Source organism: Massilia niastensis DSM 21313 (assembly GCF_000382345.1).
Classification (GTDB): domain Bacteria; phylum Pseudomonadota; class Gammaproteobacteria; order Burkholderiales; family Burkholderiaceae_D; genus Telluria; species Telluria niastensis.
This window is the reverse complement of record NZ_KB908106.1, coordinates 1-57,671: the sequence shown is the minus strand read 5'-3', so window position 1 is coordinate 57,671 and position 57,671 is coordinate 1. Positions and strand designations below refer to the sequence as shown.

The following is a 57,671-nucleotide window of genomic DNA, read 5'->3' as shown; positions in this document are numbered from 1 at the left end:
AGGAAGCGCCTTACACCATGTTGTACACCATCGCCGGCCATGACAGCCACACGATGGAAATGTGGGGACCCGGTCCCGACGGCAAGAACGTCAAGTGGATGGAAACCACCTACACGCGGGTCAAGTAAGCGGACGACAGCGCCGCGGCCACGAACGAGCGCCACCGGAAGGTGGCGTCCTGCTTTCCACTGCCGGATTCCCCGTGGCCCGGGGAGGCCTTCGGTCCCGAACGCTGCCAGAACCGGATAGCTACTACACTACAGTGTCAGTACGTTTGTCGACCACGCTCGCCGAGGTGAATGTGCGCTCTCTGGATTCCAGTTCATGGCAAGGCCTCGTGACCATGTTCGCCGGGCTCGCCATCATCGCCCTGGCCGGCGCTGGCATCCGCGTGCCGATGCAGTCAACCAATCGCATGCAGAGGTAAGGTATGAACCTCGAAAAGGTGATCTTTGCGTTCTTCATCGTGTTTGCCGCAACGCTGAACTTCGGCTTCTTTATCGGCGATATCGACCGCCCCGAGCTGCACAACATCTATGAGCTGTTCGCGGCCATCGTCGTCAACATGATCGCGACCGTCCTCAAGTTCGGCGACCGCACGCAGATCGGCGCGGTGCTGCTCTCGACCAGCCTGGTCGCCGATATCCAGCTTGTCGCCGCCGCCGTCGTCTGGACCGTTGCAGTGCATGTCACCGGCACCGGCATGACTCCCGAGATGACGTCCAGCGTGGTCTCCCTGTCCGGAGGGGCGCTGCTGGCCAACCTGGTCTCGCTCATCATGCTGATCGTCGAAACCGTCATGATGCGGCGTTAAGAGCTCCAGCGTGAACAGCGTCATCTTCCTGATCCTGCGGCGCATGCGCGCCCCCCTGATCGTGCTGATCGTGTTCTACACGGTGGGCGTGCTGGTGCTGACCATCGTGCCGGGCCAGAATGCCGATGGCACGCCGGGGCCGCCGCTCAGCTTTTTCCATGCCTTCTACTTCATCAGCTACACCGCCACCACCATCGGGTTCGGCGAGATACCCTGGGCTTTCTCCGATGCCCAGCGCCTGTGGGTCACGGTCTGCATCTACATGACCGTCATCGCCTGGACCTATGCGATCGTGAAGGTGCTGGCCCTGCTGCAGGACAAGGCCTTCCTGCAGGCCCTGACCGATTCCCGCTTCGCCCGGCGCGTGCGCCACATGCACATGCCTTTCTACCTGATCTGCGGCTGTGGCGAGACCGGCAGCCTGATATGCCGCGCCCTCGACGTCCTGGGCTATGACTTCGCCATCCTGGAGAAGAACGTGCTGCGGGTGGAAGAGCTGGCGATGGAGGATTTCATCACCAACGATCCGGTGCTCGCGGCCGACGCCAGCGCGTCGAGCTATCTGCTGATGGCGGGCCTGTGCCACCCGCAATGCCGCGGCGTGCTGGCCGTGACGAATGACGAACAGGCGAATCTCGCGATTGCCATCAATGTGCGCCTGCTCGCTCCCGGGATGCCGGTGCTGGCCCGTGTGCGCAATCCGCTGGTGGCGGCGAACATGGCCTCGTTCGGCACCCACCATATCGTGAATGCCTACGAGCGCTTCGCCGAATACCTGGCGCTGGCCATTTCCTCGCCGGAGCGCTTCCGGCTGATCGAGATCCTCACCGGGCTGCCCGACACACCCCTGCCCGAAGTGCACCGGCCGCCGCTGGGACGCTGGATCGTCTGCGGCTATGGCCTGTTCGGCAGCGCCGTGTGCCGCTACCTGGACCTGCCCGGCATCGATATTTCCGTGATCGATCCGAAGTACGAGGGACCGGCGAATGCCGGCATCCTGCGCGGTATCGGCACCGAGGCCAGCGTCCTGAAGGAAGCCGGGATCGCGGAAGCGCTCGGCATCGTGGCGGGCAGCGACAACGACATCAGCAACCTGTCCATCGCGGTGATGGCCAAGAAGCTGAATCCGAACATCTTCGTCGTGACGCGCCAGAACCAGGCCGCCAACGACATGCTGTTCGACGCCTTCAAGGCCGATTTCAGCATGGTCCATACCCGCGTCGTGGCGCAGGAGTGCATTTCGATCATCACCACGCCGCTCCTCGCCCGCTTCCTCAGCGCCGTACGCATGGCCGATGAAAGCTGGAGCAAGCAGGTCTGCGCGCGGCTCGAAGAGATCTGCGAAGGCCGCGTGCCGGAAGTGTGGGACGTCGAGATCGAAACCCTGCTCGCACCTGCGGTGCACAAGACGCTGATGAGCGAGCAGCCGATCTGTGTCGGGCAGCTGATGCGCAATAACGGGGAGTGGGAACGGGCCTTGCCCGCCGTCGTGCTGATGATCGTGAGGCGGGGCAAATCCTTTCTCCTGCCGGGCGACGACTTCGCGCTGGAGGCGGAAGACGCGCTCCTGGTCGCCGGCCAGCACGATGCCCGCTCTTCACTGCACCTGACGCTGCAGAATGCGAACGCGCTGGAGTACGTGCTGACCGGCGAGGACAGGCGCGGAGGACGCCTGTGGCAGCTCCTGTTCGGGAAACAACAGCCGCCCGGCTGACCCGGCCGTTCCCTAGATCACGCCCTGGGCCAGCATGGCGTCGGCCACTTTCACGAAGCCGGCGATGTTGGCGCCGTCCACATAGCTGACGCTGCCATCGGCGCGCCGGCCGTGCTGCAGGCAGGCCTGGTGGATGCTTTGCATGATCTGCAGCAGGCGTGCGTCCACTTCCTCGCGCGGCCAGGACATGCGCTCGGCATTCTGGCTCATTTCCAGGCCCGAGGTGGCGACGCCGCCGGCGTTGCTGGCCTTGCCCGGGGCATACAGGACACCGGCCGCCTCGAACGCCTTGGCAGCCCCGATCGTCGAAGGCATGTTGGCGCCTTCGGCAACGCACAGCACGCCATTGCGGATCAGGGTGGCGGCGTCGTCGACGTCGATTTCATTCTGGGTGGCGCATGGCAGGGCGACGTCCACGGGAATATGCCATGGACGCACGCCGGCTTCGAAGCGCGCCTGGGTGCGCGCCGCGTAGTCGCTGACACGGCCGTAGAGGTGATTCTTCACTTCCATCAGGATGGCGAGCTTTTCGGGAGTAAAACCTTCCGGCTCGATGACCGTGCCGCTGGAGTCGGACACCGTGAGGACCGTGGCGCCCAGTGCCATGGCTTTTTCCACAGCGTACTGGGCGACGTTGCCGGACCCGGAGACGCTGACGCGCAGGCCCTCGAACGAACGGCCGCGGGTCTTGAGCATCTCGGCCGCGAAGTACACGGTGCCGTACCCGGTGGCTTCCGGACGCATCACCGAGCCGCCGAAACTCAGGCCCTTGCCGGTGAATACGCAATCGGCGCGGTTGCTGAGTTTTTTCATCATGCCGGTCATGTAGCCTACTTCGCGCCCGCCTACGCCAATGTCGCCGGCGGGAACGTCGGTGTCGGCGCCGACGTGGCGGAACAGCTCGCTCATGAAGGCCTGGCAGAAACGCATGACTTCACCGGCACTCTTGCCCTTGGGATCGAAGTCCGATCCCCCCTTGCCGCCGCCCATGGGCAGGGTCGTCAGGGCGTTCTTGAAGGTCTGCTCGAACGCCAGGAATTTCAGCACCGACAGCGACACCGAAGGGTGGAAGCGCAGCCCTCCCTTGTAGGGGCCGATGGCCATGCTGTGCTGGATGCGGTAGCCGCGGTTCACCTGCACCTGGCCGTGGTCATCCACCCAGGAGATACGGAACATCACGACACGTTCCGGCTCGACCAGGCGCTCGAGCAGGCCCTGGTCGGCATACCTGGGGTGTTGTTCGATGAAGGGCCACAAGCTTTCCATCACCTCGGTGACAGCTTGAAGGAATTCCGGTTGGCCGGGATTTCTTTCGGCAATGTATTGCAGGAAGTCGTGCAGTGAGGCGTATTTCATGGCAGCTCGGGAAAATGATATTCAGAAAAATCCTATTCTCGCATAATTTAATTCCACATATTTTTCAAAAATGTGCAGCTTGGTGCGCGGATGGTCTCCGCAAGCTTGTCAGGCGGCCCTCATCTGCGGCGCCGGCGCGCTGGCCGGACGCGCCTCGAGCAGCGCGATCATCCGTCAGGTGCTTGCTTTTTAACTACACACTCGCGTATCAAGATTGACAGCGACTAATAGGCAAAGTAGATTTGAAGTAAATATAAGATATCAAAAAGTTATGTAAATTCGACTCAAATTCATGTCGATTTGGCATTGATAGAAGAATGTGCACCGGGGAAGACATGCACACTTCGAACGCCGTCTGCTCACCGCCGATGGCGCTAGCTGAATAGTTGCAGGAGCCGGCAGCCCGTTTTTTAGAGCATTCAACTGAACACTTTTTATTGCGGACTCCACGATGAATCTCCTGTTCTCCGAAGAAGCTGCAAGCCTTGCCTCACATATCGAAACCTCCGCCTATCTTGCTCCCGGCGAGCTGGTCTCCACCGCACCGCTGTTTTCAGCGGGCATCATCGATTCGATGAGCCTGATCGAGCTGATCGCATTCACCGAAAAGCGCTTCGACATCCGTGTTCCCGCCGAGGACATCACCCTCGACAACTGGGACTCGCTGGAGCGCATCCTCGCTTATATCGCGCGAAAACGCGGGTAGCGGCATGAGACCGATCCGGGTCGAACCCACGAGCGTCGAGTGCGTGTGGACGCCATTGCCCGGCCGCGCCTGGGGCACGGTGGGCGCGGCGCTGGTCCTGGCGGCCATGCTGGCCTGTGCGCTGGTGACCGATGAGGTCTGGGTCGATCCGGCCCGGCTGGCGCCGATCGACGCCTACGCCTTGAACGCCAAGGATTCCACCGTGTTCGCGCTGGCGCGCGCCCGGTCGCCGCAGCGCGCCCAGGCCGAGGTCCTGCTGCTCGGAAGCTCGGCCGCGCGCGAGTCCCAGTGGGACGAGGCCACCTGGCGCAAGGCGGGCCAGTTGCGGGTCTCGAAGCTGGCCAGCATCGACCAGTCGCCGGTCGAAAGCCTGTTCCTGCTCGAGCAGCAGGCGCTGCGTCCGGGGCAACTGGTGGTCCTGTCGGTCGGCGTCACCCTGCTCGACAACGACAACCAGGGCGCGCGCCTGGCCAGCGGCGTGTTCCTGCAGAATCCGCAGCGCTTCGCCGCGTCCCATCCCGGGCTGCTGCCAGCCGCGTCCGGTTGGCTGAAGCAGCGCTGGCAGATCCTGCTGGGCGCCCGGAACCTGCTGGGGCGCTACCTGCACGTGGCCCTGCCGCGCCAGGTTGCCGGACAGGTGTATGGCGCGGCGCCGATCAAGCCGCTCGAATCGTCCTATACGGGCCAGGTGTCGGCGGAAGGCATGCGCAGGCAAAGGCAGGACCTGCGGCGCGCCCTCGACGCCGGCAAGGACAACCTGTCCGCTCTCCTGTCCGCCGTGGATGCGATCGCCCGGCTTTGCGCGCGCCAGGGTGCGACCCTGGTTTTCCTGGAAGCCCCGCACCTGGACAGCGACCTGCACACCACCTTCGCGCCGGCCTGGCGGCCCTACCGGCAGGCCGTGCAGGCGCTCGCCGACCGGCATGGCGTGCGCTACGTGGACATGTCCGGCAAGCTGGCGCTGACGCAGGATGATTTCATCGATGCCGTCCACCTCGGCCCGAGCGGACGCGATGCGTGGTCGTCCCAGCTGCTGCGCGAGATCGCAGGCTGGCGCGCCGCCGGGAACTGACATGCTCTACCAGTCGAACTACTATCTTCCCTTCCTGATGGCCAGCCTCGGCCTGTACTGGCTGGTGTTGCGCACGCCGGCCCAGCGCACCCTGTTCCTGTCGGCCGCCAGCGTCGCCTTCCTGGTATTGTTCTGCATGAGCCGCCAGGGCCTGGAAACGACCGTGCTCCAGATCGGCGGCATGCTGCTGTTTTCGCTGGCGGTCCATGCCTGGGGCGCCAGGCTGCGCCGCAGCAAATCCGGTCCGGACATGTGGCTGGGGATCCTGGTGTGCCTGCTGCCCCTGGCGGGCTACAAGTACCTGCTGCCCACCCTGGGTGCGGGGTCCGTCCTCCCCGCGTGGGCGATCCCGCTGGGCATCAGCTACTACACCTTCAAGCACATCCACTACCTGGTCGAGTCCTATCGCGGCAAGTTCGGCGACGCCCGCCTTGCCGAATACTTCGCCTATATCTGCTTCTTCCCGATGTTCGCTGCCGGCCCGATCGAACGCTTCGACCCGTTCCGCCAGCAGCTTGGCGACCTGCACTGGCGCAGCGCCGACATGTCCCAGGGACTGGAGCGCATCCTGTTCGGCGCCCTCAAGAAATTCCTGGTGGCCGACCTGCTGCTGGACGCCCTGATGCCGCCGGTGGAGATGGGCGTCGACTCCCTGAGCTCGCAGCCTGTCGGCGTGGCGCTGTTCGCCTGCATGGTGAAGTTCATCCAGACCTATTTCGATTTCTCGGGCTACACCGACATGGCGCTGGGAACGGCGCGCCTGTTCGGTATCCGGCTGATGGAGAACTTCAATTATCCGCTGCTGCGCTCCAACCTGGCCGAGTTCTGGCGCGCCTGGCACATGAGCCTGTCGAGCTTCGCCCGTGATTACGTGTACTTCCCGATCATGGGCCGCTGGCGCCTGCCGGCGCCGGCGCTGATGGCGACCATGCTGTCGATCGGCTTGTGGCACAGCGGCGCCGTCGGCTGGGTCCTGTGGGGCATGCACCATGGGCTGGGCCTGGTGCTGCTGGCGCGCTTCCACCATGCCGCGCCGCGCTACCACCGATTGCAGCGCGTGCGCGCGAGCCTGCCCTGGCGCATCGGCGCCACGGCGGCCACGCTGGTCTATGTCTCCCTCGGGTATGCCCTGACGTTCTATCCGTCGACGGCTGCCTCCAGTCTCCAGATGTACCTGCACATCGTCAGCTTCGGAGTCCTGTCATGAAAATCCGCTTCAGATGGACCAATGTCGTACTGCGCACCGCGCTGGTGATCGCCGGTTTCCTCCTGCTTGCCGCCACCCAGGGGCAAGTGGTGCACTTTGTCTACCAGGGGTACTGAGATGCTGCACCACGCCATTTCCCGGGCGCTCGCCGGCGCCGGCGGTTTCCGGCTGGTGGATCACGGCGTCGAGGCCGCTCCTGCGCTCGCGCGCCTGTCCGGCACGGCGCGCGGCGCCGTGCTGTGGCCCATGCAGAACACGGCGCAGGCGGTGTGGCAGTTGCTGGCCGCGCTCGATGCCGGCATCGTTCCCTTGCTGCTGCCGCCCGGCCAGCCGCCGGCCAGGCTGGCGCTGCTGCGCGCCCGCTTTCCGGGCTTCGGACTGCTGACCGCGGACGGGATCGACTGGCCGGCCGTCCCCGCGCTGCTGGACGGCGAGCTGTTCCTTGGCCTGCTGACCAGTGGATCGACCGGCGAGCCGAAGGCGATCGTGACCAGCGCCGAACGCCTGGCGGCGGGCGCCAGGGCGATCCACGCCGCGCAGGGACTGGAAGCGCTGCGCTCGACCGGTGTCGTGCTGCCGCTGGCGTATTCCTTTGCCTGCGTCAACCAGTTGTTCTGGAGTGTGCTGATGGAGCGCGCGCTGCACCTGCCGGGGCCCTTGACCGACATGGCGGCGAGCGTCGAGCGCATCCGGGCGAGCGGGGTGGAGATGATGTGCATGGTGTCCCACCAGGTGCCGGCGCTGCTGCGCCTGGGTGGTGGAACGGCCGCGCTCGACAGGGTGCGCTGCGTCAGCTTTGCCGGTTCGCCGTTCCCGATGGCGGCCTTCGACGACTTGCGCGCGCTGTTTCCCAACGCGCGCCTGATCAACAACTACGGCTGCGCGGAGGCCATGCCGCGCCTGAGCTGCACCGAAGTGCGCGCACGCACCTGCAGTGTCAGCCATGTCGGGCAGCCCGTCGGCGACATCGCGCTGCGCATCGCCGGCCCTGACGCCAGCGGTCCGATCGAATTCCGCGGAAGTTCCAGCGCCCTCGGCACCATCGGCCCCGACGGCAAGCTGCACGCCTTCGGCGAGTGGATTCCGAGCGGCGACCTGGGCAGGATCGACAGCGAGGGCCTGCACGTGCTGGGACGCCACGACCAGGTGGTCAAGATCGGCGGCGAGCGGCTCAGCCTGCTGGATGTCGAGCGCGCGCTCGGCGATTTCGGCGCCTCCCAGGCGGCGGTCTGGATGGAGCCGGGCGAGCGCATCGTGGCGGCGCTGGCGCTGGCGGCGCCGGCGGACCTGGGCGCCTTGCTGGCATTCCTGCGGGGCCGCCTGCCGCGTCCGCTGCTGCCGGCGGAAATCTACCAGGCGGATGCATGGCCGCTGAACGCCAACCAGAAGACCGACCGCCTCCTGCTGCAGTCGCGCGTGCGCGAAGGGGCGTTGGCCGCGCTCTGGCCGGTTGCGCCGGCAGCACCTGCGCATCATCAGGAATGGCCCATGGCGGCCAGCTCCGCCAGGAGCTGGACTGAGCTTGCCGATGCGAACGAGCCCGCTGCTCTCACGAAAGTATAGGCAGGCCTGGCGCGACCGTTGCCAGGCCGCCCTCGCTTGCGCGGCCGGCCCGATGGCCGTGCTATCTTGTTACGTTCATTGTCCGAACGGGCAGTCCAGGCGCGACACCCGAGGCAGCCACATTCAACGTCAGGAAAACGACCATGCGACAACTTTCCCCAGCCGGGCAGCAGACCATCGACGACATCGCGAGGCGTTACGGGTACAGCACGGATGCGGTCCTGAGCATGCTGCAATCGGTCATCAATGGCAATGGCAGGATGGCGCAGTTCAACCATCCGGAATTTGCCGGCCCCGGCCAATGGATGAGTGGGGGCATGACGATGGTTTCCGACATGTTCAACAACCATCTCAAAGGCAGCGTCAGCAAGCTGTGCGCCGAGCTGTCGCAACTGGTGGCGGCGCAGCCCGACTTGGTCAGGAGTAGCGGCGCCGGTCTGTTCGTCGCGCCTGCGCCCGGCAGCGCCGCCGACTGGTGGGGCCCCGATCTACGCTGGCCCAACAGCACCGGCGCCCAGAACGGTGTTCGGTACGCGTATTTCGCACAGGCCCGCCGCCTGGCCATCGAATCGAATGGCCGGGTCACGATCTACGATACGCTGGACCACCAGATCGGCGGCTTTTCGCAGCAACAATCGGTTGGCGGCTCGCTCGGCTTCAACAGCCAGTACGGCCCGGTCGACGTGGCGCGCCTGCCCATCGTGTCTGTCGATGGCGTGGCGCCAGGCGTCGCGCAGGCGCCGGAATCGGGCCAGCCGGCGCCGCCGGCGCCAGCAGCGTCCGGCGAGGCAGCGCCGCGCGCCGGCACGGTCGATGCGGCCGAGCTGGACGTGTTCGCCACGATCGACAAGCTGGCCGAACTACGCAGCCGGAATATCCTGACCGAAGCGGAATTCAACGTCAAGAAGACCGAGTTGCTGGCCCGTCTGTAGCGAGCCGCAGGACTGCGGTTCCGACGGCATCGGCAGGGTGCTGTTCAAGAGGCCTCGTTCGACAACGGTAGCGGCGTGACCGTGACCTGCACGTCGAGCTCCTGTTTGCCGCCGCCGAGCACGATGCCGCGCATTGGGGTGACGTCGCTGAAATCGCGGCCCCAGCCCAGCGTGATATGTTCATGCTGCACCAGGCAGCGGTTGGTCGGATCGAAATCGACCCAGCCCAGCGCCGGGCAAAACACCGATACCCAGGCATGCGAAGCGTCGGCGCCGACCAGGCGCGGCTTGCCCGCCGGCGGGTGGGTCAGGATGTAGCCGCTCATGTAGCGCGCCGGCAGGCCGATGCTGCGCAGGCAGCCGATCATCAACTGGGCGAAATCCTGGCAGACGCCACGCCGGCCGCGCAGCACCTGTTCGAGCGGCGTCGAAATGTCGGTCGCCTTGCCGTCGAATTCAAAGTCGTCGAAGATCCTGTGCGTCAGCTCCAGCGCCGCATCGAGTTGCGGCCGGCCGGGTGTGTAGCTGAGGCGCGCGTACGCTTCCAGCTCCGGGAAGCAGGTGACATGGGGCGACGCGTACAGGTAGCGGCAGGCTTCCAGCGTGGCTGCGCTTTTTTCCTTCCCCATCATGTCGCGCACGCTTTCCCATGGCAGCGTCCCTGCGATCTGCGCCAGGCCGGGACGCGCACGCAGGGCGACCGTCGATTCGGCATGCACCAGCAGGCTGTCATGCGGCAGGGTGAGCGCCACGTGCCGGGTGCTGTTGCCGAAGTAATCGACACCGTCCTTGCTCTCGCTGACGACCGGGTCGAGCCAGATCAGGTGCGATTCGGTCTGCTGGTAGGGAAACGAGCGCGGCGTCATATGCAGGTATTGCTGCGACAGGGTGACCGTGCTCTGGTATTTGTAGCGCGTTTCATGCACCACGCGATAGCGCGCACATACTCCGGCGCTCGCCGGCGAATCGATCATGATGGGCGGTTCCTTTGCTGGCCGTTGTCGGTATAGCTGAAAAATTGCACGCTGATCTGCTCGGACAAGGCCGCGCTGGCAAGCTGGATCCGGTTCAACAGTCCGCTCAGCATCGCATTACCGTAGTTCAGATCAGCGCCCGGCTCCAGCGCGATCAATTCTTCCTTCAATGGCGCCAGCAGGTGCTCGCCGCAGGGGCCGTGGGTCTGCGCGATCTTGTCCAGGGTGCCCAGGATGCCGTCGATCTGGAACAGGATCGAGCGCGGATTGGTCTCGTCGCGCAACAGCAGGTCGAGCACCGGCAGCCACTCGGGCTGGGCCCGGTAACGCACGCGGTAGGTGATGATACTGTCGGACAGCTCGAGCAGCCAGTCGAGGTTGCCGTTCTCGTCCATTGCAAGCGCACGCTGCAGCACGACGCTCTGGAATTGCAGCCGCTCCAGGCGGCGGCCGATCGACATGAAACGCCAGCCGAGGTCGCGCGTCATCCCGTCGAGTGCGAACCCGGCCAGCGTCATCAGCGCGGAGGTGGCGTCATCGAGGATCGTCATCACCTCCGACTGCGATGGCCGCTCGCCGGGGTGGGCGGCGGGCTGCGCCATCCGGTTCAGTGCGCGCCAGTTGTCGACCGAGAAGCGTTCGTGCAGCTGGCCGGCAATCCGGTGCAACTGCTGCTGCTGCCGGGCCAGCCCGGGGACGGCGGGGGACACCACCGCCAGCAGCAGGGCCGACTCGATCTCGGCATCGGTAAAGATGGCGGCGGGCAGGGCGCCGGCCTGGCTGTGCACCTGGCCCGGGCCAGGCGCCGCCGGCTTCCTGTCTGCGCCGAGCAACTGGAACCAGATGCACAGCGCCTCGACGGTCGGCCATTCGGCGCCGCGCTGGTCGAAGCGGACGTTGAACAGGAAATTGAGCGCGACCCGCAGCAGGCGGGCGATATTGTCGCAGCGTTCGGCATGGCGCCCGAACCACAGCAGGTTTTCCGCCATGCGGCTGGACAGGTTGGTGTCGTCGCGCACCAGGTCTGCGCTGGTGATGCTGCGTTTCTGCAGGCGGTGCAGTTCCACCCTGGCGCGCGCCTGGACCCAGGTGTCCTTGCTGGCGCCGCCCTTCTGCATCGTCAGCACGCGCGCATCCGGCCCGGTGGCCACCCGGGTCAGGCCGCCCGGCATCACCACATAGCCATGCGGGGTGGCGCAGGCGAACACCCGCAGGCCGATGGCGCGCGCCTGCAAGCCGGGCGCCGGGCCGGCCTTCCACACCGGCGCCTGCGACAGCCGCACCAGTTCCTGGGCGATGTAGTTGTTCGGATTGGCGCGCAGCCCGGCGATGAAGGCCGCGCGCTCGGCGCCGCCCAGGTCCTGGCCAAACACCGCACATTGCGGCAACTGGGAAAAGCTGGGCTTGATGACCAGCCGGTCCAGGTTGCCGATCACCGCGTCCAGCGCGGCCGGTTCGCCGCACCACCAGGTGGCCACCGAGGGCATCTTCAAGGGTTCGCCCAGCAGCCGCCTGGACAGCGCCGGCAGGAAGCCGAGCAGGGCGCCCGATTCGAGCAGGCTCGAGCCGAGACTGTTGGCGACCAGCACATTGCCGCGCTTGGCGGCCTGGGTCAGCCCCGCCACGCCCAGCATCGAGCCTTGCAGTTCGAGCGGATCGCAGGATTCGTCGTCGACCCGGCGCATGATCACGTGGACCCGGTGCAGGCCGGCCAGGGTCTTCAGGTAGACCACGCCGTCGCGCACGGTGAGGTCGCTGCCTTCGACCAGCGGCAAGCCGAGATAGCGCGCCAGGTAGGCCTGTTCATAGTAGCTTTCGGTGCGCGGGCCCGGGGTCAGCAGCACGATCAGCGGCATTTCGCCGTCGCGCAGCGGCGCCGGCGCGTCGCCCCTGGCCGCGCACAGGCGCCCCCAGTGCACCAGGCTGTCGCGCATGGTGCGGAAGAACCTGGCCAGCGGCTGCACCTTCAGCTCGCGCAGCAGGTCGGGGAAGGTGGGCGCGATGATGGAGCGGTTTTCCAGCGCATAGCCGGCGCCTGATGGCGCCTGGGTGCGGTCGGCCATGACCCACCAGCGGCCATCTGGTGCGCGCGCCAGGTCGACCGCATAAAAATGCAGGGCGATGTCGTCATGGTGCCGCATGTCGTGGCAAGGGCGCAGGAAACCGGCGTGGCCGTGGATCAGCGCCGGCGGCAACAGGCCTTCGCGCAGCATCTCCTGCTTGCCGTAGACGTCGCCGAGGATCCTGTTGAGCAGGGTGGCGCGCTGGATCACGGCCGCTTCGATGCCGCTCCATTCCTCGTGCGGCAGGATCAGGGGCAGCACGTTCAGGTCCCACGGCCGCTGCTTGCCCTCGGCGTCGGCCAGGACCTTGTAGGTCACGCCGTTTTCGCGCACCTGGCGCTGCACCATGTCCAGGCGCTGGCGCATCATGTCGGGCGCTTCATGCTCCAGGTTGGCGAGCATCGCGCGCCAGTGCGCGCGCGGCGCCTTGTCCGCGTCGAGCATTTCGTCAAAACCATCCGGCGCGGCAAGGTAGTGGGCAAGTAGTTGATTGGGCATGGACGCGCGGCTGCTTTACGGTGGGAGCTGAACGATAGGTCAATCTGCCTGCCAGCGCAAATCGAGCGTCATCGGGAAACTCGGATTGCGCTCCTCCTTGCGCACCGTCATCGGGCCTGGCGTGTGGCCATGCGGCCAGAAGCGCGCAAAACGGCGTGCCTCGGCGGCATTCGCGTTGACCGGCGCCCCCACCTCGCTGCGTCCGCCGGGATGCGCCACATGATAGGTGCAGCCGCCGATGGCGCGCCCGCTCCAGGTGTCGACCAGGTCGAAGGTCAGCGGCGCCTGCACCCTGATGGTCGGGTGCAGGGCCGACCAGGGACTCCAGGCACGGAAGCGCACGCCGGCCACGTACTCGCCCGGCACGCCGGTCGGATGCAGCGGCAGCATGCGGCCGTTGCAGGCGACGACGTGGCGGCCATCGGTCAGCCCGCGCACCAGCAACTGCATCCGTTCGACCGACGAATCGACATAGCGCGCGGTGCCGCCGGCGCTGACTTCCTCGCCGAGCACGTTCCATGGCTCGATCGCCTGGCGCAGCTCCATTTCGACGCCCTCGTAGACGACGGTGCCGAAGCGGGGGAAGCGGAACTCGATGAAGGGCTCGAACCAGTGCTCCTCGAACGCGTAGCCGGCCGCGCGCAGGTCCCTGGCGACGTCGCGGATATCCTGGGCGACGAAATACGGCAGCATCCAGCGATCGTGCAGCGCGGTGCCCCAGTGCACCAGCTTGGCCTGGCAGGGCTGGCGCCAGAAGCGCGCCACCAGCGCGCGCAGCAGCAGCATTTGCAACAGGCTCATGCGCTCGTGCGGCGGCATCTCGAAGGCGCGGAATTCGACCAGGCCGAGGCGGCCGGTCGGTCCGTCCGGCGAATACAATTTATCGATCGAAAACTCGGAGCGGTGCGTATTGCCCGTCAGGTCGACCAGCAGGTTGCGCAGCAGGCGGTCGACCATCCACGGCTTGTCGCCTTCGTGCAGGGTCGGCAGCACCTGGTCCATCTGCTGGAAGGCGATCGCCAGTTCGTACAGGTTGTCGTCACGCGCTTCATCGACCCGCGGCGCCTGGCTGGTCGGCCCGATGAAGGTGCCGGAGAACAGGTAGGACAGGGCTGGATGGACCTGCCAGTAGGTGATCAGGCTCTTGAGCAGGTCGGGCCGGCGCAGCAGCGGGCTGTCTTCGGCGGTGGCGCCGCCGAGGGTGGCGTGGTTGCCGCCACCGGTGCCGGTATGGCGGCCGTCGAGCATGAATTTCTCGGTCCCCAGCCGGGTCAGGCGCGCCTCCTGGTACAGGGTCGACACGTTGTAGACCAGTTCATTCCAGCTCGCCGCCGGATGAATATTGACTTCGATCACGCCAGGGTCGGGCGTCACGCTGAGCAGCTTGATGCGCGGGTCGCGCGGCGGCGGATAGCCTTCGATCCGCAGCTTCATCTTCAGCTTGGCGGCGGTGTTCTCGACCGCCGTGGCCAGCGCCAGGTAATCCTCGATGCGCTTGAGCGGGGGCATGAAGATGTACAGGCGGCCGGCGCGCACTTCGACGCACAGCGCGGTATGGATCACGTCGCGCGCGGCTGGCTCGGCCGGCTTGCGGGCCCTGTCCGCCGACTTGCCGGCGGCCAGGCCCAGGGTCGGCCGCTTGTCCTTTTTCTCGGTGGGCAGCGCGGTGCGCGGCGCGAACGGGTCGACATCGAAGTCGGCATCGCGCTCCTCCGGCAGCACCCACGGCAGCGTGGCCAGCGGCAGCCGCAAGCCGATCGGCGAGTCGCCCTCGATCAGGTACAGGTTCTCGCGCCGGATCGGCCAGGCGGAGGTGCGCCAGCTGGTGCCGAGCATGACGGCCGGGTCGTACTCCCTGGCCTGCAGCGGCAGCACGTAGCCGGCCACCTGGCCAAGGCCGCGCTCGAGCAGGCGCGCCAGCCGGCGCCGCTCTTCCGGCGCCTTCAGGTCGGCCTGCAGCGGGTCCAGGTTGCGCGGCAGCGCCTGCTCGCGCTGGGCCTGCAGCAGCACGTCTTCGTAGGCCGGGATGGCGCTGTTGGCGGGCAGGCCGAGCGACTTGACCAGTTCGGCGGCGAAGCGGCCGGCCTCTTCGCTGCCATAGCCGTCGTCGACGTGTTCGTCCGAGAACAGGTTGGCGTCGCGCCACATCGGCTGGCCGTCGACGCGCCAGAAAATATTCAGCGCCCAGCGCGGCAGCGGCTCGCCCGGATACCATTTGCCCTGGCCGTAATGCAGCATGCCGCCCGGCGCAAAGTGGTTCTTCAGCCGGTGCATCAGGTTGCCCGCCAGCTCGCGCTTGTTCTCGCCATGCGCGAGGGTGTTCCATTCGGCCCCGTCCATGTCGTCGATCGAGACGAAGGTGGGTTCGCCGCCCTGGGTCAGGCGCACGTCCTGTTGCTTCAGGTCGGCATCGACCTGCTGGCCCAGGCGGTCGATCTTCTGCCAGTCCGCTTCCGTATACGGCTTGGTCACGCGCGGGTCCTCGTGGATGCGGGTGACCGTCATTTCGTGGAAGAACACGACCTCGGCCTGGTCGACGAAGCCCGTTACCGGCGCCGCCGACGACGGCATCGCCGTGCAGGCGAGCGGGATATGGCCTTCGCTGGCCAGCATGCCCGAGGTCGGATCGAGCCCGATCCAGCCGGCGCCCGGGATGTACACCTCGGTCCACGCATGCAGGTCGGTGAAGTCTTCGGCTGCGCCGCTGGGGCCATCGAGCGCTTCCTGGTCGGCGCGCAGCTGGATCAGGTAGCCGGACACGAAGCGCGCCGCCAGTCCCATCTCCCGCAGGATCTGCACCAGCAGCCAGCCGCTGTCGCGGCAGGAGCCGGAGCGCTTCTGCAAGGTTTCTTCCGGCGTCTGGACGCCGGGCTCCATCCTCAGCAGGTAGGCAATGTCGCGCTGCAGGCGCTGGTTGATGGCCACCAGGAAGTCATTCGTTGCCATCGGACGCGCCAGCAGGTCGCGGCGCGCCGCCGCCACCCATTCGACCAGCAGGGGACCCGGCGCTTCCGCCTGCAGGTAGGCGCTCAGTTCCGCCGTCAGTTGTTCCGGGTACGCGAAGGGAAAGGCTTCGGCATATTTCTCGACGAAGAAATCGAAAGGATTGATGACGGTCATATCGGCGACCAGGTCGACCGTGAAGTCGAGCGTGTCCGCTTTTTCCTGGAACACGAAACGGCCGATGTAATTGCCGTAAGGGTCTTGCTGCCAGTTGATGAAATGGTCCTGCGGCAGCACCGTCAGCGAATACGACAGGATCGGGGTGCGCGCATGGGGCGCCGGGCGCAGGCGTACTTCATGCGGTGACAGGCTGACCAGGCGGTCATAGCGGTAACTGGTCTTGTGATGAAGCGCGATGCGGATAGCCATGCAGGACTGCCTTTCGATGTGGGCGCGCTCGATGTGGACGCAATATATGTGACGTAATACTTGAGGTAAGCATGATTCATACCTGCACGACAAGAAGATCAATCATTTTTTCTTGTAAACCTGGCACGATTCTTGATTACACTGGTGTAACAGGAGGAATCGATGCCGAACTTTTACGACGAAATGTATTCCACTGCAGCAACCATACGGCCGCATTACCAGGCATTCGCGGATTGGCTCGCACTACAGCCGCCGCATCTGATCGAGCAGAAAAGAACGGAAGCCGAACTGATCTTCCAGCGCGTGGGAATCACCTTCGCTGTGTACGGGGACAACGCCGGCAAGGAAAGGTTGATTCCATTCGATATCATTCCGCGCGTGATCGGCGCCGCCGAATGGGCCCGGCTGCAAGCCGGCCTGGTACAGCGCGTGACTGCGCTGAACCGCTTCCTGCATGATGTCTACCATGACCAGGACATCTTGAAGGCGGGCATCATTCCGCGCGAACAGATCCTGAACAATGCGCAGTACCGGCCGGCCATGCAAGGCATCCAGGTCCCTTCCGACATCTATGCCCACATTGCCGGGGTCGATATCGTGCGGGCCGGGGAGGGCGAGTTCTACGTACTGGAAGACAATCTGCGGGTGCCTTCCGGCGTCTCCTACATGCTGGAAAACCGCAAGATGATGATGCGGCTGTTTCCCGCGCTCTTCGCGAGCAACCGGGTGGCGCCGGTCGACCACTATCCCGACCTGCTGCTCGACAATTTGCGCACCGTGGCGCCCCACGGCGCCGGCGATCCGACGGTGGTCGTGCTGACGCCCGGCATGCACAACTCGGCGTATTTCGAGCACGCTTTCCTGGCCCAGCAGATGGGGGTCTCGCTGGTGCAGGGACAGGACCTGTACGTGGCCGACGACACCGTCTACAAGCGCACCACGCGCGGACCGAAGCGGGTCGACGTCATCTATCGCCGGATCGACGACGACTATCTCGATCCGCGCGCCTTCCGCGCCGATTCCACCCTGGGCGTGCCCGGCCTGCTCGATGCGGTGCGTGCCGGCCGGGTTGGCCTGGCGAATGCCATCGGCACCGGCGTTGCCGACGACAAGTCGATCTATCCGTTCGTGCCGGACATGATCGAGTTCTACCTGGGCGAAAAGCCGATCCTCAACAACGTGCCGACCTACCAGTGCCGGAAGAAGGACGATCTCCAGTACACCCTGGCGAACCTGCCCGAACTGGTCGTCAAGGAAGTGCACGGCGCCGGCGGCTACGGCATGCTGGTCGGGCCGGCCTCGACCAGCGCCGAGATCGAGGCCTTCCGCCTGCGCCTGCTGGCCAATCCGGGAGGCTATATCGCCCAGCCCACGCTGGCGCTGTCGGCCTGTCCCACCTATGTCGCATCGGGCATCGCGCCGCGCCATATCGACCTGCGCCCGTTCGTACTGTCGGGCAAGAAAGTGTCGATGGTGCCGGGCGGACTGACCCGCGTGGCGCTGCAGGAGGGGTCGCTGGTGGTCAATTCGTCGCAGGGCGGCGGAACCAAAGATACCTGGATATTGGAGAACTAGCATGTTGAGCCGCACCGCAGATCACTTGTTCTGGATGGCCCGCTACACCGAGCGGGCGGAAAATACTGCCCGCATGCTCGATGTCCGGGTCCAATACGCGCTGATGCCGCAATCGGCGCTCGCCGAGCAGCAAAGCTGGCGCACCATGCTGGGCGTGTCCGAACTGGAAGAACAATTCGATGCCAAGTACACCGCGCTGACCCAAAAGGAAGTGATCGACTTCATGGTGCGCGATCCGGACAATCCGTCGTCGATCGCCAGTTGCCTGCGGGCCGCGCGCGAGAATGCGCGCGCCGTGCGCGGCAGCCTGACCACGGAAGTGTGGGAGACCGAGAACACCACCTGGCTCGAGCTGCAGCAGCACCTCAAGAGCCGCATGTTCGAACACAATCCCGGCCAGTTCCTGGAATGGGTCAAGCACCGCTCGCACCTGTCGCGCGGCGTTACGCTCGGCACCATGTTCCAGGACGAGGCATTCAACTTCATCCGCCTGGGCACCTTCCTCGAACGGGCCGACAATACGGCGCGCATCCTCGATGTCAAGTTCAAGTTCCTGGACTCCGATACGATCAAGGCGGGGCCCCAGGGCGAATTCTATTACCTGGCTGCCCTGTTGCGCTCGGTGTCCGCGTTCGAGACCTACCGCAAGGTTTACCGCGACGCCATCACCCCGACGCGGGTGGCCGCACTGTTGATACTGCAAGCGAAAATGCCGCGCTCGCTGGTGGCCTGCATGGCCGCCGTCGTCGCCAACCTGCAGGATGTCCGCAATGACCTGTCGCACGGCACCGAGCGCCTGGCCGTCAAATTGCACGCCACACTGCAATCCGCCGAGATCGACGACATCCTGGAAAAAGGCCTGCACGAGTTCCTGACGAGCTTCCTGGCGTCGATTGAGGAACTGGGCAATTGCATCAGCAGGGACTTCCTGATGCCGGCGGCGCCGGCGGTGCAGGACGGGCCGCCGGTCGCGGCGGGTTGAACGGGCGACGCACCGATATATGGCGTACCGCACCGTTATGATGAGATTGGCTATTTATGCGCCCTCATGGTGCGCTCGCCCCCGGCATGGAAAGTGAGCCTGCCATGTGGCTGCGTACCGGTTGCCAGCTCGGTTTTACCGTCGCCAGTCCGACGCCGTTCATCCTGATGTTGCGTCCGCGTAGCGGTGCGCAGCAATGGGTGGCGCGCGACACCTATACGCTGACGCCGAGCGTGCCGGTGCTTGAATTCACCGATGCGTATGGCAACCTGTGCCAGCGCCTGGTCGCGCCGCAAGGTGAATTTTCGATCCATACCTCGGCCGATGTGATGACCGCCGATGCCATCGATGTGGCGCCCGGCGCGCCCTTCGAGGAAGTGCAGAACCTGCCCGATGGGGTGCTGACCTACCTCCTGCCCAGCCGCTATTGCGAATCCGACCGTTTTTTCGACATGGCCAGCGGCATCGTCGCCGGCGTCGCCCCGGGGTACGACCAGGTCGCCTGCATCAGCGACTGGATCCGGCGCGAGGTGCGCTTCAATCCGGCATCGGCCTGCGTCCAGATGGCGGCGACCGATGTCAACGGGCGGCGCGAAGGCGTGTGCCGCGATCTGGCGCATCTGGGCATCGCCCTGTGCCGCGGCCTGAGCATTCCGGCACGCATGGTGGTGGGTTACCTGCATGGACTCGCGCCGATGGACCTGCATGCGTGGTTCGAGGCCTACGTGGGCGGACGCTGGTATACCTTCGATGCGACCCAGGATGCGCCGCGCGGCGGCCGCGTGGCCGTCGCCTATGGACACGACGCCGCCGACGTGGCGATCTTCAACCAGTTTGGACCGGCATTGGCGCCGCACCACATGCAGGTAACGGTCGAGCGATTGGAGGTGGCGCCGGCCTGATTCCCCGGCGGCCGGCAAGCGCGCCCGGCCTTCATCCGGCCGGGCGCGCGCGCCTGGTCCGGCAGGATGCCGTCACGCTGCGGCCGGCGCTGGCGCCGGCGCCAGCTGTGCGCGCACCACCTTGTGCACGAATTCCAGCTTCTCCAGCACGGGCGTGCTCAGCTTGAACGGATACGAGTCCGGCATCCCGATGCTGCGGTTCAGGCTGTTGAGCACGTAGGTCAGTGCGAACCAGTCCTTCAGGGTGTCCTCGAACGAGTCTGTCTTCGTGGGCAGGGTCACGCGTTCCAGCGACGGTTCGTCGGCCTTGGCGGGCTTGAGCGACAGGCCGCACGCGTGCGCCGTCTCCAGCGTGTCGAGCATGTGCAGGTAGTGGGCCCAGGTTTCGGCCCAGTCTTCCCATGGGTGCGAACTGGCGTAGCTGCTTACGAAGCGCAACTCCCAGTCGGCGGCCGGACCTTCGCTGTAGTGACGCTTCAGGCACTCGCCGTAATCCTGGCGCTCGTCGCCGAACAGGGCGCGGTAGTCGTCGATCCACGCGCTGCCGGCGACCAGCCGGTCAAAATAGTAGTGCCCGCTTTCGTGGCGGAAGTGCCCCAGCAGCGTGCGATAGCGCTCATGCATCTGTTCGCGCGTGCGCTCGCGCTCGGCCGGGTCGGCTTCGGCAATGTTCAGGGTGATCAGGCCGTTGTCGTGGCCGGTCATCACGCATTGATCCGTCACCCCGTCTTCCAGGAACTGGAAGGCCAGGCCGGTATCGGGTTCCGTCTCTTTCGATGCCGGGCTCAGGTTCAGCGTCGCCAGCGAAAACAGCAGGCGGCGCTTGGCCGCTTCGAGGCGCGACCAGAGAATGCGGTTTTTTTCCTTCGACAGCGCCGGAATGACGACGGTCAGCTGGCACGACTCGCACAGTTCGTGCGGGTCGTCCGCGGGCAGCATCCAGTTGCAGACGTTGTGCTGCACATAATTGCTGCACTGTTTGTACAACTTGCCCGCATCGGTGCGGTTCAGGCTGCGCCACTGGCCTGTCTCGGTTTGCTCGAAGCTGTTGACGCTGCGCTGCGCGGGCTGATAGCCCAGCGTACTTTCGCAGTTGAAGCAGAAGGTATTTTCAAAAAATATCTGTTGAGAGCACTTATCGCAATGAAACGTTTTCATGGGCAGCACCGATTAATGGAGTGGTCGTGGGTGTTTTGTAATTAACAATCTAACAGCAAATTCAATCGCGCCATGCTCGTGTCGGACAACGCCTCATGGCGTGCGCGTGCACCGGACAGGCGGTGTCGCCTGGTATGGTGAGGCGGTGGGATGGCCAGACTGCCGAAGACGGCCGCTTGGATCGAGGCTGTCATGGCGCGCCGAACCAGGCGCTGGCAGGGCAGGGCGAACAGGGGCTGGACGCACAACGCCAACCTGCACGGCTGGCGTTTGCCTTGACAGCAGGGTCTACGCTGACTACGCCATGGCGGCGGGTGCGGCCTGCATTCGCCAGCTTTCAGGGCTAAGGAACGCGCCGTCCAAAGTGGCGCTGAAAAGTCCAGTTCGCGACCTGTTTTCCGAGCTCGGCGCCTGCAGTCGTCGCGTAGCGGAAATGCATGCCGCCGTAGATACGTGCCAGCTGGCTTTCCTCTGCCAGCGCGCCGGTCGTCGTGTACGTGCGGGTGGTACCGGTCACTGTGCTGTCGAATGTGTAAGTGACCTTGTCCGTGCCAAAGTACAGGCGCAGCAATTCGCCCAATGTTCCCGTAGTGCAGGAGTGCGCGGCCGGATATTCGGGATGATTCGGCGTTGGCAAGCTTGGCGTCCAGGCCGGGTCGGCGCTCGTCGCCGGGTTATTGTCGGTCTCGGCCAAGGGCACCGCGCTGAGGGGGCGCCATGTCTCATAAAAATATTTTGCCTCAAAGCAAGCGTTGATCGCGTCCGAATAGCCGACGTAAATAAGCGCCATCAGGCGGGCCGCATCGGCGACCTTATCGGTAGTCCGCGCGAAGCGTCCGAAATTTCGCGTCAGAAAAATCGGTGGCGCTTCGGTGTGAAAGCGGGCGATTTCAAATTGCTCTGCCGTACGGAGGGAACTGACCGCTCCGCCCAGTCCTTTTGTCTCGTTCAGGTCCGCGGCATAGGCCGTACTGTCCAGCGCAGGGGGCGGGGCCGGCCGGAATTGCGAGATGCTGGCCAAGGTAAAGGGCCTGATAAACGGGACGAACCGGCTAACCGGATTGACCCCACGAAACTTCCCGGGGGCGGTACCTGGAACATAAGGAGCAAGCACAACCGAGCGGTCATCGTTTGCGCGATTCGCGACGACGCCCGCAGCGACCTCGGCGCCAAGCGCCAGGCCCCTGGTCTTCGCATCGCCCGCCGGGATCCTTGCAATATAGCTGTCGTACGCCGCCTGATACTGTGCGCTGCGATTCGGGAACAACGCACTCAGCACGCCGTATGCCGCCGCGCTGGCGGCGGCATCCATGGAGGCGCCGGCAGCGGGCGTCGCTGGGGTGATGGCGAACGGCTTGTAGCGGCCGTCGATGGCACTGACCGCGTCGTAGATCGCGAGGTGCATCGTCGCGAGATCGGTGTGGAAAGTGGGCCTGGCCTCTTCCGGGGTGGTGGCGACAGCGGCAGTGGCGTTGACTGTTGCGGCGCCGATGTCGGTCCAGTACGACACGACATTGCTGCTGGCGGGGACAAGCGTGATATTGGCGGGGATAGCAGGCTCTTTGTCATCATCACTGCCGCCGCAGGCCACGGCGAGAGTCACGAGCGATACGGCGCAGGCCGCATTCCTGCACCTGTTCAGGATGGTCATTTCGCACTCCTGGGTTATTAATATTTTGGGAGAAAGCGACAGGAAAAACCATATCTAGAATATACCTGTATTTACAAAACTTCACACCATTATTCACACTTTGCTGCAAAAAACCGCTGTCCTCTTCTGAGTAGGGGTTCAGGTAAACTGCCAATCGTAAACATAATAGAAAAATCGCCATCAACACGGCCCCGTGAGCTTCCGGTTAGCCAGCGCGAAATATTGGATGTTGGGGCTCAATCATCGTGCGTACCAAACAAATCTATCGGAAGGAAATTGACCGGAAGCGAGAATTTTCTATTTTAGAAAGGACAATGCCGACTTGCATAAGTTTTACTGTGCGCCATCAAGCGTCAAATGACTCGTTGACCGAAGCCACGATCTCGCTATTCCCGGGTAAGAGACCCATCGCCTTCGTGTTTCTCTGTATTCGTGCGAAAACTTGCCAATCCCCTCTCCATTTTCACTATCCTACCGAGAACCTCGCCGAACATCGCCTTACCCGTTTCCGCATCGGGCGATTTGGCGAAAACGCGCACCGTGCCATAGTTGTCGTTGCCCGCGCCGGCTTGTTCATTCCTGAGGCCGCTCCATTAAAAACGCATTGAACGATTTGGCCGGAGTTCCAGGGTTTCTCCTGCCTTTTTTAAATTCGGCACCAGGAAGACTGTTGGCATCGAAGTGGACCATGACGGCGGGATAGCCGTTATAGGCGCCGACTTCGATATTCTCCGAGCCCTCGAGCTCATGCTCGCAGACAGATTCGTACGCATGGCGGAATCTCCGGCCCGTGCTTTCTTTTGCAGTACCGCACGGCTGCTTTCATCCACCTCCATGCCCATGGACGAGTTGCCTCGTTTCAGGGTAGCCGCTGGTGACCGCCCTGCGTGTTGATCCCCAGATCCCGGGAGAAATGCGGCAAACAGCGGTCCTCCGACCACGATGTCCTTGTGTATGTGACGTGCCCGCCGCCGGACAGTGGCAGCGTTCGACGCTGGATCGCGCCGGGCGCGGCCTTACAGGTCGAGCACCAGCTGCTCGCAGCCGGCCTGGGCGCGCGACACGCAGATCATGATCTCGGCGTCGTGTTCGTCCTCGTCCAGGACATAGTCGCGGTGCTCCCCCTTGCCGGCCAGGAGGCGGGTGCGGCACGAGCCGCAGGTGCCGCTTTCGCAGGAACTGGGGGCCGGCACGCCACGGTTGCGCAGGGCCTCGAGAATGCTGGTCCCGGGGGGGACTGCCACCGTGATGCCGGTGCGCTCCAGCCGCACCGAAAACAGCCGGTCGCCGCTCGCCTTCGGGTCCTCGCTGGTGCCGAAATTCTCGAGGTGCACGGTACCGGCCGGCCAGTGCCGGGCCGCTTCGCGCACCGCCTGCATCAGCCGCCGCGGGCCGCAGCAGTACACGTGGGTGCCGCCGGCGTACTGCGCCAGCAGCGGCTCGACCGCAAAGGCGCGCGCCGGGTCGCCGTGGCTGTGATGGATCCGGACCCGGCCGGCCAGGTCGGGCGCTGCCAGCTCGTCGAGGAATGCGGTGCTCTCCGGGAAGCGCGCGCAGTACACCAGCTCGAAGTCGGCGCCGCGCATCCGCAGCTCATGCACCATCGACAACAGCGGCGTGATGCCGATGCCGCCGGCGATCAGCAAGTAGCGCTGCGCGTCGCGCGCCAGCGGAAAATAGTTTTCGGGCGGCGCCACCGCCAGCACGCTGCCGGGCGCGAGCTCGTCGACCATGCTCTTCGAGCCGCCAGCGCCCAGTTCGTCGCGCTTGACCGCGATCACGTAGTGCTGCCGCTCGGACGGCGGGTTGCACAGCGAATAGCGGCGCAGCAGGCCGTTCGGCGTCGTCACCGCGATGTGGGCGCCGGCCTCGAAGGCGGGCAGCTCGCCGTGGTCGGCGGCGGCCAGTTCGAACAGCGTGATCCCGTGTGCGATCTCCTGCTTGCGGCACACCGTCAGCGCCAGGCGTGGGCTGAGGGCCAGGGTATCAAGGCATGCGTTCATGGTGTGCTCCGTGACTGGTTCAGGCCGGCAGTGCGACCTGATGTTTCAGTGGAATCGTCGCGGCGCCTGCTGACGAGGCGGTCGCGGCGGCGCAGATCTCGAGGTTGGCCAGGCCCCAGCGCCCATCGTGAAGAGCCGGTGCGGCACCGGTGATCGCGTCGTGCCACTCGGCGACCACCAGGTCGCGCGGGCTGCGGTCGGCGGGCAGCGCGATCTCGGTGCATCCATCGCGGGTGTAGACGAACAGCCCGTGCGGCGACTGGCGGATGTCGCCGCGTTCGCAGCTGACCAGGGTCAGGCCGAAAAACGGCTGGTACGGCGCCCTGCCGGGTATCGCACCGTGCGCGCGCTGCTGCTTGGCCCGCAGTTCTTCCTCCGGCGTGGCGCCCGGTGGCGGCGGCTTCGGGCGGCTGGCCGGTGGCTGCGGGACGCCCCACTCGCCGATGTCGAAGCACAGGTCCATGCTCGAAAAATTGCCGTAGCCGTTGTACACCGCGGTGGCGGCGGCGCCATCGGCAAACTCCAGGTAGACCACGTGGGCGCCGGCGCCAGCGCGCGCCGGGTCCCAGTCGAAGGTGCGGGCGCGTACGTGGGTCACCATGCCCCCGCACAGCAGCCTCAGGATGTCGAACTGGTGCGCGCCCTGGCGGAAGGTCACGCCGCCGCCGAGGCTGGCGTCGAGTTCGTCGGGCCGGCGCGGGCGGTAGATCCAGTCGGTGTAGCACCAGGTGTTGACCATGCGCACCCGTCCGAGGCTGCCGCCGGCGATCAGTTCGCGCATGCGCTGGATCGGCTGGTCGTAGCTGTGCGAATGGCCGACCAGCAGCTGCACGCCGGCGCGCTCGGCCGCTTCGATCATCGCTTCGGCCTGCGCCAGGCTGCCGGCCATCGGCTTTTCGACCAGCACGTGCTTGCCGGCGGCGCATGCCAGCGCCACATGGTTCGGATGTAGCTCGGTGGGCGTGGCGATGTAGACCGCATCGACCGTCGGGCGTGCAAGCAGCTCGGCGACAGTGGCACAGGCCGCCACGCCCAGTTCGGCGCCGGCCTGCGCGCGCACCTGGGCGGCCGGGTCGGCGATCGCGTCCAGCACCAGCCCGGGGTGAGCCGCGATGGCCGGCAGGAACGCGCGGCCGGCTGCGCCCAGCCCCGCGATGCCGATCCGTACCCGGCCTGCGGCGCGCGCCGTCATGCCGCTTCGCCCGCGTCGAACGGCGCCTCGTGCCCGGCGGCCATGTCGGCCTCGAGCCAGGCATTCTCGTCGGCCGTCAGGTTCTCGATCATCGCCAGCAGGGTTCGGCGGGTGATGGCCAGGTCGTCGGTGGGCAAGCCCGCCAGCGCGATGCGGTTGACTTCCTCGGCTGCCGGCACCACGCGCTGCTTCAGCGCGGCGCCTTTCGGCGTGACGAAGACGCGCATCTGCTTGCCCATCTTCTGGCGCGTGATATAGCCGAGCTTTTCCATCGCCTGCAGCGCACCGAAGGTGGTGGGCTCGCTGACGCGCGCCTGTTCGCTCAGCTGGCGCTGGGTGATGCCGTCGGTGTTCCACAGGATGCGCAGTAGCGTCCAGTGGCCATACAGCAGCGACTCTTTGCGCAGGCGCAGTTGCAGGTTGCGCGAGAAACCGCGGTACGCGATCTTGACCAGGTGCGCAAAGCGTTCGTCGGCGAATCCCTTCGTCGTGTCGGACATAAACCTTCCTCTCGGCGGCGACAAGGCCGCTCCTTATTTATTAGGTACCTAAACGTTCTTTGTAAAAGCGGTGTGTGCCTACATGTTCATGATGGAAGTTTGGAGGAGTTTATGGAAAAAAACCAGTGCATTTTCATGGGTTTGTAGTGTTAGTTGCGGTTTTAATTAATTTTATCACAAGCATGTTGACTTCTATGGTACCTAAGTATAGCCTGATGTCGGACGGGCTGCCCCGTGTACGCCGGGACGGTACCAATCGCCAACCATCCACACCGACAGGAGCGTCTCGACATGCTGTCTGCAGAACAAAACAAGATATTGACCGAAATTACGCCGGGTACCCCGATGGGGAACCTGATGCGGCGCTACTGGCAGCCGATCGGCGCCGCATCCGAAATGGAGCAGGTCTGGACCCGCCGTTTGCGCCTGCTGGGCGAGGACCTGGTGCTGTTCAAGGACCGCCAGCAGCGCCTCGGCCTGATCAAGGAGCAATGCCCGCACCGGCGAGCCTCGTTCGCGCACGGCATTCCGACCCAGGACGGCATCCGTTGCCCGTACCACGGCTGGGAATTCAGCGCCCAGGGCAAATGCCTGAACCAGCCGAACGAAGTCGACAATCCATGCTTCCGCGACAAGGTCGCGACCGACGCCTATCCGGTGCGCGAAATGGGCGGCATGCTGTTCGCCTACCTGGGGCCGTTGCCGGCGCCGATCCTGCCGCGCTTCGACGGCTTCGTCGAGCCGGGCACGATCCGCATGATGGGGCGCGCGATCCTGCCGGTGAACTGGCTGCAGATCATGGAAAATTCGCTCGACCCGATCCACACCGAATGGCTGCACGGCCACCACTACGAATTCCTGAAGGAGCAGGAAGGCATCAAGGTCGCGATCAGCGCGCGCCACGAGAAGATCGATTTCAAGGAATTCGAGTTCGGCATCACCAAGCACCGCCTGCTGGAGGGCCATTCCGAAGACTCGGACGACTGGCGCACCGGCCATCCGATCCTGTTCCCGAATATCCTGGCCGTCGGCAATGGTGACGAGGCGCAGCGCTACTATTCGTTCCAGATGCGGGTACCGGTCGACAACGAACACACGATGCACCTGTGGTTCAACGCCTACGTGCCGCCCAGGGACGCGCAGGTGCCGGCGCACCTGGTCGACACCGTGCACACCTATAACGTCCCGTTCCTCGACGCCAGCGGCGAGTTCATTGTCGACAACGTCGACGGCCAGGACATGATGGCGTGGATCACGCAGGGCGCGATCGCCGACCGCACCCAGGAAAACCTGGGCGCATCCGACCGCGGGCTGGCGATGTACCGCCAGGTGCTCAAGCGCGAACTGAAGAAGATCGAGAGAGGCGAGGACCCGATGGGCGTGCTGCGCGACCCGGCGCGCGATGTCCGGATCGACCTGCCGAACGAAAAGAAGAAGCACCACAACAGCGACGGGTTCGCCAGCTTCATGCTGCGCACCCATGCCAAATATTCGCCGATCGCGCCGGACCTGGTGGCGATTTTCGAAGGCGATCGCGCCTCCCGCGGCGCGCAGGAAAAGCAGCGCGAACAAGCCAGCATGTACTGACCACGACCGACAAGGAGAGGGCATGAACCACGATGCAGTCGTCATGAACGACACGGAAGCGAAGCAAAAGCTGATCGATGCCGGCCTGGTGCTGGAAACGGCAGGGCAGGGCGACCTGACCCGCGGCCATATCTCGGTGCGGGTGCCGGGCCGTCCCGACCTGTTCTTCATGAAGCCGCACAGTTTTGGCTTCGATGAAATCACGATGGAGAACATCGTCGTCTGCAACCTCGACGGCGAGAAAGTCGGCGGCGGCGGGCGCCGCCACAGCGAGGTGTTCATCCACTCGGAAATCCTCAAGGCACGCCCCGAGATCAACAGCGTGATCCACTCGCACCCGGACCACGCGGTGGCCTTGAGCGCGACCGGCCGCGCGGTGCTGCCGATCAGCCAGCCGGGCAGCGCGTTTTCCGATGGCGTGCCGTATTACACCGACACCATCGAACTGATCCGCAGTCGCGACATGGGGGCCGGCGTTGCGCAGGCACTCGGCAGCCACAAGGCGGTGATGCTGCGTAATCACGGGGTCGCCGTGGTCGGGCAGACCATCGAAGAATCGGTGATCCTGGCGATCATGCTCGACAACGCCTGCCGCATCCAGCTGCTGGCCGAGGCGGCGGGCGGCATCGGCGAGCAGTTCACGGCCGATCACATCGCGCGCCTGCACGAGACCATCGTGCGGCCCGAACAATATGTAATCAACTTCGATTTCTTGCGCCGCAAGGCCTATCGCGCCACCGGACGCCAACTGCCATAACGGCGGCCGCCACTACCAGAGACGAGAGGAGACACCCATGCTGCAACAGATTCTACGTTTGTCGTGCAGTGCACTTTGCCTGGCCGCCGCGGCCGGCGCCGCGCTGGCCGCCCCGTTGACGCTGCAGGAGATTGCGACCTACCAGGGCCCCGACCGCACCGAGCGCCTGCTCGAAGGCGTGCGCAAGGAAGGCGCCGAACTGACGGTCTACCACGCTTATCCGCAGCTGGCCAAGGTGACCGAGGCGTTCGCGAAGAAATACGACATCAAGGTCACGGCCTGGCGTTCGGGGTCGGAAAACATCCTGCAGCGCATCAACAGCGAAGCGCGCGCCAACAAGTCGACGGTGGACATCGTGCAGAACAATGCGCCGGAAAACGAAGCCGCGCACCGCGAAATGCTGTTGCAACCGGTCGCCTCGCCGTACCTGAAGGACCTGGTCCCGGGGGCGCTGCCGTCGCACCGCAGCTGGGTCGGGATCACGCTCGACGTCTACTCGGCCGCCTACAACACGGCCAAGGTGAAGAAGGAAGAGCTGCCGAAAACCTATCGCGAACTGCTGGACCCGAAGTGGAAGGGGCGGCTCGCGGTTGAAGCCGAGGACCAGGCGTGGTATGCGACCCTGCTGCAGACGCTGGGGGAGCCGCAGGGCGGCAAGCTGCTGGGCGATGTGATCGCCAGCAATGGCGTCTCGGTGCGCAAGGGGCACTCGCTGCTGACTTCGCTGGTCGCTTCCGGCGAAGTGCCGCTGGCGCTGTCGGTGTACAGCTGGAATCCGGCGCAGCTGAAGGCCAAGGGCGCGCCGGTCGAAGGCCACCTGATCGAGCCGGTGGTTGCACAGTTCAGCACGGTCGCCATGCTGAAGAAAGCGCCGCATCCGAATACCGCTGCGCTGTTCTACGACTTCGTGCTCAATGAAGGCCAGGCGATCCTGGCGCAGATGCACTTCGTGCCGACCAGCAAGAAACAGCCGTCCCCGATCGGCGACGTGGCACTCAAGATGATCGACCCGGGCATGGCGCTCGACATGCAGGAAGAATGGACCAAGGCCTACCTGGCCGCGACGCGGCGCTGAGCGCAGCCGTGCCGCCCGATCCCATCGTCAGTTGTACCGGAAATGGACGGATGTAAGGATTGTGGATGCTGGAAACGAAAACGCCAACCTGCATGGGTTGGCGTTTTTGCTAAAAAATTCTTGGTGGCCCGGGGCGGAATCGAACCACCGACACAAGGATTTTCAATCCTCTGCTCTACCAACTGAGCTACCAGGCCAAGAGAGGCATGATTATAGCCAGCGGTTTTCAGTTCCGCAAGTCCCTGTTTGCGGAAATCCGGATGCGCGGCGCGCACTACCCCGGCGCAAGGTTGACATCTCGCTATAATGAGTAACATGACCACGCCAACCTCTACCTCCTCGTCCCGAAGCGACGTCTGCATCGTCGGCAACGGCGCCATCGCCAAGACCGCCGCCCTCGGTTTCGCCCAGGCCGGGCATAGCGTGACCCTGCTGGTGCCGCCCGCGCGGCCGGCGCCGGAAGCGTCCGTGTCGTCCGCGGCCGACAAGCCCTGGGACGTGCGCGTCTATGCGCTCAACCACACGGCGCACAGCCTGCTCGCCTCGCTGAAGGTGTGGGGCGCGCTCGACCTGGAACGGGTGGCGGCCATCGATTCCATGGAAATCCAGGGCGACGGCGCAAGCGGCGGCAACCTCGGTTTCGACGCCTTCGGCGCCCATGTCGGCACCCTGGCCTGGATCGTCGAGGACAGCAACCTGAACGGGGCGCTGGACGCCGCGCTCAAGTTCTCGCACAACGTCCAGGTGGTCTCCGGCTGCGCGGTCGGCCTGGGCTGCGGCGAACTGGGCGCCGCCGTCAGGCTGGAAGACGGCCGCAAGATCGATTGCGAGCTGGTGATCGGGGCCGACGGCCGCGAATCCTGGGTGCGCGGGCAATGCGACATCGGCGTCGACTACCGCATGTACCACCAGCGCGCCATCGTCGCCAATTTTTCCTGCGACAAGCCGCACCACGGCGTGGCTTACCAGTGGTTCACCTGCGCCGACGGCATCATCGCGCTGCTGCCGCTGCCCGACAAGCGGGTCTCGCTGGTCTGGTCGGCGCCCGAGACGCTGGCCGATACCCTGATGGACGAGTCGCTCGGCGAGATGGCGGTGCGCCTGTCCGAATACGCCGAAGGCAAGCTCGGGACCCTGCGCCCGCTCCAGCCCGAGACCGTCAAGGCGGTGCCGCTGGCGCTGGTGCGCCCGCATTCGATCGTCGCCCCGCGCGTGGCGCTGGTGGGCGACGCCGCGCATGCGATCCATCCGCTGGCCGGCCACGGCATGAACCTCGGTTTCGGCGACGTGGTCGACCTGCTCGACGTGATCCGCCAGCGCGAAGACCGGCGCGGCATCGCCGACGAACGGGTGCTGGCGCGCTATGCCCGCAAGCGCAAGGAAGACGTACTGCTCATGCAGATCGCCACCGACGGACTGGAACGCCTGTTCGGCGCGAATCTGGAACCGTTGCGCGTGGTTCGGAATTTCGGATTAAACTTGCTCGACAAATTGCCAGGAGTTAAGCGCCGAATGATGGCGCACGCGATGGGCAAGTCATCAATCTGAGGAACAAGCATGGTCAAGACGAAGCTCGCCGTCCTGCTGGCGACGGGGATGATTGCATCCTGCGTCGACGCGCAGAATACGGTCGAGGCAAACATCAGGAAGGCGCTCGAACCCCGCCTGGGCGGCGCGAAAATCGAGTCGGTCAAGGAAACTCCCTACGGCGGCATGTATGAAGTCCGCGTTTCCGGCGACATCCTGTATACCGACAAGAAGGGCGAGTACCTGTTCATTGGCCAGGTGTACGACGTCAAGAGTTCGCGCAACCTGACCCGCGAACGCATCGACGACATCAACAAGATCAAGTTCACCGACCTGCCGACCGAGCTCGCGCTCAAGCAGGTCAAGGGCAACGGCAAGCGCATGATCGCGGTGTTCGAAGACCCGAACTGCGGCTACTGCAAGCGCCTGCGCCAGACCGCGCTGAAGGACATCGACAACGTCACCATCTACACTTACATGTACAACATCCTCTCCGAGGATTCGATCATGAAGTCGAAGAACATCTGGTGCGCGCCGAACCGCCTCAAGGCCTGGGACGACTGGATGCTCAACGGCAAACTGCCGGGGACCGCGCCCGCCGCCTGCGAGGCCCCGCACGACAAGGTGCTCGCCCTCGGGCAGAAACTGCGCATCACCGGCACTCCCACCATCTTCTTCACCGACGGTTCCCGCATCCCGGGCGCGGTCGACCTGAAGACCCTGGAAGCGAAGCTCTCGTCGATCGACGAAAAATAATCTGTCGTTCGACCGTCGCAGGCACCGGTCGAACGACGTCAAGGCAAGCTCTCCGCCGGCCGGCGACAGGAAGCGCTCGCCGCTCGGCGCAAAAAAACAAGCAGTCAACACGTCACACCAATACCAGGGAGCAGTACATGGTCACCTTGAACATCAATGGGCGCGACCACCAGGTCGACGCCGATCCTTCCACGCCCATCCTCTGGGCGCTGCGCGACAACCTCGACATGACCGGCACCAAGTTCGGCTGCGGCGCGGCGCTGTGCGGCGCCTGCACCGTGCACCTGAACGGCGATCCGATCCGTTCCTGCATCACGCCGATCTCGGCCGCCCAGGGCCAGAAGATCACCACCATCGAGGCGATGGAAAGCGACCGGGTGGGCAAGGCGGTCCAGGATGCCTGGGTCAGGCATGACGTGCCGCAGTGCGGCTACTGCCAGAGCGGGCAGGTGATGAGCGCCACTGCGCTGCTGCGCACCAACAAGCGCCCGAGCGACAGCGACATCGACAATGCCATGAGCGGCAACATCTGCCGCTGCGGCACCTACCAACGGATCCGCGCGGCCATCAAGGACGCTGCGAAGACGCTCGCCTGAGGAGGCCCCATGCGTAAAGAATGGATGAACCGCGAGGCGCTCGTGCGCTCCGCCGCGGGTAACCTGTCGCGCCGCGGCTTCCTGAAGGCCGGCGCCGGCGTCACCGGCGGCCTGGTGCTGGGCTTCTTCCTGCCCGGATCGAACAAGTTCGCCCAGGCCCAGGCCCAGGGCGCGAAGGTGTACGCCCCGAACGCCTTCCTGCGCGTGGCGCCGGACAATACCGTCACCGTGATCGTCAACCGCCTGGAATTCGGCCAGGGCGTGCAGACCTCGCTGCCGATGCTGATCGCCGAGGAACTCGACGCCGACTGGTCGCAGATGCGCAGCGAACTGGCGCCGGCCGGCGAGGCGTACAAGGATCCGGCGTTCGGAATCCAGATCACCGGCGGCTCGGGCACCATCGCCCACTCGTATATCCAGTACCGCGAGATCGGCGCGCGCGCCCGTGCGATGCTGGTGGCGGCCGCCGCCGAACAGTGGAAGGTCCCGCCGTCCCGGTGCAGCACCGCGAAGGGGATGGTGCTCGGCCCGGCCGGCCGCAAGGCGAGCTACGGCTCGCTGGCCGACGCCGCCATGAAGCAGCCGGCGCCGCAGCAGGTCACGCTCAAGGAGCCGAAGCAGTTCCGCTATATCGGCAAGCCGACCCGCCGTATCGACGCGCTGGCCAAGTCGACCGGCAGGCAGCAGTTCGGCATCGACTTCAAGCCGCAGGACGCCAGGACCGTGCTGGTCGCGCGTCCGCCGGTGTTCGGCGCGAAGGTGAAGAGCGTCGACGCCGCCGCCGCGCGCGCCATCAGGGGCGTGGTCGACGTGATCGAGGTCGACCTGGACCGCGGCGCACGCGGCGTGGCGGTCGTGGCCGACGGCTACTGGCCGGCGAAGCAGGGCCGCGACGCGCTCAAGCTCGACTGGGACACCAGCGCGGTCGGGAAAGTCAGCTCGGCGCAGCAGCTGGCCGAATTCACGGCCCTGGCAAAGGAGGGCGGCGGCGCGGTCGCGCGCCAGGCCGACGTGTCGAAGCTGGCGACGGCCGCCCACAGGATCTCGGCCATCTACGAATTCCCGTATCTCGCGCACGCGCCGATGGAGCCGCTCAACTGCGTGGTCGACCTGAAGGGCGACAGCTGCACGATCTGGGCCGGCACCCAGTTCCAGACCGTGGACCAGCAGGTGGCCGCCAAGATCGTCGGCCTCAAGCCCGAACAGGTCACGATCAACACGATGATGGCGGGCGGCGGCTTCGGCCGGCGTGCGGTGCCGTCCTCGGACTGGATCGGCGACTCGGTGCGCATCGCCAGGGCGTGGCGCGCCGCCGGCCACGATGAACCGGTGAAGGTCGTGTGGAGCCGCGAGGACGACATCCGAGGCGGCTACTACCGTCCGGCCTACGTGCACCGCGCCGACATCGGCCTGGATGCGGACGGCCGGATCCTCGCCTGGGACCACAAGATCGTCGGCCAGTCGATCGTGGACGGCACCCTGTTCGAGCCGATGATGGTCAAGAACGGCGTCGACGCCACCACCGTCGAAGGCATGGCCGAGCCCTACGCGGTGCCGATGCACCTGGCGGTGCACACGGTCAAGGCCAACGTGCCGGTGCTGTGGTGGCGCGCGGTGGGCTCGACCCATACCGCCTTCGTGATGGAGACCCTGATCGACGAGGCCGCGCACCTGGCAAGAATGGACCCGGTGGCCTACCGCAAGAAGCTGATGGGCGAGAAGCACCAGCGCCACCTGGCGGCGCTCGACCTGGCGGTGGCCAGGTCCGGCTACGGCAGGAAGACGCTGCCGAAGGGCCGCGCCTGGGGCGTGGCGGTGCACGAATCGTTCGACACCGTGGTCGCCTACGTGGTCGAGGCCTCGATGCTTGACGGCGCGCCGAAGCTGCACAAGGTGACCGCCGGCGTGCACTGCAACCAGCCGGTCAATCCCTTGTCGATCGAGGCGCAGGTCCAGGGCGCGGCCCTGATGGGCCTGGGCACGACCCTGCCGGGCGCCGCGATCACGCTGAAGGACGGCGTGGTCGAGCAGCAGAACTTCGGCGACTACGTGGTGGCGCGCCACAACGAGATGCCGCAGGTGGAGGTGCACATCGTGCCGTCGAACGACCCGCCGACCGGCATGGGCGAACCGGGCCTGCCGCCGCTGGCGCCGGCGCTGGCCAACGCCGTGTTCAGGCTGACCGGCAAGCGCCTGCGCAAGCTGCCGTTCGACCTGGCGGCGTAAACGATGGTCCTGACCGCGATGTTCCCGGTTGGCCTCCTGCTTGCCGCCGGCCGGGGCCGCCGCTTCGATCCCCTGGGTGCGCGCAACAAGCTGCTCCAGCAGCTGCCCGGCGGCGACCTCGTGGTGGCCGCCAGCGCGCGCCGTCTCCTGTCCGTCTTCCCGCGCGTGGTGGCGGTGGTCCCGCCCGACGATGGCGGCGTGGCCGACGCCCTGCGCCGGCTGGGCTGCGAGGTCACCGTCTGTCCGGACGCCGATGGCGGCATGGGCCTGTCGCTGGCGCACGCCGTGCGTCATTCGCTGCCGGCGCAGGGCTGGCTGGTCGCGCTGGGCGACATGCCCTTCGTCCATGAATCGACCCTGCGCGCGCTGCGCGCGGCGCTCGAGGCGGGGGCCGGCATCGTCGCGCCGGTGACCGGCGGGCGACGCGGCAATCCGGTCGGCTTCGGCCCGGAGCACCTCGATGCGCTGCTGGCGCTGGGTGGCGACCAGGGCGCGCGCCGCCTGCTCGCGGGCAGTCCGGTCACCGCCATCGAGGTGGCCGACCCCGGCATTTTTCGCGATATCGACAGCCCGCTCGACCTGCCGGGTTGACCTTTTTGCTACACTACCGGGTATCCGGCGCGGTCGAGAGACACTTAGCTCATCATGAAGAAACCATCCCAAAAAAAGCAGCCTGCAATCCAGTACACCATCGTCCCCAGGGACCTGGCCGGCCACCTGTTCGACGTGACCGTGACGGTCGCCGCCCCGGACCCTGAAGGACAGGAGTTCGCGCTGCCGGCCTGGATCCCGGGCAGCTACATGATCCGCGAGTTCGCCCGCAACATCGTGCGCATCCGCGCCGAGTCGGGCGGCGCCGAGGTCGCACTGGCCAAGCTCGACAAGCATTCCTGGCGCGCGGCGCCCGTCGCCGGCCCGCTGACCCTGCACTACGAGGTGTACGCCTGGGACCTGTCGGTGCGCGCCGCCCACCTCGACCAGACCCACGGCTTCTTCAACGGCACCAGCGTGTTCCTGCGCGTCGTGGGGCAGGAGGCGATGGCGCACCAGGTCGACATCCAGCGCCCGGCCGATCCCGCCGCCAGGACCTGGCGCGTGGCGACCGCGATGCCGGAACTGGGCGCCAAACGCTACGGCTTCGGCACCTATGCGGCCGCCAGCTACGACGAGCTGATCGACCATCCGGTGGAGATGGGCGACTTCGAACTGGCGAGCTTCAAGGCGCACGGCATCCCGCACGACATCGTGATCACCGGCCGCGTGCCGAACCTGGACATGGCGCGCCTGCAGGCCGACCTGAAGGCGATCTGCGAAACCCAGATCGCCTTCTTCGAGCCGCGCAGCAGGCGCGCGCCGATGGACCGCTACGTGTTCATGACGATGGCGGTCGGCGACGGCTACGGCGGCCTGGAGCACCGCGCCTCGACCGCCCTGATCTGCGCGCGCGCCGACCTGCCGGGCACCGCGGCGCCCAAGAGCGGCGAGCCGAACGAAGGCTACCTGCGCTTCCTGGGCCTGTGCAGCCATGAGTACTTCCACACCTGGAACGTCAAGCGCATCAAGCCGTCGGTGTTCGCGCCCTACGACCTGCAGGTCGAGAACTACACGCCGCTGCTGTGGCTGTTCGAAGGCTTCACCAGCTACTACGACGACCTGATGCTGGTGCGCAGCGGGATCATCGGCGAAGCCACGTATTTCAAGCTGCTGGCCAAGACCATCGGCGGCGTGCTGCGCGGCAGCGGCCGCACCAAGCAGAGCGTGGCCGATTCCAGCTTCGACGCCTGGAGCAAGTACTACCGCCAGGACGAGAATTCGCCGAACGCGATCATCAGCTACTACGCCAAGGGTTCGCTGATCGCGCTGGCCTTCGACCTGACCATCCGCGCCAAGACGAATGGCGCGAAGTCGCTCGACGACGTGATGCTGGCGCTGTGGGAGCGCTACGGCCGCGACTTCTATCCGGGCGTCGGCCGCGGCGTGACCGAGGCCGAGGTGGAGGCGCTGTTCGACGAAGTCAGCGGCCTGAAGCTGAAGAACCTGTTCGAGCGCTGGGTGCGCGGCACCGAAGACCTGCCGCTGGCCAAGCTGTATGCGCCGCTGGGCGTGAAGCTGGTGGACGAGCGCAAGAGCGGCAAGCCTTCGCTGGACGCCGGCCTGGCCCGCGATCCGCTGGGCGCCAAGCTGACCCAGGTGCACGAGGGCGGGGCGGCGCACCTGGCCGGCCTGTCGGCGCATGACGTGGTGATCGCGATCGACGGCCTGCGCGTATCCGGCATGCCGTCGAACGTCGACGCGCTGCTGGGACGCTACCGGGTCGGCGACACGGTGACCGTGCACGCCTTCCGGCGCGACGAGCTGATGGCCTTCGAACTGGTCCTGCAGGGCGACAAGACGGCGGGCATCACGCTGGCGCCGGCGGTGGCCGGCAAGAAGTCGGCCGCGATCAAGCGTCCGAGCGCGGTGTGACCGGATAGGGGCGGCATGTTATCGTTGTGAGCGGAATTCCAACCCCGCTCACAAGAGGCCCAATTGACCCATCCACTCACCCGCATCGCCGCCGCAGCCGCCCTGACGCTGTCCATCCTTCCCGCATCGGCCCAGCAGGCCGCCCCGCTTAAATCCGATGTCGCCACCCGCGTGGGCGCCATGTACCCGTGGCTCGACAAGGTCTACAAGGACCTGCACGCCCATCCCGAGATCGCCTTCCAGGAAGTGCGCACCGCCGGCAAGCTGGCCGCCGAGATGCGCGCGCTGGGCTTCGAGGTGACCGAAAAGGTCGGCAAGACCGGCGTGGTCGCGGTCTACAGGAACGGCAAGGGCCCGACCGTGCTGGTGCGGACCGACATGGACGGCCTGCCGATGGAAGAAAAGACCGGCCTGCCGTATGCCAGCCGGGCGAAAGCGGTCAGCGATGGACGCGACAGCTTCGTCACCCACAGCTGCGGCCACGACATCCACATGGCCAGCTGGCTGGGCGCGGCGCGCACCCTGGTCGAGCTGAAGTCGCAGTGGAAGGGCACCCTGGTCTTCATCGGCCAGCCGGCCGAGGAAATCGTCGCGGGCGCGAAGGCCATGCTGGACGACGGCCTGTTCAAGCGCTTCCCCAAGCCGGACTACGCCTTCGCCCTGCATTCGTGGCCGCTGGCGCACGGCACGGTCGGTTTCAACGACGGCCCGGTGTCGTCGAACTCGGATTCGCTCGAGATCGTGTTCAAGGGCCGCGGCGGTCACGGCTCGGCGCCGGACAAGACGGTCGACCCGATCGCGATCGCCGCGCGTTTCGTGGTCGACGTGCAGACCGTGGTCAGCCGCGAGAAGGACCCGAAGGAATTCGGCGTCGTCACCATCGGCGCGATCCAGGGCGGGACGGTGGGCAACATCATTCCCGACAGCGTGCAGGTGCGCGGCACCATCCGTTCCTACAGCCCGCAGGTGCGCGCCAAGCTGCTCGACGGCGTGCGGCGCGTGGCCAACGCCTCGGCCGCGATGGCCGGCGCCCCGGCGCCGGACGTGCAGCTGGTCGGCGGCGGGCAGGCCATCGTCAACAGCGAGGAACTGGTGCGCAAGACCGAAGCCGTGTTCAAGGATGCCTTCGGCGCCGCGAACGCCCAGCGCATGCCGGCGATGACGGCCAGCGAGGACTTCTCGCTGTTCGTGAACGAAGGCGTGCCGTCGATGTTCTTCTTCACCGGCGTGTACGATCCGAAGACGCTGGCCGAGGCGGAGCGCCCGGGCGGCAAGCCGATCGCCTTCAACCACTCGCCGTTCTATGCGCCGGTGCCGGAACCGTCGATCAGGACGGGTGCGCAGGCGATGAGCCTGGCCGTGCTGAACGTCCTCGCGAAGTAAGCATGCGATAGGCAGCGCCGCGGGCTTCCGCGGCGCCCGGCGCTCCGTTCAGGACGCCTTCAGGCAGTCGGCGCAGCGGCCGTACAGGGTCAGTTCGTGCCGCTCGACGCTGAATCCCTTCGGCGCCATGTGCTCGATGTCGCCCGGGCAGGCGTGCACGTCGAACACCCGCTGGCAGCTGGTGCACTGGAAGTGGTGGTGGTGGTGCTCGGCGGCGCTGGTCGGCTCGTAGCGCGCGCTTTCGCCCGGCAGGGTCACCACCTTCAGGGAACCTTCGTCCACCAGCGTCTTCAGGTTGCGGTACACGGTCGCCATGCCCAGCTGGCTCACCTGCTGGCTGGCCTCGGCCAGCACCTCCTGCGGGGAAAGCGGGCGGCGCGCATGTTCGATCGCATGCAGGATGGCGGATTTCTGGCGTGTATTGCGTTGCATCCCCGAAGAATACATCAAGGCCCGCTCGCCGGCCAGCCGAGGCTTGAGTCTCTAATGAGAATGCTTTATCATTAGTGCTTATTGATAATGGCTTATCACTATCAATGAGGTTCCGGAGCGCCGCGGCAGCGCCCGGACCGGCTCATTCATCCATCATCGAGGAAGCATCCATGCCTGACTTCACCTGCAAGCGCACGCCGCTCACCCTGGCGCTCGCGCTGGCCTTCGGCGCGCCGCTGGCCGCATTCGCCCAGACCGCGCCGGACCGCCTGGCCGCCGATCCGGACAGCGTGCCGACCGTCGTCGTTTCCGCCAGCGCGCTTGGGGTGATCAGCGACGACATGGTCACGCCGGTGACCTCGCTCGGCGGCGGGGAACTGGTGCGCGTGCGCGAGTCGACCCTGGGCGAAACCCTGGCCAACCAGCCCGGCATCACGTCCAGCCACTTCGGCGCCGGCGCCAGCCGCCCGGTGATCCGCGGCATGGACGGTCCGCGCGTGAAGATCCTGTCGGACGGCGCGGAAGTGCAGGATGCCTCCACCATCAGCCCCGACCATGCGATCGCCTTCGAGCCGGTGCTGGCCGAGCGCATCGAGGTGCTGCGCGGCCCGTCGGCGCTGGCCTATGGCGGCGGCGCGGTGGGCGGGGTGGTGAATATCCTCGACCGCAAGATCCCGACCCGGATGCCGGACAAGGCGGTCGAAGGCAGCGCCGAAGTGCGCACCAATTCGGCGGCGCGCGAGAAGACCGGCGCCTTCGAGCTGACCGGGCGTGCGGGCGATCACATCGCGGTCCACGCCGAAGGCGTCAAGCGCGACGCCCAGCCCTACCGGGTCGGCAGCGGCTGGAGCGAAGGCCGCAAGGTCGAAGGCAGCTACAAGGAAACCGCGACCGGCACCGTCGGCCTGTCCTGGATCGGCGCACGCGGCTACCTCGGCGCGGCGTATACCAGGGAGCGTACCGAATACGGCATCCCCGGCCACCACCACGAGTTCGAAAGCTGCCACCCGCATGGAGACCACCTGCATTGCGGCGGCGAGGAGCACGGGGAGGAAGAGGGCGGGCACGAGCACGAGCATGGCGACGAGCATGGCGCGGCGCCTTACGTGAAGCTCGAGAGCGACCGCTGGGACGTGCGCGGCGAGTACCGCAATCCGGTGGCGGGCATCGAGAAGCTGCGCCTGCGCGCCTCGTTCACCGAGTACCGCCACGACGAGATCGAGGGCACCGAGGTGGCGACCTCGTTCGCCAGCCAGGGCCACGACCTGCGCCTCGAGGCCGAACACGCGCCGATGAAGGGCTGGCGCGGCGTGGCGGGCGTGCAGACCACGCGGCGCGACTTCAGCGCCACCGGCGCGGAAGCCTACGTGCCGTCGAGCGTCACGAAGAAGCATGCCGCCTTCCTGACCGAGGAATACAAGCTGAAGGACTGGCGCTTCGAGGCCGGCCTGCGCCACGAATGGCAGGATATCGCGGTCGCAGGCAGCAGCCTGGACGACACCAGCGCGCGCGGCACCTCTGCGTCGGTGGGCGCGGTCTGGAAGTTCCGCCCCGACTACTCGCTGCGCGCCTCGTTCTCGCGCAGCCACCGCCTGCCGAGCGCAGAGGAACTGTATGCGGACGGCGTGCACCTGGCCACCGCCACCTACGAGATCGGCAACCCGGACCTGGTCAAGGAAACCTCGAACAACCTGGACCTGACCCTGCGCAAGTTCGCGGGCCCGACCACGTTCTCGCTGAGCGCCTTCCACAACCGCGTGGACAATTACATCCACGCGCACACGCTCGACGACCACGAGGGCTTCCAGCTGATCGAGTACGCCCAGCGCGACGCGACCTTCACCGGCCTGGAAGGCGAGATCCGCCGCAAGCTGTCGGCGTCGCTCGACGCGACCGTGTTCGGCGACTACGTGCGCGCGAGGTTCGACGGCGGGGAGGGCGGCCGCAACCTGCCGCGCATCCCGGCCCACCGCGTCGGCGTCAAGCTGGACGGCAACTGGCGGAACTGGCACGGCCTGGTGGAGTTCTACCGCGTCGGCAAGCAGGACAAGGTGGCGGACTTCGAAGCCCCGACCGGCGGCTACAACATGCTGAACCTGGGTACCCATTACACCACCCGCATCGGCGGCGTGCCGGCGCAGTTCTACGCACGCATCAACAACCTGGCCGACGAACTGGCGTTCAGCCACACCTCCTTCATCAAGGAAGCGGCGCCGCTGACCGGCCGCAACCTGACCGCCGGCCTGCGCCTGGTCTTCTGACGCGCGCACCAGTGGGCCGGCATGGGGCCGGCCCGTCATCGATTGACATGGAGGTGGACATGAAGGGCCTGATCAGATTCGGCGACTATGCAGGCATGACGGCGTCCGCGCTGTGCCTGGCGCACTGCCTGGCCATGCCGCTGCTGCTGGCGGCCTTTCCCATGCTCGGCCTGGCGCACGCGCATGACGGCTTCCACGACACCCTGCTGGCCGCGATCAGCCTGCCGGTCCTGCTGGCGCTGCTGCCCGGTTACCTGAGGCACCGCGACGCCAGGGTGCTGGCGGCCGGCATCGCGGGACTCGGCTGCTTCCTCGCCGCCGTATTCGTCATCAGCCCGCTGTTCGGCGAACTGGCGGAAGCGGGCTGCGCGATCGCCAGCGGCGTGCTGCTGCTGTACGCGCACCTGCGCAACCGGCGCCTGTGCGCGTGCTGCGCGGCCGCCCGGCCTAGTGCGCGCGCCGCCGCAGCAGCTCGGGAATGATCGCCATCAGGCGGTCGATCGACATCGGCTTGCCGAGATGCGCCGCGAAGCCGGCTTCGCGCGCCTGGGCGATGTCCTGCTCGCGTCCCAGCCCGGTGACCGCCACCGCCGGCAGGTGGGCATGGCGGGGCATGGCGTGCACTTCGCGCAGCAGCGCATAGCCGTCCATCGCCGGCATCGAGATGTCCGATACCAGCAGGTCGACCTGTTCGTGCTCGAGCAGCCGGAGTGCGTCCAGCGCACTGGTGGCGGTCAGCACGTGGGCGCCATGCATGTCGAGCAGCGCCTTCATGACCTCCACCGCATCCTCGACATCGTCGACCACCAGGATGCGCAAGCCATTGATGTGCGGGCCTGTCGCCTCGCCCTCGGCGCCGTCGGCGGCCGGATGCTGCTGCTCCAGCAGCGGCAGCCAGACCGAGAAGAGGGAGCCCTTGCCGATCCCCTCCGAAAACGCCTCGATCCGTCCGCCATGCAGGCCGACCAGTTCGCGCACCAGCGCCAGGCCGATGCCGAGGCCACCCTTGGAGCGGGTGGTCACCGAGTTGGGCTGGCCGAACATGTCGAAGATCTTCGGCAGGCTTCCCGGTGCGATGCCCTGGCCCGTATCGGCCACGTCGATCCGCGCCTTCCCGTTCTCGCACGCCAGGCGGACTTCGATCCGGCCGCCCGCCGGCGTGAACTTGATGGCATTGCTGAGCAGGTTCATCACCACCTGCTCGAGGCGCACCGCATCGGCCATCACGCACATGCCCTCGTCGACCACGCTGAGGGCGATCTCGAGCCCGCGCGACACGGGGTCGGCGTGCGCCACCTCGATGATGGCGCCGACCACCTTGCCGATGTCTACCGGCGCCATCGACAGCGCCAGCTTGCCGGTACGCACGCGCGACATGTCGAGCAGGTCTTCGATGATCGTGGCCTGGCTCATGACCGACTGGCGGATCGCCTTGGTGCACCGCAGCGCGGTGCCGGATTCGCGCACCTGGGGCACCCGCGACAGCAGTTCGGCGTTGATGTTGATCATGTTGAGCGGCTGGCGCAGTTCATGCGACATGATCGCGAGGAACTCGTCCTTCATCGCCATCGCATTCTCGGCGCTGTAGCGTTCGCGCTGTTCGTGGCTGATCGCCTCGTCGCGTTCGCTCATCTGGCGCAGGCGGTCGGTCTGGTCGCGCGCGATCTTGGCATAGCCGTACGCCGCGTTGGGGCCCAGCGGGGTGGTGACGCCGCTCGAGAAGAAGCGGCTGCCATCCTTGCGCATGTGCCAGCGCTCGTCCTCGGCGCGGCCTTCCTCGCGGGCGCGCCGCATCTCGTCCTCGGGAGCGCCCCGTTCGAGGTCTTCGGGCACGTACAGGCGGTCGAGCAGGCAGCCCAGCATTTCCTGTTCGGTATGTCCGAAGATCCGTTCGGCGCCCTTGTTCCAGCTGGTGACCCGTCCGCCGGCATCGGTGGTGACGATGGCGTAGTCATGGGTGCTTTCGGCTACCAGGCGCATGCGCGCCTCGCCGGCCCGCACCTGTTCCTCGGCCTGGCGGCGCGCGCTGATGTCGAAGAAGGTCATCACGGCGCCTTCGATCCGGTCCTCGATGGTGCGGTACGGCAGCAGGCGCACGATGTAGCAGCGTCCGTCGTTGCTGCGCACCTCGCGCTCGACCGGACGCAGGGATTCGAAGGTGGCGCTGACGTCATCGGCCAGCTCGTCGTAGTCGAGCCGGTGGGTCAGGTCGAGCAGGGAGCGGCCGAGGTCGGACGGAATGATGCTGAAGATGTCGGCCGCGCGCGGCGTGAAGCGCTTGATGCGCAGCGCGCTGTCGACGAACACGGTGGCGATGTCGGTGGACGCGATCAGGTTGTTGAGGTCGTCGTTGGCCTTGCCGGTTTCCTCGACCTTGACCTTGAGCTCGTAGTTGACCGTGATCAGCTCTTCATTGACCGACTGCAGCTCTTCCTTGCTGGTTTCCAGCTCCTCGGTCGCCGAGCGCAGCTCCTCGTTGATGGCCTGCAGCTCTTCGTTGGAGGCGCGCAGCTCCTCGGTCGAGACCTCGGAATACTCGATTGTCTCGCGCAGCTGCTCCTTGACGCGCTGCAGCTCCGCTTCCAGCTGGGCCAGGACCACGTCGGCGCCGCGTACCTCGCCGCCGGGCGGCGCCACCGTGTCGGGCGCCACTTCGGTGAACAGCACCAGGATGAACTCGCCGGCGCTTTCCTCGTCGCGATAGGGCTGGACCCGCATGCCGATGGTGAGCGAGCCGGTGGGCAGCTGGAGCGGGATGGGGCGGCATTCGACGGTGACGCCGTTCTGGTGCGCCTGGTACAGCGCGCTGCGCAGTTCGAGCCGCAGCTCGGGCAGCACCAGCGCCAGCACGTTGCGCGAGGGCTCGCCGCCACCCATGCGCAGGAACTGTCCGGCCGGCTGCGACATGTGGACGATGTTCGATTCGCGGTCGAGCACGACCGAGGGCGGCGCGACCTGGGCCAGGGCGCGCTGGTGTACTTCCGCATACGAGAACTGGCGCCGGGCCGGCTGGCGCGCGACGGCGTCCGGGATGCGGGCGATGTTGCCGGACACCTGGCCGCCGCTGTAGCGCACGGCGCGCGCGGTCGGACGGGCGCGGTAGATGCGGTTCTTCTTGTCGACCGGGATGAAGAAATCGCTGACCGACTCGGCCGACTCCGAGCTGCCGAGGAACAGGTAGCCGCCCGGCTTGAGCGCGAAATGGAACATTTCGAGGACGCGGGACTGGGCGTCGCGGTTCAGGTAGATCAGCAGGTTGCGGCACGAGACCAGGTCGAGCCGCGAGAACGGCGGGTCGCGCAGGAGATCGTGGGCGGCGAACAGGATGCGGTCGCGGATCGCCTTGCGGATGCGGTAGCGGTCGCCATCCTTGGCGAAGTGCTGGCGCAGGCGCACCGGCGCCACGTCGGTGATGATCGAGGCCGGATAGACGCCGTTGCGGGCCTGGACGATGGCCTGCTCGTCGATATCGGAAGCGAAGACCTGGAACGAGGGCGGCTGGGCCATCTCGGCCGCGTGGTCGGCCAGCAGCATCGCCATCGAGTAGGCTTCCTCGCCGGTGGAACAGGCGGCCACCCACACCCTGACTTCCTCCGTGGGCCCGCGGTCCTTGAACAGCTCGGGAACGATCTCGCGCTCGACGGCTTCGAAGGAATCGCGGTCGCGGAAGAAGTTCGTGACCCCGATCAGCATGTCGTCCAGCAGGGCGGCGTGCTCGCGCGGGTCGGATTCGAGCAGGGCGCAGTAATCCGGCAGCGTGTGCACGCCGCGCACCTGCAGGCGCCGCTCGATGCGGCGCAGCACGGTCGCGCGCTTGTACTGGCGGAAATCGCGGCCGGTGCGGCTGAGCAGGAGCGCGATGATGCGCTGCAGCGCATCCTCGGCCAGGTCGACGGCGGACGGGTCCGGCAGGTGGGCACCCGGATCCTCGCCTTCGCCGGTCGGCGGCAGCTCGATGATGCGCGCGTTGTCCCACAGGTCGACCAGCTTTTGCGGCAGGTCCGCCACCGGCAGCACGAAATCGACCATGCCGGTGCGGATGGCCGCCTGCGGCATGCCGTCGTGCTCGGCGTCTTCCGGAGACTGCACCAGGGTCAGGCCACCCTGTTCCTTGACCCGCGTCAGGCCGACCGCGCCGTCCGACCCGGTGCCCGACAACACGATGGCGATCGCGCGTTCGCGATGCACTTCGGCCAGGGTGCGGAAGAAGATATCGATCGCGATATGCCCGCCGCGCGGACGTTGCAGCTCGGACAGGCTGAGGTAACCGTCGACCATCGACAGCTGCTTGCTGGGTGCGATCACGTACACGTGGTCAGGCTCGAGCAGTACCGGCGCCACGACCTGGATGACAGGCATGCCGGTCGCGCGCTGCAGGACCTTGTCCGCCGAACTCTGGTGTTTCGGCGACAGGTGCAGGATCACGACGAAGGCCATGCCGGTCCGCTGAGGCATGTTCTCGAAAAAGCGTAGCAGGGCCGGCAGGCCGCCGGCGGAAGCGCCGATGCCCACGACCGGGAAGTCGATATGGCTGGGAACAATTCTCCGCTCTGTCGGCGGAGTGGAAGGCTCGTTGGCGCAATCGTGCATACGATTCATTTGCTCGGGAAAGGCGTCAGTGTAGTTGATCCATGCACATGGGAGAGAAAAAATGAACTGTCAAATTGTTGCATATTTGGCAGCACCCATTCATATGGCGAGAAGGCCGGCGCCTCGCGGCCAGTATCGATACGATACTCCAAGGCCCTTGCCTGTGCGCGTACGGAGCGGGCGCCATGGCATGGCAGTGCGGCGGCGCAGGCCGCAAGGTCGCGGGGAGGGCGCAATGCGCGGCGCATCGGGCGCAGCGCATTCGCCGGAAGGGGAAGTGGGAGAGTCCGCCCGGCGGGGTTCAGGCGAACAGCCGCTGCAGTTCCAGTCCCGGATTCGGCGCGCGCATGAAGGCTTCGCCGACCAGGAAGGCGTGCACGTCGGCGTCGCGCATGCGCTGCACATCGCCCGGGCCGAGGATGCCCGACTCGGTCACCACCAGCTTGTCCGCAGGGATGCGCGGCAGCAGTCCCAGGGTGGTGTCGAGCGTGACCTCGAAGCTGCGCAGGTTGCGGTTGTTGATGCCCAGCAGGCGCGTGCGCAGCTTCAGCGCGGCGTCGAGTTCCTCGCCGTCGTGCACCTCCACCAGCACATCCATGCCCAGTTCGAGGGCGCAGGCTTCCAGGTCCGCCATCAGGCCATGGTCGAGGGCCGAGACGATCAGGAGGATCGCATCGGCGCCCATCGCGCGCGCCTCGTAGACCTGGTACAGGTCGACCATGAAGTCCTTGCGCAGCACCGGCAGCGGGCAGGCGGCGCGCGCCTGGCGCAGGTAGTCGGGCGAGCCCTGGAAGAACTGGACGTCGGTCAGCACCGACAGGCAGGCGGCGCCATGTTCGGCATAGCTTTGCGCGATCGCGGCCGGCTGGAAGTCGGGGCGCAACACGCCTTTCGAGGGCGAAGCCTTCTTCACCTCGGCGATGACGCCGGCGTGGCCGGCGGCGATCTTCGCGCACAGGCCGTTCTCGAAGCCGCGCAGGGTGCGGCGCGCTTCCAGGTCGCTCTCGACCTCGCGGCGCAGGCTGGCCAGGTCGCGCTGCTTCCTGGCGGCGGCCACTTCGTCGGCCTTGACGGCCAGGATCTTGTTCAGGATGTCGGACATGTGGGACTTTCAGGGTTGTTTCGATAGCGCCAGCGCGATGCCGCGCCTCAGGCCGCGCCGCCCAGCTGGCGGGTGACCTGCACGAACTGCTCCAGCTTGGCCAGCGCCGCGCCGGAGGCGATCGCCGCGCGCGCCCTGGCCAGGCCTTCCTCGATCGAGGCGCAGACGCCCGCCGCGTACAGCGCGGTGCCGGCGTTCAGGGCGACGATGTCGTGCGCCGGTCCCGGCTCGCCGCGCAGCGCTTCCAGCACGCGCGCCTTCGATTCGGTACTGTCGGCCACCTTCAGGTTGCGGCTGGAGATCATCGAGAGGCCGTAGTCCTCCGGGTGGATCTCGTATTCGCGGATCTCGCCATTGACCAGTTCACCGACCAGGGTGCCGGCGCCGAGCGAGACCTCGTCCATGTTGTCGCGGCCCCAGACCACCATCGCATGCTGGGCGCCCAGGCGCTGCAGCACGCGCACCTGGATGCCGACCAGGTCGGGGTGGAACACGCCCATCAGGATGTTCGGCGCGCCGGCCGGGTTGGTCAGCGGTCCGAGGATGTTGAAGATCGTGCGCACGCCCAGTTCGCGGCGCACCGGGGCGGCGTGCTTCATCGCCGCGTGGTGGTTCGGCGCGAACATGAAGCCGATGCCGGTCTGCGCGATCGACTGCGCGATCTGCTCGGGTTTCAGGTCGATGCAGGCGCCCAGCGCCTCGATCACGTCGGCGCTGCCGGACGAGGAGGACACGCTGCGCCCGCCGTGCTTGGCGACCCGCGCGCCGGCGGCGGCGGCCACGAACATCGAGGCGCTCGAGATGTTGAAGGTGTTGGCGCCGTCGCCGCCGGTGCCGACGATGTCGAGCAGGTGGGTAGTGTCGGCCATCGGCACCTTGGTCGAGAACTCGCGCATGACCTGGGCGGCGGCGGTGATCTCGCCGATGGTTTCCTTCTTCACGCGCAGGCCCATGGTCAGCGCGGCGATCATGGTGGGCGACATTTCGCCCGACATGATCTGGCGGAACAGGTGCAGCATCTCGTCGTGGAAGATCTCACGGTGTTCGATGCAGCGCAGCAGGGCTTCTTGTGGGGTGATCGGCATGGCGGTTCCAGTATGCTAGGCGTAATAGGGGCGTCAGGCCGCCGTGGCGGCGCCAGCACGGCTGCGGATCAGCGCGTGAGGAAATTCTTCAGCAGCGTATGGCCGTGTTCCGACAGGATCGACTCCGGGTGGAACTGCACCCCCTCGATGTCGTACTCCTTGTGGCGCACGCCCATGATCTCGCCGTCGTCGGTCCAGGCGGTCACTTCGAGGCAGGCCGGCAGCGAAGCGCGTTCGATGGCCAGCGAGTGGTAACGGATCACGGTGAAGGGAGTCGGCAGGTCCTTGAACACGCCTTCGCCGGTGTGGGCGATCAGCGAGGTCTTGCCGTGCATGACCTGCTTGGCGCGGATCACCTTGCCGCCAAAGGCTTCGCCGATGGCCTGGTGGCCCAGGCACACGCCCAGGATCGGCAGCTTGCCCTTGAACTCGCGCAGGATGTCGAGCGAGATGCCGGCATCCTTCGGCGACTTCGGTCCCGGCGAGATGCAGATGCGTTCCGGCTTCATGGCCTCGATCTGCTCGAGCGTGATTTCGTCGTTGCGCACGGTGCGCACGTCCTGACCCAGTTCGCCGAAATACTGGACGATGTTATAGGTGAACGAGTCGTAGTTGTCGATCATCAGCAGCATGTCAGAGCTCCCCATCCAGGCCGTCCTGGACCTGTTCGGCGGCGCGCAGCACCGCGCGCGCCTTGTTCTCGGTTTCCTGCCATTCCATCTCGGGAATGGAGTCCGCCACGATGCCGGCCGCGGCCTGCACGTACAGGTTGCCGTCCTTGATCACGCCGGTGCGGATCGCGATCGCCACGTCCATCTCGCCGCCGAACGACAGGTAGCCGCACGCGCCGCCATAGATGCCGCGCTTGACCGGCTCCAGCTCGTCGATGATTTCCATGGCGCGCACTTTCGGCGCGCCGGTCAGGGTGCCGGCCGGGAAGGTCGCACGCAGCACGTCGAGGTTCGACATGCCGTCCTTCAGGCGGCCTTCGACGTTCGAGACGATGTGCTGCACGTGCGAGTACTTCTCGATCACCAGGCGGTCGGTGACCTTGACGCTGCCGGTTTCGGCGATGCGCCCGATGTCGTTGCGCGCCAGGTCGATCAGCATCACGTGCTCGGCGATCTCCTTCGGATCGGCCAGCAGTTCGGCCGCCAGCTCGGTGTCGCGCTCCGGCGTCGAACCGCGCGGACGGGTGCCGGCGATCGGGCGCAGGGTGATCTTCTTGCCGCCCTCCGGCAGGGCCTCGTTGCGCACCAGGATCTCCGGCGAGGCGCCGACGATCTGCATGTCGCCGAAGTTGTAGTAGTACATGTAGGGCGAGGGATTCAGCGAGCGCAGCGAGCGGTACAGCGACAGCGGCGAGTCGACGTAGGGCTTGCGGATGCGCTGGCCGATCTGGACCTGCATCAGGTCGCCGGCCATCACGTATTCGTGGGCCCGGGCCACCGCTTTCAGGTAGTCTTCCTTGCTGAAGTCGCGCACGGCTTCGGTGCGCACCGAGCTGGAGGTGACGGGGGCGTCGACGCTCCGGCGCAGCATCATGCGCAGGTCCTTCAGGCGCTGGCGTCCGCGGGCGAAGGCTTCCGGCAGCGACGGGTCGGCGTACACGATCAGGTACAGCTTGCCCGACAGGTTGTCGATCACCGCCAGTTCTTCGGTCAGCATCAGCTGGATGTCCGGCAGGCCCAGTTCGTCGGGCGGGCAGGTGTGCGCCAGCTTGCGCTCGATGTGGCGCACGGTGTCGTAGCCGAAGTAGCCGGCCAGGCCGCCGCAGAAGCGCGGCAGGCCGGGGCGCAGCGCGACCCTGAAGCGCTGCTGGTACTGTTCGATGAAGTCGAGCGGATTGCCGTCGAAGGTCTCGACCGTTTCGCCGTGCTTCACGACCTCGGTGCGGGTGCCGGTGGTGCGCACCAGCGTCGACGCGGGCAGGCCGATGAAGGAATAGCGGCCGAAGCGCTCGCCGCCGACCACCGACTCCAGCAGGAAGGTGTTCTTGCCGGACTGCTGGGACTGGGCCAGCTTGAGGTACAGCGTGAGCGGGGTTTCGAGGTCGGCGAAGGCTTCCGCGATCAATGGGATGCGGTTGTAGCCCTGGTTGGCCAGCGATTTGAATTCGAGTTCGGTCATGCTTTTCTCCAGACCGCCCAAGGAGGGGCGGTGGTTCTTGTCAAAAAACCTGCCGGAGGACGAGCGCGACCGGCAGCAATCGGGACGGGTTACTTAGCCCAGGATTGCCAGCGTCGCCACAGCCAGGCCTCAAGGGCGCCGGTCTGGTTGACAGTGTGTTTTTTGGTGAAAAACATGTATATATAAGTTAGCGTGATGTGCGATTGTGGGCACGGATCAGGTCAGCTGCGTCCAGCAGCGAACTAACTATACCATCGGAATTAATTTCTTGTATAGGCCGTCCGTGGTTATATCCATATGGCACGGTGAGCACATAGCAGGCAGCGGCCCGCGCGGCTTCGGCGTCGTTCGAGGAATCGCCGATCGCCACCACCTGGCTCGGCGGCAGGTCGAAGGCGCTGCACACCTGCAGCAGCGGCATCGGGTCGGGCTTCTTCTTCGGGAACGAATCGCCGCCGTAGACCAGCTCGAAATACGGCGCCAATCCTTTTTGCGCCAGCAGCGGGGTGGTGAACGCGACCGGCTTGTTGGTCACGCAGGCCAGGCGCAGGCCCAGCGCGCGCATGGCGTCCAGCCCCTCGAGCACGCCGTCGAACAGGGTGGCGCGTTCGCCGTTGATGGCGAGGTAGTGGCGCTGGTAGCCGGCCATGGCGTCATGGTAGGCCTCCTCCACGCGCGCCGTTTCCCAGTCGAGCGAGAGCACGTCGCGCACCAGCTTCTCGGAGCCCTTGCCGACCAGCGGCTTGATGGTCTCCTGGGTGATGGGAGCCAGGCCCAGGTCGCGGCGCATGCCGTTCAGGGCCGCCTCGAAGTCGGGCACCGTGTCGAGCATGGTGCCGTCCAGGTCGATGATGGCGGCCTTGATCGCCGCTGCGCCGGCCCGCATTATTTACCGACCTTGGCCAGTTCGGCGCGCATGGCGTCGATCACGGCCTTGTAGTCGGGTTTGCCGAAGATGGCCGAACCGGCCACGAAGGTGTCGGCGCCTGCGGCCGCCACTTCGGCGATGTTCTCGGCCTTGATGCCGCCATCGACTTCCAGCATGATGTCGCGGCCCGATTCGTCGATCATGCGGCGCGCGATCGCGGTCTTCTTGAGTGCCTGCGGGATGAAGGACTGGCCGCCGAAGCCCGGGTTGACCGACATGATCAGGATGATGTCGATCTTGTCCATCACGTGGTCCAGGTAGTGCATCGGGGTGTGCGGGTTGAACACCAGGCCGGCCTTGCAGCCGTTGTCGCGGATCAGCTGCAGGGTGCGGTCGATATGGTCCGACGCTTCCGGGTGGAAGGTGATGATGTCGGCGCCGGCCTTGGCGAAGTCCGGGATGATGCGGTCGACCGGCTTGACCATCAGGTGCACGTCGATCGGCACCTGCACGTGCGGGCGGATCGCCTGGCACACCAGCGGGCCGATGGTCAGGTTGGGGACGTAGTGGTTGTCCATCACGTCGAAGTGGATGATGTCGGCGCCGGCGGCGACGACATTGCGCACTTCCTCGCCCAGGCGGGCAAAGTCGGCGGACAGGATGCTGGGAGCGATACGGTAGGTCATGGGAGGACGGTGCGGTTACGGTGAATCCGCTATTTTACGCTGCTTGGGTGCAAGCCGCCGCAGGCCTGGCGACTGCTTTCGTCCACAGGCGGTATGATTGTCGTTTGCGCCATACGGCACAAGCGCCCGCTCTGATGTCAGGCGAGCAATTTCCAATTCCACGCAAGGAAAGTCAATGTCCGCTTACGATTTCGCTGTTACCGTCAAAACGCAATACTTGCCGGAGCAGTCCAATCCGGACCAGGGCAATTTCGTGTTCACTTATACGATCACGATCAGGAACACCGGCAGTATCGCCGCGCAGCTGATCTCGCGTCATTGGGTGATTACCGATGCCAGCAATCATGTACAGGAAGTGCGCGGCCTGGGCGTGGTCGGCCACCAGCCGCTGCTGCAGCCGGGCGAGCAGTTCGAATACTCGAGCGGCACCCAGATCGCCACGCCGCAGGGCTCGATGGCGGGTGAATACTTCTGCGTGGCCGAGGACGGCCATCGCTTCGAAGTCACCATTCCCGAGTTCGTGCTGTCGCTGCCGCGCGCATTGCACTGATCAAGGCTTGTCCCGGTCGCCGTCGCTTCGTGCGTCACCCGGCGCCGGCGGCCGGGGAGGGGCCTTGCGGTCGACGTCCTTGCGGCCGGCGAACATCGTCCACCAGACGATAAACACCAGCAGGAACAATGCCACGCCGGCTTCCACCATCAAGATCCACATATCGTTCCTTATGCTTTCGACACGCCGCAGTGTAACCGCTTCGCTTGCCCTCGTCGCCTTTTTGAGCGCCTGTTCCACCACGCCGCCGCAGGGCCCGATCCCGCCCGAGCCGGCGGTCCCGCCGATCCCGCCCACGCCGCAGCAGGCGCCGATCCCGCCCGACCGGATGCCGCCGCCGCTCGGCCCCGTGGTGGTGCCGCCGGTCCAGCCGGTGCCCCCGATGACGCCCACCACCTTCGGCGCGCTGCCCGGCTGGGAGCAGGACGATCTGCGCGAAGCCTGGCCCGCCTTCATGCAGTCCTGCCGCGGCCTGGCGTCCAAGGCCGACTGGAAGCTGCCCTGCGCGGCCGCGCGCACGGTCGATGCGGGCGATGCCGCCGCCGTGCGCCAGTTCTTCGAGGGCTACTTCGTCCCCAACCTGATGCGCAGCGCGGATGGCGCCGACACCGGCCTGATCACCGGCTACTACGAGGCGATGCTGTATGGCTCGCGCAAGCGCAACGGCGCCTACCAGACCCCGCTCTACCGGGTGCCGGACGACCTCATCACCATCGACCTGGGCAGCGTCTACCCCGACCTGAAGAGCCGGCGCCTGCGCGGCCGCCTGTCGGGCAAGAGCGTCATTCCCTATAACAGCCGGGCCGACATCGCGCGCGCGCCGCTGTCGGGCAAGGAGCTGCTGTGGGTGAACGATCCGGTCGAAGCCTTCTTCCTCGAGGTGCAGGGTTCGGGCCGCGTGCAGCTCGATAGCGGCGAAACCGTGCGCGTCTCCTACGCCGACCAGAACGGCCATCCCTACAAGGCGATCGGCCGCTGGCTGGTGGAGCAGGGCGAACTGAGCGCCGAGGAGGCGACCGCCCAGGGTATCCGCGCCTGGATCGCCACCCATCCGGGACGCCAGCAGGAGCTGTTCAACGTCAATCCCAGCTATATCTTCTTCCGCGAGGAGCGCCTGCCCGACCCTTCTGTCGGCCCGAAGGGCGCGCTGGGCGTGCCGCTGACCCCGGGGCGCTCGGTGGCGATCGACCCGGCCTTCGTGCCGCTCGGCGCGCCGCTGTTCCTGGCCACCACCGAGGCCGGCAGCGAAGTGCCGATGCAGCGCCTGATGATGGCGCAGGATACCGGCGGCGCCATCCGCGGCGCGGTGCGGGCGGACTTCTTCTACGGCTTCGGCGCCCCGGCGGTGGACAACGCAGGGAAGATGAAGCAGCGCGGCACGATCTGGGTGCTGTTGCCGCGCCCGGCGGCGCCGTTGGCGCCGGCCCAGTCGGTGTCGCGGCAGCGCTAGTCCTTTTTAATCGCGCACCTCGCGCAGGCGGGCGCCGAACACGGCGCCTGCCGCCAGCGCAATCGCGCCCAGCGCGATGCACACCAGTCCCGCGCGCACGCCGAAACCCTCCCCGAGCGCGCCGGCCAGCATCGCTCCCAGCGGCGCGGCGGCCACGGTGAGCGCGCGCATGGTCGCCACCATCCGTCCCAGCAGCGCGTCCGGCGTGACCCGCTGGCGCAGCGCGGAATAGGGGACGAAGAACAGGGTGGCGCCGCAATCGATCCAGAACACCACGATGCCGTAGGCGAGCGCCGTCAGGGTGGCGCTGCCGAACAGCGCCGGCGGAATCGCCGGCACCAGGGCGAAGCCGAGCGCCGACATGCACAGTCCGACCAGGATCGCGCTGCCGGTGCCCAGCCGCCGCGAGAGCGGCTTGACCAGCATCGACGCCGCCAGGATGCCGGCGCCGCCCAGCATTTGCGCCGTTCCCATCACGCCGGGCGACATGCCGAGCACGCGGGTGGCGAACAGCACGTGCAGGGCCGTGTAGCCATAGAACAGCAGGTGCCAGCTGGCCGAGGTATAGGCGAGGGTGCGCAGCAGCCGGTGGTTCCAGACGAAGGCCAGCCCTTCCTGGATGTCGCGCAGCGGATGCGAAGGCGGGCGCTCCGGTTTCGGTTCGCGCGCCCGGATGCGGGTCAGGTTCCACAGGGAGAGGACGAAGCCGGCGACGTTGCATAAGATGGCTACCGGGGCGCCCAGTACCTGCACCAGGGCGCCGGCCATGCCCGGACCGACCAGCCGGGCCGCCGACTCGGTCGCGGCGAACTTCGATTGCGCATCCACCAGGCCGTCGCGTCCGACCAGGAAGGTCAGGAATACCTGCTCGGCGCTGCCGCCGACCACGTAGCCGGTGCCGATGGCGAAGCCCACCGCGTACAGCCAGCCAACCGACAGCGCGTCGAACCACCAGGCGAGCGGCACGCTGGCCAGGGCGGTGGCCACCATCAGGTCGCTGCACATCATGATCGGCAGGCGCCGGTTGCGGTCCAGCAGGACGCCGGACGGGAGCCCGAACAGCAGGAAGGGCAGGGATTCGAAGGCGGCCAGGATGCCCATCTGGCCGGGTGTCGCGTGCATCAGCAGGGCGGCGCAGATCGGCAGGGCCAGCAGGGTGATCTGGGAGCCGAAGTGGGCCAGGATGCTGCTGAACCAGAAACGGCGGAAATCGGCGCTGCCCAGCAGCCTGTCGCCGGCGAAGTGGCGGGCGATGCGCTTGTTGCGTAGGAAAAGGATGGTAGTCTCGCGGAGCGTATTGCTGAACAAATAATCATACCGCCGATTACGCGGCAGGAACCGTTACAATCGCGGCAATCCGTCCAAACCGATGAAGGGATGTCTCATGGAATATGCAGATCTGCTGATCGAAACCCACGGCAAGGTCGCCGTGATCCGCCTGAACCGTCCGAAGGCGATGAACGCGCTGAACGACAACATGATGAACGAGCTGGGCCAGGCCCTGTACAAGTTCGACGCCGACCCGGCCGTCAACGTCATCGTCCTGTCGGGCAGCGACAAGGTGTTCGCCGCGGGCGCGGACATCGCCGCGATGGCCAACTACACCTATGCCGATACCTATCCGGGTAATTACATCGGCCGCAACTGGGAACACATCCTGAATGTGCGCAAGCCGGTCATCGGCGTGGTGGCCGGCTACGCCCTGGGCGGCGGCTGCGAACTGGCGATGATGTGCGACTTCCTGATCGCTTCCGACAGCGCCAAGTTCGGCCAGCCTGAGATCAAGGTCGGCGTGACCCCGGGCGCCGGCGGCACCCAGCGCCTGCCGCGCGCGATCGGCAAGTCGAAGGCGATGGACATGCTGCTGACCTCGCGCATGATCGATGCGGCGGAAGCCGAGCGCACCGGACTGGTGTCGCGCATCTTCCCGGCCGACCGGCTGATGGAAGAGGCGCTGGCGGTCGCGACCCAGATCGCCGAGATGCCGGTGAGCGTCGCGATGGCGATCAAGGATTCGGTCAACCGCGCCTATGAGACGACCCTGACCGAGGGCGTACGCTATGAGCGCCGTTTCTTCCACGCCGCATTCGGCACGCCGGCCCAGAAAGAGGGCATGTCGGCCTTCCTGGAGAAACGCAAGCCGAATTTCGAAGGGCTCTGACGAGTGAGGGCGCCACGAAAGCTGCTTTGGCTGCTCTCGTTGGCGCTCTTCGCGGGAGTGATCGTGGTCGCGAGCAAGGTCGATTCGTTGCCGGCGCTGAACCGGCGCGCCGCCTCGGTGGCCGTGACCGGCACCGACGACACCTACCTGGGCAGGTGTATCGTTCCGCTGACCGTCGCCCATCCCGGGTTGACGGGGATTCATGCGCTGCAGGAAGGGCGCGAGGCCTTCGCCGCCCGGGCCCTGCTGGCGCAGCATGCGCAGCGCAGCCTGGATATCCAGTACTACATCTGGCGCAACGACACCACCGGCACCCTGCTGTTCGACGAACTCAAGGCGGCGGCCGGCCGCGGCGTGCGGGTTCGCCTGCTACTCGACGATAACACCACGTCCGGACTCGACGCGGTGCTGGCGGAGCTGGATGCGCATCCGCTGATCGAAGTCCGCCTGTTCAATCCGTTCGCAATCCGGAAGCCGCGTGCACTCAATTTCGTGACCGATTTCGCGCGCGTGAACCGGCGCATGCATAACAAGTCCTTCACTGCGGATAACCAGATCAGCATCGTCGGCGGGCGCAACGTCGGCGACGAATACTACGGCGCCGCGAGCGCGGTGCTGTTTGTCGACCTGGACGTGATCACCGTCGGGCCGGTGGTGAGGGAGGTTTCGAACACCTTCGACCGCTACTGGAACAGCCCCTCCGCCTATCCGCTGGCCTCGATCGTGTCCGCTGCCGCTGCCGGTGCTGCGCAGCCGACGCGCGACGCCGCGCTTGCGCACACATATATGGAGGCGGTCCGGAATTTGCCATTTTTCGACCAGCTGACGCAGGGAGCGCCGTCCTTCGACTGGGCGCCGGTGCGGCTGCTCAGCGACTCGCCCGGCAAAGTGACCGGCAACCCGGGGAAGAATGGGATCGTCGCCGACAAGCTCAGGGCCTTGTTCGGCAATCCGCAGCGCGGTCTCGACCTCGTCTCGCCGTATTTTGTGCCCGGCAAGGACACCGCGAATGAGTTCATCGGCTTCGCCAGGCGCGGCGCAAGCGTCCGGGTGCTGACCAATTCACTGGAAGCGACCGACGTCGCGGCGGTGCATGCCGGTTATGCCGAGTGGCGCAAGCCGCTGCTGGAGGCGGGTGTGAGATTGTATGAATTGCGGCGCGAATGGGCGGGAGAGCCGGGGGAAAAGCAGGCGGGCGGTCCGGGAAGCTCGGATTCGGCCCTGCATGCAAAGACGTTCGCCGTGGACGGAGAGCGCCTGTTCGTCGGTTCCTTCAATCTCGACCAGCGCTCCATGCACCTGAATACCGAAATGGGCGTGGTCATCGATAGCCCGGAGCTGGCGCGCCGCCTGGCGCTGAGGCTGGATCGCGCCATCCCGAAGCGTGCCTATGAGGTTCGCCTCGACAAGGACGGCGCCCTGTATTGGATCGAACGTCAGGAGGGGAGGACGCTGCGGCATGACGTGGAGCCGGGCACGACCTGGCGCAAGCGCACGGCCGTCTGGCTGATGTCCTGGCTGCCCATCGACTGGTTGTTGTAAGCGAACGCCAACTGCATGTCCCTCTTGCGTTAACCGGGCGCGGCTTGCTATAGTCTCGCTCCCTCGACGCAGACAGTGCTGCAAAGCGCTCTGAACAGAGGGTGAAACAAAAAGAAGTTGACGACAAACGCAAAACACCGCATAATCTCGCTTCTCTGCTGCTGACGAACACAACGCTTCGCAGTGCAGCAAAAATGCAGTACCGAA

General features: G+C 66.1%; 47 protein-coding genes and 1 tRNA gene (1 of these 48 running past the window's edge). 28 read left to right on the top strand and 20 right to left on the bottom strand.

Features of this window, described 5'->3' with window-relative positions:
- From H162_RS32745 to H162_RS0117870, 4 genes are all read left to right on the top strand, one after another.
- A protein-coding gene (locus H162_RS32745; RefSeq protein WP_020654863.1) for a DUF1579 domain-containing protein crosses the window boundary here: on the top strand, positions 1-128 show its 3' portion. Its footprint begins 481 nt before the window's first position; the window shows 128 of its 609 coding nt (coding positions 482-609); its start codon lies beyond the left edge, outside the window; it ends in the stop codon at positions 126-128.
- 146 nt (positions 129-274) lie between these two features.
- Positions 275-427: a hypothetical protein gene (locus H162_RS34140; RefSeq protein WP_020654862.1), complete on the top strand. Its 153-nt coding sequence runs from the start codon at positions 275-277 to the stop codon at positions 425-427.
- A 3-nt stretch (positions 428-430) separates the two neighbouring features.
- Positions 431-814, top strand: coding sequence for a DUF6394 family protein (locus H162_RS0117875; protein WP_020654861.1), 384 nt, complete (start codon positions 431-433; stop codon positions 812-814).
- 10 nt (positions 815-824) lie between these two features.
- Complete coding sequence (locus tag H162_RS0117870; RefSeq protein ID WP_020654860.1) at positions 825-2,528, top strand: potassium channel family protein; 1,704 nt, start codon at positions 825-827, stop codon at positions 2,526-2,528.
- A gap of 12 nt (positions 2,529-2,540) precedes the next feature.
- Here H162_RS0117870 and gdhA read toward each other — a convergent pair whose 3' ends face one another.
- The gene (gene gdhA, locus H162_RS0117865; RefSeq protein WP_026354792.1) at positions 2,541-3,884 is read right to left on the bottom strand and encodes an NADP-specific glutamate dehydrogenase; all 1,344 of its coding nucleotides are present in this window, start codon (positions 3,882-3,884) and stop codon (positions 2,541-2,543) included.
- Positions 3,885-4,335: 451 nt separating this feature from the next.
- Here gdhA and H162_RS31210 point away from each other — a divergent pair, with 451 nt between their 5' ends.
- From H162_RS31210 to H162_RS0117835, 5 genes are all read left to right on the top strand, one after another.
- The gene (locus H162_RS31210; RefSeq protein ID WP_020654858.1) at positions 4,336-4,590 is read left to right on the top strand and encodes a phosphopantetheine-binding protein; all 255 of its coding nucleotides are present in this window, start codon (positions 4,336-4,338) and stop codon (positions 4,588-4,590) included.
- A gap of 4 nt (positions 4,591-4,594) precedes the next feature.
- The gene (locus H162_RS0117855) at positions 4,595-5,662 is read left to right on the top strand and encodes an SGNH/GDSL hydrolase family protein (RefSeq protein WP_156885675.1); all 1,068 of its coding nucleotides are present in this window, start codon (positions 4,595-4,597) and stop codon (positions 5,660-5,662) included.
- A 1-nt stretch (position 5,663) separates the two neighbouring features.
- Positions 5,664-6,869, top strand: coding sequence for an MBOAT family O-acyltransferase (locus H162_RS32740; protein ID WP_020654856.1), 1,206 nt, complete (start codon positions 5,664-5,666; stop codon positions 6,867-6,869).
- 117 nt (positions 6,870-6,986) lie between these two features.
- Positions 6,987-8,432 carry an AMP-binding protein gene (locus tag H162_RS0117840; protein WP_020654854.1) on the top strand — a complete coding sequence of 482 codons (1,446 nt, stop codon included), beginning with the start codon at positions 6,987-6,989 and terminating at the stop codon, positions 8,430-8,432.
- 143 nt (positions 8,433-8,575) lie between these two features.
- Entirely contained in the window at positions 8,576-9,364 is a 789-nt protein-coding gene (locus tag H162_RS0117835; protein ID WP_020654853.1) for an SHOCT domain-containing protein, read from the top strand.
- Positions 9,365-9,408: 44 nt separating this feature from the next.
- Here the strand turns inward: H162_RS0117835 and H162_RS0117830 are convergent, their stop codons facing one another.
- The 3 genes from H162_RS0117830 to H162_RS0117820 are packed head-to-tail and all read right to left on the bottom strand — an operon-like array spanning position 9,409 to position 16,271.
- The gene (locus tag H162_RS0117830) at positions 9,409-10,338 is read right to left on the bottom strand and encodes a transglutaminase family protein (protein ID WP_020654852.1); all 930 of its coding nucleotides are present in this window, start codon (positions 10,336-10,338) and stop codon (positions 9,409-9,411) included.
- Positions 10,335-12,899, bottom strand: a complete 2,565-nt coding sequence (locus H162_RS0117825) for a circularly permuted type 2 ATP-grasp protein (protein ID WP_026354790.1) — start codon at positions 12,897-12,899, stop codon at positions 10,335-10,337. The genes H162_RS0117830 and H162_RS0117825 overlap by 4 nt, the downstream gene beginning before the upstream one ends.
- 39 nt (positions 12,900-12,938) lie before the next feature.
- Complete coding sequence (locus H162_RS0117820) at positions 12,939-16,271, bottom strand: transglutaminase family protein (protein ID WP_020654850.1); 3,333 nt, start codon at positions 16,269-16,271, stop codon at positions 12,939-12,941.
- A gap of 162 nt (positions 16,272-16,433) precedes the next feature.
- Between H162_RS0117820 and H162_RS0117815 the strand changes: the two genes are divergently transcribed.
- From H162_RS0117815 to H162_RS0117805, 3 genes are all read left to right on the top strand, one after another.
- On the top strand, positions 16,434-17,846 hold the full coding sequence (locus tag H162_RS0117815; protein ID WP_020654849.1) for a circularly permuted type 2 ATP-grasp protein: 1,413 nt from the start codon (positions 16,434-16,436) through the stop codon (positions 17,844-17,846).
- Position 17,847: 1 nt separating this feature from the next.
- Positions 17,848-18,828, top strand: coding sequence for an alpha-E domain-containing protein (locus H162_RS31200; protein ID WP_040787654.1), 981 nt, complete (start codon positions 17,848-17,850; stop codon positions 18,826-18,828).
- 104 nt (positions 18,829-18,932) lie between these two features.
- Positions 18,933-19,730, top strand: a complete 798-nt coding sequence (locus H162_RS0117805) for a transglutaminase domain-containing protein (RefSeq protein ID WP_020654847.1) — start codon at positions 18,933-18,935, stop codon at positions 19,728-19,730.
- A gap of 72 nt (positions 19,731-19,802) precedes the next feature.
- Here the strand turns inward: H162_RS0117805 and H162_RS0117800 are convergent, their stop codons facing one another.
- From H162_RS0117800 to H162_RS0117775, 5 genes are all read right to left on the bottom strand, one after another.
- Complete coding sequence (locus H162_RS0117800; RefSeq protein WP_020654846.1) at positions 19,803-20,888, bottom strand: zinc-binding metallopeptidase family protein; 1,086 nt, start codon at positions 20,886-20,888, stop codon at positions 19,803-19,805.
- Between the two features lie 343 nt (positions 20,889-21,231).
- Positions 21,232-22,539 carry a vanadium-dependent haloperoxidase gene (locus tag H162_RS31195; RefSeq protein ID WP_020654845.1) on the bottom strand — a complete coding sequence of 436 codons (1,308 nt, stop codon included), beginning with the start codon at positions 22,537-22,539 and terminating at the stop codon, positions 21,232-21,234.
- Between the two features lie 1,016 nt (positions 22,540-23,555).
- Entirely contained in the window at positions 23,556-24,542 is a 987-nt protein-coding gene (locus H162_RS0117785) for a PDR/VanB family oxidoreductase (RefSeq protein WP_020654844.1), read from the bottom strand.
- A 19-nt stretch (positions 24,543-24,561) separates the two neighbouring features.
- Positions 24,562-25,734, bottom strand: a complete 1,173-nt coding sequence (locus H162_RS0117780) for a Gfo/Idh/MocA family protein (RefSeq protein WP_020654843.1) — start codon at positions 25,732-25,734, stop codon at positions 24,562-24,564.
- Complete coding sequence (locus tag H162_RS0117775; protein ID WP_020654842.1) at positions 25,731-26,234, bottom strand: MarR family winged helix-turn-helix transcriptional regulator; 504 nt, start codon at positions 26,232-26,234, stop codon at positions 25,731-25,733. Before H162_RS0117775 ends, H162_RS0117780 begins: the two co-directional genes overlap by 4 nt.
- A gap of 291 nt (positions 26,235-26,525) precedes the next feature.
- On the opposite strand from H162_RS0117775, the gene H162_RS0117770 reads away from it, so the two are divergent.
- From H162_RS0117770 to H162_RS0117760, 3 genes are read left to right on the top strand one after another with little or no spacing between them, the layout of a single operon-like run.
- Positions 26,526-27,821, top strand: coding sequence for an aromatic ring-hydroxylating oxygenase subunit alpha (locus H162_RS0117770; protein WP_051109952.1), 1,296 nt, complete (start codon positions 26,526-26,528; stop codon positions 27,819-27,821).
- 22 nt (positions 27,822-27,843) lie between these two features.
- Positions 27,844-28,578 carry a class II aldolase/adducin family protein gene (locus tag H162_RS0117765; RefSeq protein ID WP_020654840.1) on the top strand — a complete coding sequence of 245 codons (735 nt, stop codon included), beginning with the start codon at positions 27,844-27,846 and terminating at the stop codon, positions 28,576-28,578.
- A gap of 37 nt (positions 28,579-28,615) precedes the next feature.
- Complete coding sequence (locus H162_RS0117760) at positions 28,616-29,653, top strand: ABC transporter substrate-binding protein (RefSeq protein WP_040787653.1); 1,038 nt, start codon at positions 28,616-28,618, stop codon at positions 29,651-29,653.
- A 121-nt stretch (positions 29,654-29,774) separates the two neighbouring features.
- Here the strand turns inward: H162_RS0117760 and H162_RS0117755 are convergent.
- Positions 29,775-29,850: transfer RNA gene (locus H162_RS0117755), tRNA-Phe, on the bottom strand.
- Between the two features lie 118 nt (positions 29,851-29,968).
- Between H162_RS0117755 and H162_RS0117750 the strand changes: the two genes are divergently transcribed.
- From H162_RS0117750 to H162_RS0117720, 7 genes are all read left to right on the top strand, one after another.
- A complete protein-coding gene (locus tag H162_RS0117750) occupies positions 29,969-31,201 on the top strand; it encodes an FAD-dependent monooxygenase (protein ID WP_020654837.1) in 1,233 nt (410 codons plus the stop codon).
- A 9-nt stretch (positions 31,202-31,210) separates the two neighbouring features.
- On the top strand, positions 31,211-31,936 hold the full coding sequence (locus H162_RS0117745; RefSeq protein ID WP_020654836.1) for a DsbC family protein: 726 nt from the start codon (positions 31,211-31,213) through the stop codon (positions 31,934-31,936).
- 137 nt (positions 31,937-32,073) lie between these two features.
- Positions 32,074-32,532, top strand: coding sequence for a (2Fe-2S)-binding protein (locus H162_RS0117740; RefSeq protein WP_020654835.1), 459 nt, complete (start codon positions 32,074-32,076; stop codon positions 32,530-32,532).
- 9 nt (positions 32,533-32,541) lie between these two features.
- The gene (locus H162_RS0117735) at positions 32,542-34,758 is read left to right on the top strand and encodes a xanthine dehydrogenase family protein molybdopterin-binding subunit (protein ID WP_020654834.1); all 2,217 of its coding nucleotides are present in this window, start codon (positions 32,542-32,544) and stop codon (positions 34,756-34,758) included.
- A 3-nt stretch (positions 34,759-34,761) separates the two neighbouring features.
- Positions 34,762-35,349 carry a nucleotidyltransferase family protein gene (locus tag H162_RS0117730; RefSeq protein WP_020654833.1) on the top strand — a complete coding sequence of 196 codons (588 nt, stop codon included), beginning with the start codon at positions 34,762-34,764 and terminating at the stop codon, positions 35,347-35,349.
- A 54-nt stretch (positions 35,350-35,403) separates the two neighbouring features.
- Entirely contained in the window at positions 35,404-37,224 is a 1,821-nt protein-coding gene (locus tag H162_RS0117725; protein ID WP_020654832.1) for a M61 family metallopeptidase, read from the top strand.
- Positions 37,225-37,287: 63 nt separating this feature from the next.
- Positions 37,288-38,607, top strand: coding sequence for an amidohydrolase (locus H162_RS0117720; RefSeq protein ID WP_020654831.1), 1,320 nt, complete (start codon positions 37,288-37,290; stop codon positions 38,605-38,607).
- Between the two features lie 48 nt (positions 38,608-38,655).
- On the opposite strand, the gene H162_RS0117715 is transcribed toward H162_RS0117720, so the two are convergent.
- On the bottom strand, positions 38,656-39,039 hold the full coding sequence (locus tag H162_RS0117715) for a Fur family transcriptional regulator (RefSeq protein WP_020654830.1): 384 nt from the start codon (positions 39,037-39,039) through the stop codon (positions 38,656-38,658).
- 170 nt (positions 39,040-39,209) lie between these two features.
- Between H162_RS0117715 and H162_RS0117710 the strand changes: the two genes are divergently transcribed.
- Both H162_RS0117710 and H162_RS0117705 read left to right on the top strand, forming a co-directional pair.
- Positions 39,210-41,300 (top strand): TonB-dependent receptor domain-containing protein, encoded by a 2,091-nt coding sequence (locus tag H162_RS0117710; protein WP_020654829.1) that lies wholly within the window; start codon positions 39,210-39,212, stop codon positions 41,298-41,300.
- Positions 41,301-41,359: 59 nt separating this feature from the next.
- On the top strand, positions 41,360-41,782 hold the full coding sequence (locus tag H162_RS0117705) for a MerC domain-containing protein (protein WP_156885673.1): 423 nt from the start codon (positions 41,360-41,362) through the stop codon (positions 41,780-41,782).
- On the opposite strand, the gene H162_RS0117700 is transcribed toward H162_RS0117705, so the two are convergent.
- The 7 genes from H162_RS0117700 to rpe form a co-directional block, all read right to left on the bottom strand.
- Complete coding sequence (locus H162_RS0117700) at positions 41,748-45,890, bottom strand: CheR family methyltransferase (protein WP_084677046.1); 4,143 nt, start codon at positions 45,888-45,890, stop codon at positions 41,748-41,750. The genes H162_RS0117705 and H162_RS0117700 overlap by 35 nt on opposite strands.
- Positions 45,891-46,191: 301 nt before the next feature.
- Positions 46,192-46,992, bottom strand: a complete 801-nt coding sequence (trpC, locus tag H162_RS0117695; RefSeq protein ID WP_020654826.1) for an indole-3-glycerol phosphate synthase TrpC — start codon at positions 46,990-46,992, stop codon at positions 46,192-46,194.
- Positions 46,993-47,039: 47 nt separating this feature from the next.
- A complete protein-coding gene (trpD, locus tag H162_RS0117690) occupies positions 47,040-48,077 on the bottom strand; it encodes an anthranilate phosphoribosyltransferase (RefSeq protein WP_020654825.1) in 1,038 nt (345 codons plus the stop codon).
- Between the two features lie 68 nt (positions 48,078-48,145).
- Complete coding sequence (locus H162_RS0117685; protein WP_020654824.1) at positions 48,146-48,709, bottom strand: anthranilate synthase component II; 564 nt, start codon at positions 48,707-48,709, stop codon at positions 48,146-48,148.
- A gap of 1 nt (position 48,710) precedes the next feature.
- Positions 48,711-50,207, bottom strand: coding sequence for an anthranilate synthase component I (trpE, locus tag H162_RS0117680; protein ID WP_020654823.1), 1,497 nt, complete (start codon positions 50,205-50,207; stop codon positions 48,711-48,713).
- A gap of 187 nt (positions 50,208-50,394) precedes the next feature.
- Positions 50,395-51,093 (bottom strand): phosphoglycolate phosphatase, encoded by a 699-nt coding sequence (locus tag H162_RS0117675; protein ID WP_020654822.1) that lies wholly within the window; start codon positions 51,091-51,093, stop codon positions 50,395-50,397.
- Positions 51,093-51,761, bottom strand: a complete 669-nt coding sequence (rpe, locus tag H162_RS0117670; protein ID WP_020654821.1) for a ribulose-phosphate 3-epimerase — start codon at positions 51,759-51,761, stop codon at positions 51,093-51,095. The genes H162_RS0117675 and rpe overlap by 1 nt, the downstream gene beginning before the upstream one ends.
- Before the next feature lie 175 nt (positions 51,762-51,936).
- Here rpe and apaG point away from each other — a divergent pair, with 175 nt between their 5' ends.
- Positions 51,937-52,311 carry a Co2+/Mg2+ efflux facilitator ApaG/CorD gene (gene apaG / locus H162_RS0117665; RefSeq protein WP_020654820.1) on the top strand — a complete coding sequence of 125 codons (375 nt, stop codon included), beginning with the start codon at positions 51,937-51,939 and terminating at the stop codon, positions 52,309-52,311.
- On the opposite strand, the gene H162_RS34760 is transcribed toward apaG, so the two are convergent.
- Entirely contained in the window at positions 52,312-52,473 is a 162-nt protein-coding gene (locus H162_RS34760) for a hypothetical protein (RefSeq protein ID WP_020654819.1), read from the bottom strand. It lies immediately after the preceding gene.
- A gap of 10 nt (positions 52,474-52,483) precedes the next feature.
- Here H162_RS34760 and mltA point away from each other — a divergent pair, with 10 nt between their 5' ends.
- Entirely contained in the window at positions 52,484-53,761 is a 1,278-nt protein-coding gene (gene mltA, locus H162_RS0117655; RefSeq protein WP_051109951.1) for a murein transglycosylase A, read from the top strand.
- Between the two features lie 6 nt (positions 53,762-53,767).
- Here the strand turns inward: mltA and H162_RS0117650 are convergent, their stop codons facing one another.
- Positions 53,768-55,069, bottom strand: coding sequence for an MFS transporter (locus H162_RS0117650; protein WP_020654817.1), 1,302 nt, complete (start codon positions 55,067-55,069; stop codon positions 53,768-53,770).
- A 76-nt stretch (positions 55,070-55,145) separates the two neighbouring features.
- Between H162_RS0117650 and H162_RS0117645 the strand changes: the two genes are divergently transcribed.
- Entirely contained in the window at positions 55,146-55,922 is a 777-nt protein-coding gene (locus H162_RS0117645) for an enoyl-CoA hydratase (RefSeq protein WP_020654816.1), read from the top strand.
- A gap of 63 nt (positions 55,923-55,985) precedes the next feature.
- A complete protein-coding gene (locus H162_RS0117640) occupies positions 55,986-57,464 on the top strand; it encodes a phospholipase D family protein (protein WP_229452127.1) in 1,479 nt (492 codons plus the stop codon).
- The last annotated feature ends 207 nt before the right edge of the window (positions 57,465-57,671 follow it).

Excerpts from the sequence above, each read along its gene's own strand:
- H162_RS0117875 (WP_020654861.1), top strand. The coding sequence starts at position 431 with ATGAACCTCGAAAAGGTGATCTTTGCGTTCTTCATCGTGTTTGCCGCA.
- gdhA (WP_026354792.1), bottom strand. The coding sequence starts at position 3,884 with ATGAAATACGCCTCACTGCACGACTTCCTGCAATACATTGCCGAAAGA.
- H162_RS31210 (WP_020654858.1), top strand. The coding sequence starts at position 4,336 with ATGAATCTCCTGTTCTCCGAAGAAGCTGCAAGCCTTGCCTCACATATC.
- H162_RS0117855 (WP_156885675.1), top strand. The coding sequence starts at position 4,595 with ATGAGACCGATCCGGGTCGAACCCACGAGCGTCGAGTGCGTGTGGACG.
- H162_RS32740 (WP_020654856.1), top strand. The coding sequence starts at position 5,664 with ATGCTCTACCAGTCGAACTACTATCTTCCCTTCCTGATGGCCAGCCTC.
- H162_RS0117840 (WP_020654854.1), top strand. The coding sequence starts at position 6,987 with ATGCTGCACCACGCCATTTCCCGGGCGCTCGCCGGCGCCGGCGGTTTC.
- H162_RS0117835 (WP_020654853.1), top strand. The coding sequence starts at position 8,576 with ATGCGACAACTTTCCCCAGCCGGGCAGCAGACCATCGACGACATCGCG.
- H162_RS0117830 (WP_020654852.1), bottom strand. The coding sequence starts at position 10,338 with ATGATCGATTCGCCGGCGAGCGCCGGAGTATGTGCGCGCTATCGCGTG.
- H162_RS0117825 (WP_026354790.1), bottom strand. The coding sequence starts at position 12,899 with ATGCCCAATCAACTACTTGCCCACTACCTTGCCGCGCCGGATGGTTTT.
- H162_RS0117820 (WP_020654850.1), bottom strand. The coding sequence starts at position 16,271 with ATGGCTATCCGCATCGCGCTTCATCACAAGACCAGTTACCGCTATGAC.
- H162_RS0117815 (WP_020654849.1), top strand. The coding sequence starts at position 16,434 with ATGCCGAACTTTTACGACGAAATGTATTCCACTGCAGCAACCATACGG.
- H162_RS31200 (WP_040787654.1), top strand. The coding sequence starts at position 17,848 with ATGTTGAGCCGCACCGCAGATCACTTGTTCTGGATGGCCCGCTACACC.
- H162_RS0117805 (WP_020654847.1), top strand. The coding sequence starts at position 18,933 with ATGTGGCTGCGTACCGGTTGCCAGCTCGGTTTTACCGTCGCCAGTCCG.
- H162_RS0117800 (WP_020654846.1), bottom strand. The coding sequence starts at position 20,888 with ATGAAAACGTTTCATTGCGATAAGTGCTCTCAACAGATATTTTTTGAA.
- H162_RS31195 (WP_020654845.1), bottom strand. The coding sequence starts at position 22,539 with ATGACCATCCTGAACAGGTGCAGGAATGCGGCCTGCGCCGTATCGCTC.
- H162_RS0117785 (WP_020654844.1), bottom strand. The coding sequence starts at position 24,542 with ATGAACGCATGCCTTGATACCCTGGCCCTCAGCCCACGCCTGGCGCTG.
- H162_RS0117780 (WP_020654843.1), bottom strand. The coding sequence starts at position 25,734 with ATGACGGCGCGCGCCGCAGGCCGGGTACGGATCGGCATCGCGGGGCTG.
- H162_RS0117775 (WP_020654842.1), bottom strand. The coding sequence starts at position 26,234 with ATGTCCGACACGACGAAGGGATTCGCCGACGAACGCTTTGCGCACCTG.
- H162_RS0117770 (WP_051109952.1), top strand. The coding sequence starts at position 26,526 with ATGCTGTCTGCAGAACAAAACAAGATATTGACCGAAATTACGCCGGGT.
- H162_RS0117765 (WP_020654840.1), top strand. The coding sequence starts at position 27,844 with ATGAACCACGATGCAGTCGTCATGAACGACACGGAAGCGAAGCAAAAG.
- H162_RS0117760 (WP_040787653.1), top strand. The coding sequence starts at position 28,616 with ATGCTGCAACAGATTCTACGTTTGTCGTGCAGTGCACTTTGCCTGGCC.
- H162_RS0117750 (WP_020654837.1), top strand. The coding sequence starts at position 29,969 with ATGACCACGCCAACCTCTACCTCCTCGTCCCGAAGCGACGTCTGCATC.
- H162_RS0117745 (WP_020654836.1), top strand. The coding sequence starts at position 31,211 with ATGGTCAAGACGAAGCTCGCCGTCCTGCTGGCGACGGGGATGATTGCA.
- H162_RS0117740 (WP_020654835.1), top strand. The coding sequence starts at position 32,074 with ATGGTCACCTTGAACATCAATGGGCGCGACCACCAGGTCGACGCCGAT.
- H162_RS0117735 (WP_020654834.1), top strand. The coding sequence starts at position 32,542 with ATGCGTAAAGAATGGATGAACCGCGAGGCGCTCGTGCGCTCCGCCGCG.
- H162_RS0117730 (WP_020654833.1), top strand. The coding sequence starts at position 34,762 with ATGGTCCTGACCGCGATGTTCCCGGTTGGCCTCCTGCTTGCCGCCGGC.
- H162_RS0117725 (WP_020654832.1), top strand. The coding sequence starts at position 35,404 with ATGAAGAAACCATCCCAAAAAAAGCAGCCTGCAATCCAGTACACCATC.
- H162_RS0117715 (WP_020654830.1), bottom strand. The coding sequence starts at position 39,039 with ATGCAACGCAATACACGCCAGAAATCCGCCATCCTGCATGCGATCGAA.
- H162_RS0117710 (WP_020654829.1), top strand. The coding sequence starts at position 39,210 with ATGCCTGACTTCACCTGCAAGCGCACGCCGCTCACCCTGGCGCTCGCG.
- H162_RS0117705 (WP_156885673.1), top strand. The coding sequence starts at position 41,360 with ATGAAGGGCCTGATCAGATTCGGCGACTATGCAGGCATGACGGCGTCC.
- H162_RS0117700 (WP_084677046.1), bottom strand. The coding sequence starts at position 45,890 with ATGCACGATTGCGCCAACGAGCCTTCCACTCCGCCGACAGAGCGGAGA.
- trpC (WP_020654826.1), bottom strand. The coding sequence starts at position 46,992 with ATGTCCGACATCCTGAACAAGATCCTGGCCGTCAAGGCCGACGAAGTG.
- trpD (WP_020654825.1), bottom strand. The coding sequence starts at position 48,077 with ATGCCGATCACCCCACAAGAAGCCCTGCTGCGCTGCATCGAACACCGT.
- H162_RS0117685 (WP_020654824.1), bottom strand. The coding sequence starts at position 48,709 with ATGCTGCTGATGATCGACAACTACGACTCGTTCACCTATAACATCGTC.
- trpE (WP_020654823.1), bottom strand. The coding sequence starts at position 50,207 with ATGACCGAACTCGAATTCAAATCGCTGGCCAACCAGGGCTACAACCGC.
- H162_RS0117675 (WP_020654822.1), bottom strand. The coding sequence starts at position 51,093 with ATGCGGGCCGGCGCAGCGGCGATCAAGGCCGCCATCATCGACCTGGAC.
- rpe (WP_020654821.1), bottom strand. The coding sequence starts at position 51,761 with ATGACCTACCGTATCGCTCCCAGCATCCTGTCCGCCGACTTTGCCCGC.
- apaG (WP_020654820.1), top strand. The coding sequence starts at position 51,937 with ATGTCCGCTTACGATTTCGCTGTTACCGTCAAAACGCAATACTTGCCG.
- H162_RS34760 (WP_020654819.1), bottom strand. The coding sequence starts at position 52,473 with ATGTGGATCTTGATGGTGGAAGCCGGCGTGGCATTGTTCCTGCTGGTG.
- mltA (WP_051109951.1), top strand. The coding sequence starts at position 52,484 with ATGCTTTCGACACGCCGCAGTGTAACCGCTTCGCTTGCCCTCGTCGCC.
- H162_RS0117645 (WP_020654816.1), top strand. The coding sequence starts at position 55,146 with ATGGAATATGCAGATCTGCTGATCGAAACCCACGGCAAGGTCGCCGTG.